34 protein-coding genes are annotated in these 45,074 nt (G+C 68.0%); 17 read left to right on the forward strand and 17 right to left on the reverse strand.

The window, feature by feature from the left end; translation table 11 throughout:
• The 14 genes from TSO5_RS16780 to TSO5_RS16845 form a co-directional block, all read right to left on the reverse strand.
• A partial coding sequence (locus TSO5_RS16780; protein ID WP_109152652.1) for a flagellin occupies window positions 1–1,771 on the reverse strand: 1,771 nt, incomplete at its 3' end.
• Window positions 1,772–1,971: 200 nt separating this feature from the next.
• Window positions 1,972–3,030 (reverse strand): ketoacyl-ACP synthase III, encoded by a 1,059-nt coding sequence (locus tag TSO5_RS16785; protein ID WP_109152623.1) that lies wholly within the window; start codon window positions 3,028–3,030, stop codon window positions 1,972–1,974.
• A gap of 39 nt (window positions 3,031–3,069) precedes the next feature.
• On the reverse strand, window positions 3,070–3,858 hold the full coding sequence (locus TSO5_RS16790; RefSeq protein ID WP_109152624.1) for an SDR family oxidoreductase: 789 nt from the start codon (window positions 3,856–3,858) through the stop codon (window positions 3,070–3,072).
• Window positions 3,855–5,033 carry a class I adenylate-forming enzyme family protein gene (locus tag TSO5_RS16795; protein ID WP_109152625.1) on the reverse strand — a complete coding sequence of 393 codons (1,179 nt, stop codon included), beginning with the start codon at window positions 5,031–5,033 and terminating at the stop codon, window positions 3,855–3,857. The genes TSO5_RS16790 and TSO5_RS16795 overlap by 4 nt, the downstream gene beginning before the upstream one ends.
• Window positions 5,030–5,278, reverse strand: coding sequence for an acyl carrier protein (locus TSO5_RS16800; RefSeq protein ID WP_109152626.1), 249 nt, complete (start codon window positions 5,276–5,278; stop codon window positions 5,030–5,032). Before TSO5_RS16800 ends, TSO5_RS16795 begins: the two co-directional genes overlap by 4 nt.
• The gene (locus TSO5_RS16805) at window positions 5,275–6,150 is read right to left on the reverse strand and encodes an alpha/beta fold hydrolase (RefSeq protein WP_109152627.1); all 876 of its coding nucleotides are present in this window, start codon (window positions 6,148–6,150) and stop codon (window positions 5,275–5,277) included. Before TSO5_RS16805 ends, TSO5_RS16800 begins: the two co-directional genes overlap by 4 nt.
• A gap of 3 nt (window positions 6,151–6,153) precedes the next feature.
• Window positions 6,154–6,387 carry an acyl carrier protein gene (locus TSO5_RS16810; RefSeq protein ID WP_109152628.1) on the reverse strand — a complete coding sequence of 78 codons (234 nt, stop codon included), beginning with the start codon at window positions 6,385–6,387 and terminating at the stop codon, window positions 6,154–6,156.
• A gap of 32 nt (window positions 6,388–6,419) precedes the next feature.
• The gene (locus tag TSO5_RS16815; RefSeq protein WP_109152629.1) at window positions 6,420–7,166 is read right to left on the reverse strand and encodes a glycosyltransferase family protein; all 747 of its coding nucleotides are present in this window, start codon (window positions 7,164–7,166) and stop codon (window positions 6,420–6,422) included.
• Window positions 7,159–8,217 (reverse strand): pseudaminic acid synthase, encoded by a 1,059-nt coding sequence (pseI, locus tag TSO5_RS16820; RefSeq protein WP_109152630.1) that lies wholly within the window; start codon window positions 8,215–8,217, stop codon window positions 7,159–7,161. Before pseI ends, TSO5_RS16815 begins: the two co-directional genes overlap by 8 nt.
• 107 nt (window positions 8,218–8,324) lie before the next feature.
• Window positions 8,325–9,923, reverse strand: coding sequence for a glycosyltransferase (locus tag TSO5_RS16825; RefSeq protein WP_199230916.1), 1,599 nt, complete (start codon window positions 9,921–9,923; stop codon window positions 8,325–8,327).
• Between the two features lie 97 nt (window positions 9,924–10,020).
• Window positions 10,021–11,316: a pentapeptide repeat-containing protein gene (locus TSO5_RS16830; protein ID WP_109152632.1), complete on the reverse strand. Its 1,296-nt coding sequence runs from the start codon at window positions 11,314–11,316 to the stop codon at window positions 10,021–10,023.
• A 61-nt stretch (window positions 11,317–11,377) separates the two neighbouring features.
• Entirely contained in the window at window positions 11,378–13,639 is a 2,262-nt protein-coding gene (locus TSO5_RS16835) for an ATP-binding protein (protein WP_109152633.1), read from the reverse strand.
• Between the two features lie 604 nt (window positions 13,640–14,243).
• Window positions 14,244–14,588 (reverse strand): hypothetical protein, encoded by a 345-nt coding sequence (locus TSO5_RS16840; protein ID WP_109152634.1) that lies wholly within the window; start codon window positions 14,586–14,588, stop codon window positions 14,244–14,246.
• Between the two features lie 20 nt (window positions 14,589–14,608).
• The gene (locus tag TSO5_RS16845; protein WP_109152635.1) at window positions 14,609–15,010 is read right to left on the reverse strand and encodes a helix-turn-helix domain-containing protein; all 402 of its coding nucleotides are present in this window, start codon (window positions 15,008–15,010) and stop codon (window positions 14,609–14,611) included.
• Between the two features lie 279 nt (window positions 15,011–15,289).
• Between TSO5_RS16845 and gpmA the strand changes: the two genes are divergently transcribed.
• Window positions 15,290–16,051, forward strand: a complete 762-nt coding sequence (gene gpmA / locus TSO5_RS16850) for a 2,3-diphosphoglycerate-dependent phosphoglycerate mutase (protein WP_109152636.1) — start codon at window positions 15,290–15,292, stop codon at window positions 16,049–16,051.
• A 31-nt stretch (window positions 16,052–16,082) separates the two neighbouring features.
• Here gpmA and TSO5_RS16855 read toward each other — a convergent pair whose 3' ends face one another.
• Window positions 16,083–18,383: a helicase-related protein gene (locus tag TSO5_RS16855; RefSeq protein WP_109152637.1), complete on the reverse strand. Its 2,301-nt coding sequence runs from the start codon at window positions 18,381–18,383 to the stop codon at window positions 16,083–16,085.
• Window positions 18,384–18,805: 422 nt separating this feature from the next.
• Between TSO5_RS16855 and TSO5_RS16860 the strand changes: the two genes are divergently transcribed.
• The 5 genes from TSO5_RS16860 (at window position 18,806) to TSO5_RS16880 (ending at window position 27,293) form a co-directional block, all read left to right on the forward strand.
• The gene (locus TSO5_RS16860; RefSeq protein WP_247870790.1) at window positions 18,806–19,642 is read left to right on the forward strand and encodes a WecB/TagA/CpsF family glycosyltransferase; all 837 of its coding nucleotides are present in this window, start codon (window positions 18,806–18,808) and stop codon (window positions 19,640–19,642) included.
• 3 nt (window positions 19,643–19,645) lie between these two features.
• The gene (locus TSO5_RS16865; RefSeq protein ID WP_199230917.1) at window positions 19,646–21,988 is read left to right on the forward strand and encodes a polysaccharide biosynthesis tyrosine autokinase; all 2,343 of its coding nucleotides are present in this window, start codon (window positions 19,646–19,648) and stop codon (window positions 21,986–21,988) included.
• Window positions 21,989–22,123: 135 nt separating this feature from the next.
• Window positions 22,124–23,428, forward strand: coding sequence for an endo-1,4-beta-xylanase (locus tag TSO5_RS16870; protein ID WP_109152639.1), 1,305 nt, complete (start codon window positions 22,124–22,126; stop codon window positions 23,426–23,428).
• Window positions 23,429–23,586: 158 nt separating this feature from the next.
• Window positions 23,587–24,552, forward strand: coding sequence for a class I SAM-dependent methyltransferase (locus tag TSO5_RS16875; RefSeq protein ID WP_109152640.1), 966 nt, complete (start codon window positions 23,587–23,589; stop codon window positions 24,550–24,552).
• A gap of 221 nt (window positions 24,553–24,773) precedes the next feature.
• The gene (locus TSO5_RS16880; protein WP_109152641.1) at window positions 24,774–27,293 is read left to right on the forward strand and encodes a carbohydrate-binding domain-containing protein; all 2,520 of its coding nucleotides are present in this window, start codon (window positions 24,774–24,776) and stop codon (window positions 27,291–27,293) included.
• An 86-nt stretch (window positions 27,294–27,379) separates the two neighbouring features.
• On the opposite strand, the gene TSO5_RS16885 is transcribed toward TSO5_RS16880, so the two are convergent.
• Window positions 27,380–28,027 (reverse strand): serine acetyltransferase, encoded by a 648-nt coding sequence (locus tag TSO5_RS16885; RefSeq protein WP_109152642.1) that lies wholly within the window; start codon window positions 28,025–28,027, stop codon window positions 27,380–27,382.
• 42 nt (window positions 28,028–28,069) lie between these two features.
• Complete coding sequence (locus TSO5_RS16890) at window positions 28,070–29,560, reverse strand: oligosaccharide flippase family protein (protein ID WP_109152643.1); 1,491 nt, start codon at window positions 29,558–29,560, stop codon at window positions 28,070–28,072.
• A gap of 823 nt (window positions 29,561–30,383) precedes the next feature.
• On the opposite strand from TSO5_RS16890, the gene TSO5_RS16895 reads away from it, so the two are divergent.
• The 11 genes from TSO5_RS16895 to TSO5_RS16945 all read left to right on the forward strand — a co-directional run bounded on the left by TSO5_RS16895 (window position 30,384) and on the right by TSO5_RS16945 (window position 44,849).
• Window positions 30,384–31,835 carry an exopolysaccharide biosynthesis polyprenyl glycosylphosphotransferase gene (locus TSO5_RS16895; protein WP_109152644.1) on the forward strand — a complete coding sequence of 484 codons (1,452 nt, stop codon included), beginning with the start codon at window positions 30,384–30,386 and terminating at the stop codon, window positions 31,833–31,835.
• A 247-nt stretch (window positions 31,836–32,082) separates the two neighbouring features.
• A complete protein-coding gene (locus tag TSO5_RS16900) occupies window positions 32,083–33,396 on the forward strand; it encodes an O-antigen ligase family protein (RefSeq protein WP_109152645.1) in 1,314 nt (437 codons plus the stop codon).
• Window positions 33,397–33,478: 82 nt separating this feature from the next.
• Entirely contained in the window at window positions 33,479–34,444 is a 966-nt protein-coding gene (locus TSO5_RS16905; RefSeq protein ID WP_109152646.1) for a glycosyltransferase, read from the forward strand.
• A 24-nt stretch (window positions 34,445–34,468) separates the two neighbouring features.
• Window positions 34,469–35,671, forward strand: a complete 1,203-nt coding sequence (locus TSO5_RS16910; protein ID WP_109152647.1) for a glycosyltransferase family 4 protein — start codon at window positions 34,469–34,471, stop codon at window positions 35,669–35,671.
• Between the two features lie 378 nt (window positions 35,672–36,049).
• Entirely contained in the window at window positions 36,050–37,219 is a 1,170-nt protein-coding gene (locus TSO5_RS16915) for a glycosyltransferase family 4 protein (RefSeq protein WP_247870791.1), read from the forward strand.
• Window positions 37,220–37,297: 78 nt separating this feature from the next.
• Window positions 37,298–38,227: a polysaccharide deacetylase family protein gene (locus TSO5_RS16920; protein ID WP_109152648.1), complete on the forward strand. Its 930-nt coding sequence runs from the start codon at window positions 37,298–37,300 to the stop codon at window positions 38,225–38,227.
• A gap of 350 nt (window positions 38,228–38,577) precedes the next feature.
• A complete protein-coding gene (locus tag TSO5_RS16925) occupies window positions 38,578–38,871 on the forward strand; it encodes an acyl carrier protein (protein ID WP_085083499.1) in 294 nt (97 codons plus the stop codon).
• Between the two features lie 63 nt (window positions 38,872–38,934).
• Window positions 38,935–40,560 carry a class I adenylate-forming enzyme family protein gene (locus tag TSO5_RS16930; protein ID WP_247870792.1) on the forward strand — a complete coding sequence of 542 codons (1,626 nt, stop codon included), beginning with the start codon at window positions 38,935–38,937 and terminating at the stop codon, window positions 40,558–40,560.
• An 86-nt stretch (window positions 40,561–40,646) separates the two neighbouring features.
• Complete coding sequence (gene asnB / locus TSO5_RS16935; protein WP_109152649.1) at window positions 40,647–42,686, forward strand: asparagine synthase (glutamine-hydrolyzing); 2,040 nt, start codon at window positions 40,647–40,649, stop codon at window positions 42,684–42,686.
• Window positions 42,687–42,741: 55 nt separating this feature from the next.
• The gene (gene nadE, locus TSO5_RS16940) at window positions 42,742–43,746 is read left to right on the forward strand and encodes an NAD(+) synthase (protein WP_109152650.1); all 1,005 of its coding nucleotides are present in this window, start codon (window positions 42,742–42,744) and stop codon (window positions 43,744–43,746) included.
• Window positions 43,743–44,849: a GNAT family N-acetyltransferase gene (locus TSO5_RS16945; RefSeq protein WP_109152651.1), complete on the forward strand. Its 1,107-nt coding sequence runs from the start codon at window positions 43,743–43,745 to the stop codon at window positions 44,847–44,849. Before nadE ends, TSO5_RS16945 begins: the two co-directional genes overlap by 4 nt.
• Window positions 44,850–45,074: the final 225 nt, after the last annotated feature.

Here is a 45,074-nt window from a genome sequence, read left to right on the forward strand (position 1 = left end):
TGGCGCCTTCCTCGTTCTGGTCGGCCAGCGTCAGCTTGCTGGCGCCTTCCGTCAGCACGTCGCTGAACTCCTTGGTGAAGTTCTCACGGGTCGTGATGATGTTCAGGTTGGTCGACAGCGACTGCGAGGCCGAACGGATCGTCGCCTTGGCATTGTCGAGACCGGCGACCGCCTTGTCGATGTCCTTGCGGTCCGTCCAGTCGTTCTGCGCTTCGTCGAGCTTCAGACCCTGACCGCTCGTGGTCAGGTTCACCGCGTTCACCGTGATCGAATTGGTGTTCGTCTCGTTGAGCTGGACGGTGATGTCGTTCGACGAGTTGGCGTCGGAGATCTGCTTGGTGACGATGTTGGCCGAACAGTTGCTCGAAGCAGCCTGCTTGATGGTCTTGGCGTCGACGTTCAGATGGACCGTGCCGCTGTCGAAGGCGAAGGCCTGGTCGCCGCTCGCGAGCTTGCCGTCGCCCTGATCGCTCATGCCGTCGCGGGTGACCTGGGCGCCGTTGGAGTTGGTGACCTGGATTTGCAGATCGACCTTCTTCTCGATGGTCGAGATGCCGTTGCCCTGGTTGTTCGCCGCTTCCATCAGGCGGCGATCGACCGTGAAGGACACAATGGTGCCCGACGCGAAGCTCTCCGAGATCTTCTTGGTCAGCGCGTTGGTCGTGCTGGAGGTCAGGGAGAAGTCGCGCACCACGCCGCTCGTGGTGTTGCCGGTCAGGGTGATGGTGCCGCTGCCGCCGATGGCGGCGGAGGCGACATCCTTGCCGGCCAGACGGCCGCTGCCCGAGATGGCGCTGCTGATCGAGTTCGTCAGGTTGGTCGCGACGTTCTTGGCGGCGTTCTGGCCGACGGCGACGTCGCCGCTGGTGGCGGTGTAGCTGAAGGTCTGGCCTTCCACCGTGATCGAGAAGATGTCGCCTTCTTCGATGGTGCCGCTGACGTTCACCGTGGAGATCTGGGCCTGCGTCGACGTCGCCGCCTGCGTCAGGTTGGTGGAGGTCGTCTGCGTGTTGTCGAAGTAGGAGGTCGTCCGGCTCTCGTTGCCGTCCGACACGATGATGTCACGGCTGCGGCCGTTGGCGCCGCGCACCTCGATCTGGACGTTGGAGAAGCTGCCCGAGGTGCTGGAAATGGTGCCCGACAGCTTCAGGCCGGTCAGGCCGTGCGCATTCTCGGCCGAATTGATGTCGTCGGACTTGCCTTCGATCGAGCCGTCGCCCTTGATGCGGATCGAATAGGTGTCCGGCGCCTGCACGTTGGTGACGCGGGCGTTGTCGACGCCGACGATGGTGTTGACGGCGGCACGGGACGAGCTGGTGCTGTCCATGCTGAGGCCGTTGCCGGCGATCAGGTTCTTACCGCCGTAACCGCTGTCGGCGGCCAGCTTGTCGATCTGTCCGCGCAGCGTGTTGAACTGCGAAGCCAGCGACTTGCGGGTGGCGATGGAGGCGGCATCGTTGCCCAGGGCCGCATAGGCGGCGGTGGTCAGGCCCTTGGCCTGGTCGACCATGGAGTCGATGGAGGTCAGGCCCTTGTCGGCGGCCTGGATGGTGCTGATCGACTGACCCATCGCGTCCTTCAGCGACGTCAGGTCGCCGGCGCGCTGGTTCAGACCCTTGGCCGAGAAGAAGGCGGTCGGGCCGTCGAGGGCGGTGTTGACCTTGTTGCCCGTCGACAGGATGTTCTGTTTCTTGTTGATCTGTTCCTGCGTGCTTTGCAGCTGCAGCAGGTTGGTCCGCATGGACGAAGAGAGGGTAACGTTGCCAGCCATGATAGCCACTCCTTTGGAGGATCAATGTCCGGACGCGCACCGATTTCGGAACGCTTGACCCGGAAGGGGACTAATTCCCCCGCCAAAGGGGTAGGCAAGAAGCGGGCCAGTTCAAATTTGCCGGGTTTCCTTGGTAATCCATGCCGGTGGGCAGGAATGTACCCGGCAAATTTTGCCTACCTGCCGGCAAATTCTGCCGGTTAGGGGGCAGGGCTTGCCGGGGCGGCAGATTCTGCCGGGCATTTCCTGCCGGACAGGACAACCGTTTCGCACACCGCCAGCGGTCCGACGGCAAGCGCCGCGCTGCCCCAGGACCAGCCGACGCCGAAGCCCGACAGCAACAGCCGGCGGCAGCCCGAGGCCAGCGGTTCCGCCAGCGAACCGGCCAACGCCAGCGGGATGGAGGCGGAGCTGGTGTTGCCGACCTCCCGCAGGGCGACGACGGTACGATCGGCGGAAACCCCCAGTTTCTGGCCGAGATGGCGGATCATTTGCGCGTTGGCTTGGTGCAGGACGAGGTGGTCGACCATGTCCGTGGTCCAGCCGGCGCACTCCAGCACGGCGCGGACGCTGCCCGGCACCTCGCGCAGGGTGAAGGCGAAGACCTGGGTTCCGTCCATGAACAGGCGCGGCGGCCGGTCGGGATGGCGCATCGCGCCGCCGTCCGCCGCCAGATAGGGCGCACCGGCGCCATCGCTTCCCAGGTCGAAGGCCATGGGCGAGGCCGTGTCGTCCAGTTCCAGGGCGATCGCGGCGGCGCCGTCGCCGAACAGCGGCGCCACGGCGCGATCCTCCGGATCGACCAGCCGCGAGGTGGTGTCGCCGACCAGCAGCAGCGCCCGCCGCCCGGCCGCCTTCAGCAGCCCCGCCGCCGCCCACAGCCCATAGACGAAGCCGGAACAGCCGTGGGTGATGTCGAGCACCGCCGCCCCCTTGCGCAGCCCGAGCCGCCGGTGCAGGAGGGAGGCGGTGCCCGGCAGCGTCTGGTCATGGGTCTGGGTTACCAGGACCAGCAGGTCGATGCTGCCCGGCTCCCAGCCCAGACCGTCGAGCAGCCGGCGGGCGGCGGCCTCCGCAAGGTCGCTGGTGCATTGCCCGGGGGCGACGATCCGCCGCTCCTCGATCCCTGTGGCGGCGGCGATCTTGCGGGCAGCGTCCTCGCCGAAACGGCGGGCGAGATCCCCGACCGTCTCGCGCCCTTCCGGCACGCAGCCGATGACGCCGCGCACGCCCACCCCGTCGATCCGGCTGGCGACCATCTCCGCCTCCCCCATTTTCCTACAGCGTCACTTACGGCCTCAGCAGGTGATGCCGCCGTCCACCGTAAGGGTCTGTCCCGTGATGAAGCCACCGCCGTCGCCGAGCAGGAAACGGACCAGCGGCACCACGTCCGCCGCGGTGCCGAGCCGCCCCAGCGGCGTGCGGCGGACGATCTGGTCGCGCTGCCCGTCTGACAAAGTGCCCGACATCTCGGTGTCGAGATAGCCCGGCGCCACCGAGTTGACGGTGATCGCCCGCCGTCCGACTTCCCGGGCCAACGCACGGGTCAGCCCGTCCAGCCCGGCCTTCGACGCCGAATAGGCGGCGAGCCCGACATAGCCGCGCTGGCCGATGATGGAGGAAATGTTGACGATCCGCCCACCGCGGGCACCTTCCCCCCGCGCCGTCAGCTTGGCCCGCAAAAAGGCGCGGGCGGCCTGGAGCGCGCCCGTCAGGTTGGTCTGGATCACCGCCTCGGCATCCACCTCCGGGAAGGTCGCCAGCACGCCTTCGCGGGCGATGCCCGCATTGTTGACCAGCCCCCACAGCGGCGCCTCGCCACCCCAGGCGATGGCGGCATCGAAGAAGGCGCGCACCTCGTCGCCGTCGCCGATGCGGCAGGGGTGCCAGAACAGGTCGGGACCGGCCAGCCGCTCCACCGCGTCGGAGGAGGAGCGGCTGCAGGTGGAGACCCGATAGCCGTCGGCCAGCAACGCCTCCACCAGCGCAAGGCCGAGGCCGCGGCTGCCGCCGGTGACGATGACGTGGCGCTTCGGCTCAATTGCGGTTGAAGCGGGGGCGGTTGAGGCGGGGGCTGACGCGGTCATTGGGATCCCTTTCGGCTCTTCTTGCCGGCGGCGCTCAGCGGGATATGGTCGGCGAAGGTCAGGGCGCGCGGCCGGGCGGCCGGCGGCAGGTCGGCGGTGGCGGCGCGCAGGGCAACGCGAAGGGCGGAGTCATCGGCGCCCGGGACCGGAACGATGGTGGCGGTCAGGAGATGGCCGGTGATCGGGCTCGGCACCGCGACGACCGCGGCATCAGCCACCCCGTCCACCGCCAGCAGGCGCCGTTCCACCGCCTCCGGCGAGACCTTCACCCCGCCGACATTGACCAACCCGTCGAGCCGCCCGGCGAACAGCACCCGGTCGCCCCGGCGTTCCACGAGGTCCCCGGTGGACAGCCAGCCGTCGGCATTGACCGCACCCGGTGCCGCGCGCGGGCTGCGCACCTCCAACACCCCGTCGGCGATGCGCAGAGCCAGCCCGTCGGGCGCCGCGTCCAGCCAGGCCGCCGGAAAGCCGGCCCGGCCATCGGCGACGGCGAACAGCGCCCCCGCCTCGGTCGAGGCGTAGATGTGGCGAAGCCGGGCATGGGGAAACCGCTCCGCCAGCCGGTCGAGAAGCGGCTGGTCGGCGGCTTCGCCCCCCAGCGTGACCGCGGCCAGCGGCAGGTCCGCATCGCCCAGCGCCATCAGGAAGGCGCGCCAGAAGCTGGGCGTGCCGCTGACATGGGTCACGGCATGGCGCCGCGCCGCCTGCGCCAGCGCGGCGATCGTTCCCGCACCAGAACTGGGCACGGCGACCAGCAGCGCTCCGGCCGCGGCGGCGGTCAGCATCACCTGCAGGCCGGCGAAGGCGCCCGGATCATAGGTCAGCAGCCAGCGCGCGCCCTCCTCCGTCACGCCGCGCAGCCGGCCGCGCAGCCGGGTGAAATCATGGTGCAGGCGCTTGGGCGTGCCGGTGGTGCCGGAGCTTTCCAGCGTGACGGAGAAGCCCTGTCCCGGCTGCCAGCCTGCGGACTCCGCACCCCCTCGGGCCAGCAGAACCCCCTGCCCGGCCGCCTCCGCAGCGGCCAGCGCCGCCAGCACACGCGAAGGCCGATCGGCCTGCACGACCCCGCCTGCCGGCATCGGCAATGCGGCGAGGTCAGCCCAGCCGAAGACCTCCTCCCCTTCGATCAGGCGGAAGGCGGGATGGATCCAGTCTGGGCGGCCGTCTGTCATGCAGGAACGGTGTAGAGCGCCGCCAGTTCGCCGACGGTGGTGAACTGACGGAAGCCTTCGCGGAAGGGGTCCTGGCCGGTGCGTTGTTCCAGCACCACCAGCAGCGTGGCGAGGTCGAGCGAGTCGATCGGCAGATCGCCGTCGAGGAAACGGCTGTCCGCCGTCAGGGGCGGCAGCACGTCCCCCTTGTCGGCGGCGATGCGGCCGAGTTCCTCGGCGATCAGGGCGAAGATGCTGTCGGTCATGGTCTGGTCGGCTCAGGGAGTGGGCGCCCGGCGTGGGCATCGTCGCAGCCGTCCAGGAAGGCCCGGATGGCGGCGGTCACCGGGCTGGCGGCCTCGATGTGCGGCAGGTGGCCGGCATTGTCGAAGACCCGGAACGGGGCGTCCGGCGGCAGCCGGTCGGCCGGCGGCAGCGGGATGATGCGGTCGTCGCGACCCCACAGAACCTGGACCGGCATCGGATAGGCGCTCCAGTCCACCGGCGGCCCGCCGCCATCGGCATGGGCGGCGAAGGACTCCTCGATGATCCGCTCCAGCCCGGCGCGGCGGACCGGGTCGGCGCCCTGGGCGTGCAGCACCTCGCCGAAGCGGGGGATCAGCGGCGACGGACCGGCGAACAGCCGTTCGGCACAGGCGCGTCCCTCCGCCACGTCTGCCGGCGCAATGGCCCGGCGCAGGAAGTCGAGGTCGAAGGGGGTGCCGAGCCCGGCGCTGGACAGCAGGGTCAGGCTCGCCACCCGATCGGGCACCAGCCCGGCCAGTTCGCGCGCGACATAGCCACCCATCGAATGGCCGACCAGATGCACCCGCGGCAGCTCCAGCCCGTCGAGGAACTCGACCAGCCAGGGGGCGAAATCGGCGACCCGGCCACTGCCGACATCCGGCGTCGATCCGCCATGGCCCGGCAGATCGACGGCGATGGCGCGCCGCCGGGCCGACAAGGCCGACAGATTGAACTGCCAGGTCAGGCGGTCGCCGGCGAAGCCATGCAGAAGCAGGACGGGCACGCCGCCGCTGCCGACCGACAGGTAGGCGGCGGGGCCGCCGGCGACGGTGGCGACACCGGCGCGCAGGCGGCTGCCTTCGGATACAGGCCGGGAAACGGGAACCGGCACCGGTCAGGCCGCGACCGGGGCACCCGCCAGGGCCAGCAGGTCGGCGACCGTCTTCGCCTTGGCCAGCTTCTCCCCTTCGACGACCACGCCGGTCTTCTCGTCCACCAGCGCGATGAAGCTGATCACCGCCAGCGAGTCCCAGGCCTCCAGCGATTCCAGGGACTCGTCGCCGGTCAGCGTGCCGGGATCCAGTTCGAGCATCTCGTCAAGAGCGAGAAGGAATTCATTGCGATCCATAAGCTTTTCTCCTTGGTCGAACCGGGACCGGATCAGTGCAGCGTCTTTTGCCGGACCGAACGGTTGATGTCCACCCAATCGGGGTGGTCGCGAAGAGTTTTGCAACAATCCTGCCAGCCGAAACCGGGGTTGGACGGCACCAACGCCTCCAGCAGGCGGCGCACCAGCTCATAGTCGGCGGGCTCGTCCACGCACCAGCGCTGGTCGGCAGGCTCCACCGGCGCGTCGGGCACCAGCGCCGTCCCCAGCCGGAAGCGGTCGGGGCGGCGGTAGATGTAGGGGGTGACATGCTCCCGCTCCGCCGGGTCCGCGGCATTGGCCGCCGCCTCGTCCAGCAGGCGGCGCGGGAAGATCTCGGCATCCAGCCCACGCGGGTAGCGGGTGCTGTCGATCGACAGGTAATCCAGCGGCTGGCCTTCCTGGAAGGCGGCGATCAGACGGCCGACCAGCGCCGGGTCGATCAGCGGGCAGTCGGCGGTGACGCGCACCACCAGATCGGCGCCGGCCAGCGCCGCAGCACCGGCGAAGCGGCCCAGCACATCCTGCTCGTCGCCTCGGAAGACGGCGACGCCCAGACCCTGCGCGCACCCCACCACCGGGTCGTCGGTGGCGTTCACCGTCGTCGCCAGAACCACCGCATCCAGGCCGGGCGTGCGGGACAGCCGTTCCAGATGGTGGGCCAGCAGCGGCCGGCCGGCGGCCGGCATCAGCACCTTGCCCGGCAGCCGGGTGGAGGTCATCCGGGCCTGAGAAATGGCGACGACGCGCGGTTTATCCATGCCGGTCCTCCTGCGTCGGCGGCGCCAGCATGTCCCAGGACAGCGGCTCCCCCCGGTTCAGGCGGCGGACGGCGCGGCGGCCGAGCACGTCCGGCAGATGCTTGGGCGGCATGCCGAAGCCGGGGCGGATGGAGCGGACGTTTGCGGCGGTCAGCGGTTCCCCCGCCTCCACGTCGGCGACGACATAGAGGGAGCGGCGGTAGTCGCGCCCGCCAACCTCGCTGGGCTTGACCGTATAGTCGACCCGGCCCATGGCGGCTGTCGCCGTACGGACGGCGTCGGCCATCGCCTTGAACTCCGCCGGCTCCAGGGAAAAGGCGCTGTCGACCCCGCCGTCGGCGCGCGACAGGGTGAAGTGCTTCTCGATGATGGTGGCGCCCATCGCCGCGGCGGCGACCGGCACGGCGATGCCCTGGCTGTGGTCGGACAGGCCGGCGGTGACGCCGGCGAAGGTCTGGGCCAGATGAGGGATGGTGCGGAGGTTGCAGTCCTCCGGCGGGGTGGGATAGCCGCTGACGCAATGCAGCAGGGCCAGCGGCACGTCGCCGGCCGCCGCCACCGCCTCTTCAATCTCGCCGAGCGTGGCAAGGCCGGTGGAGATGATGAGCGGCTTGCCGGAGCGGGCGGCGCGGCGGATCAGCGGCAGATCGATCAGCTCGAAGGACGCGATCTTGAAGGCCGGGGCGTCGAGTTCCTCCAGCAGTTCGATTGCGGTCTCGTCGAAGGGGGAGCTGAAGATGGTCAGGCCCAGCGCCCGTGCCCGCTCGAACAGCGGGACATGCCACTCCCAGGGCGTGTGCGCCTCGCGGTAGAGGTCGTGCAGGGTGCGCCCGCCCCACAGCCCGCCCTCCAGCCGGAAGCCGGGACCGTCATGGGCGATGGTGATGGTGTCGGCGGTGTAGGTCTGCAGCTTGACCGCATCGGCCCCCGCCTCCTTCGCCGCATCCACCAGCGCCAAGGCACGGCCGAGGTCACCATTGTGGTTCCCCGACATCTCCGCGATCAGGTAAGGCGGATGGCCGGGCCCGATCGCGCGGCCGGCGATGGACATGGCAGGACGGCCGAGGGGAGAAAGGCTGCGAGCGGCGTTCGACAAGGGAGGGCTTTCCAAGGAACCAAGAACCGGGGATCAGTCTTCCACGAAAATGTGAAGGAAGATTAATTCACCCCGGCTCGTTCGGCGCGCAGCAGGGCCCGCGCCTCCTCGCCATAGGCAATCAGCCGTTCGACGCATCGGTTGCGGTCGCCGATCTCGATGAAGCGCGCCTTCGCGGCGGCTACGGCAGCGGCGTGTGCGGCGGCATCGGTGGCAAGCGTCACGGCACGCTCCACAAAGGCGTCGCGGCCGGACACGCAAAATTCGGGACCGGAGACGACCGCACCGTCGCCCCAGCCGTACGTCACCACCGGCACCCCTTCGGCCAGGGCGAAGGCCGCGCCGCCGCCACCACCCTGGCGCGGCGGGTTGAGGAAGACGCGGCAGAGGCCATAGAGCGCGCGGATGTCGGGGACATGGCCCAGGCAGCGCATGCGCGGGCCATTGCGCAGCGGCGCGAGGCGCGCCGGCAGGTCCCGCACCTCGCCGGCAAACACCAGACCGGCATCGGGGCAGCGGTCCAGAATGTCGTCCAGCAACTGCAGAACCTCCCCCGTCACCTCCTGATCCAGGCGGGTGCCGACCACCGCGAACAGGGGCGTGCCGTCGGCAAAGCCGGTGTCCACGCGCACGCCGTCGGACGGCGGCAGGGTGTAGCCGAAGGTGAAGGGACGGAAACGGCGGGCGAAGGGGCCGCGATAGAGCGCCGGGATCGACTGGGTGTGGTCGCGCTCCTCGAATCCAAGGACGATGGGGGCCAAAGACAGGGTGATGCCGGAACTGGTGGGCAACGCCACCACCGGCCGGGCGCCGGAGTCGGCGAACAGGTCGGCGACGATGTTCGACCCGCCGAAGGACACGATCAGGTCGGGGTCGTAGCCGTCGATGGCCTCCACGATGACGCGCAGCTTGTCCTGGCTGAAGGCGGGCTGGGTGAAGGAGGCGACCTTGACCTGCCGGCCGAACATCCTCAGCGCGTACACGCCCTCCAGATCGGCGGCCACCTCCGCCACCATCGGCGGAATGAAGACGCTCTCGACCCGTGCCGGCAGGCCGTTGACGTTGATGATGGCGACATCCATCCCGAACTCGTCCTGCATGCGGGCGGCGAAGTCGAAGCAGTCGCGGGTCGGCTGATGGCCCTGGTTGGTGAACTGGTTGGTCACCACCGCGACACGGCGGATCGGCCCGTCGCGCAAGGTCGCCCGCGGCGGCGTCAGGCCCCAGCGCCGCGCGATCTGGCGGACCATCGCGGTGTAGTAGCGGAACTGGTCACAGGGCACGAAGCTCGCCAGCTTGTCGCCGCTGGCCGCGCCGAGGAACAGCTGCCGCGACATGCACCAGTGGGTGTAGTGCAGCGCCGCCGGGTCGGCGCTGTCGCCGCCGAGGATCAGGTAATGGAGAATGCGTTCATAGTGATAGAGATCGCCGGTCAGCAGGAACAGGACCGAGCGGAGCCGGACATTGTCGTTCGACGGCGCCTCGCGCTCCAGCCGCTCGGCCAGCGCCAGACGGCTGTCGAGGTCGAGATCGCGGCGGAGCTCCTCGCACAGCGCGGTGAACCGGTTGATCTTCTCGGCGTCGAACTGCCGGTCGGTCAGATAGACCATCATGGCGGCGGCAGCCGCGGTCACGCGGTCGGATGGGACCGTTTCCGGCATCTTCTGGACCTTTCGACTGACAGCCTTCCCGTGTGTAGCGCCGCCGCCACCGGCAGGGCAAGCGGGCACTGCCGCCGCCTTCCATTATGCTCGCAGCCTAAAGCTTCAGCCCGGCAACGCCGTCCAGGATCGCCCCCTCCGCCAGGGCGCGGCGTTCAAGCTTGGCGCCGAAAAGCTTGGCCCCGGTCAGGTCGGTCCTGGCGAGGTCGCAGCCGCGCAGGTTGGCGAAGGACAGGTCGGCGTTGGCGAGATTGACGGACCGCAGACTGCCGCCGCTGAGGTCGGCATAGCGCAGCTTGGCCCCCGACAGATCGGCGGGGCGGGAGCGATGCTCATCGAACACCAGGGGCCGCAGATTGACGTTGCGCAGGTCGGCGTTGTTCAGCTTCGCGTTCCGCAGGCTGATGCCGCGCAGGTCGCCGTCCGCCAGCTTCGCCCCGCGCATGTCGGCCCTGTCGAGCACGGCGGCCTGAAGCTGCACGCCCGACAGATCCAGGCCGTAGAGCGTCGCCCCGACGGCGCGCAGCATGGTCAGGCACAGGTGGGCCAGCGACGGAGCATGACGCAGGTCGAAGCCGGACAGGTCGAGCATCGCGCCCTGCGCCCCGCTCGATCCCACCCAGGTCATATGGTCGGCCAGCAGATCCTCCAGCGACCGCCCCAGTTCCGCCACCACGCGGCCGACCGGCTTGTCGGTCAGCGCCTCCTCCACGTCGGCGTCGGTGAGGTCGGTCATCACCATGACGGCGCCGGTCAGCACCGCACCGCGCAGGCAGGCGCCGCGCAGGTCGGCGCCGGACAGGTCCGCCCCCTCCATGTTGGAGCCGGTGAAGTTGGCGCCGCGCATGGTCGCCCGCACCAGCTTGCAGCCGCGCATCACCGCGTCGGAAAAATCGGTGTGGATCGCCATGATGCCCGACATCCGGGCATTGGTCAGGTTGGCGCCCGAGAGGTCGGCGCCGTCGGCCTCGGCCGGGGATGAGTCGATCTGCACCATATGCAGATGGCCGGACCGGTCCTTTTCGGCCAGGGAGCCGTCGCGCAGGTCCGCCTCGAACAGATTGGCGCCGACCAGGATCGCGCCGCGCAGGCAGGCGCCGCGCAGGTCGGCCTTGATCAGGCTGGCGCCGTCGAAATTGGCCTGCCGCAGATCGGCGACGAAGAAGGACGCGCAATCGAGCCGCGCGCCGGCCAGATTGGCACCGCGCAGGCTGGCGCCGACGAAATCGGCATGGGCCAGATCGCGGCCCGACAGGTCCAGCCCGGACAGATCGCAAAAGGACAGGTTGGCGCGCGCGCCGCCCACCCGGGCATTGCGGAACATCTCGTGTTTCCGCACCGCCAGATCGAGCTGCGCCTGATCGAGACGCCTGAGCGTGCGATTCTGCACCATGGCCCCATGAACTCCCTAGTCTGCGCCAGTTTGAGGCAACCCAGCTTCAGAAAGGGTTAATTCACGCCGCGGACTCGTTCTCAAGCGCCTGTTCGCCGCCGTCGGCCGTGCGGCTCCCCGGCCGTTCCGACAGGATGGCGGCGATGGCGTCGCGCAGTTCGTCCGGGGACACCGGCTTGTGCAGCAGCCGGCAGCCGGTGGCGACCGCCTCGCGGATGCGTTCGGGCGCGGTATCGCCGGTCAGGATCAGGCCGGGCACCGGCCGGTCCAGCCGCTCGCCCACCGCCGCCACGGTCTGCACCCCGGTCAGCCGGCCCGGCAGCCGGAAATCGCTGACGATGAGATCGGGCACGGGACCGTCCTGTGGCGGCGTCCCGCTTTCCGGTCCACCGAACAGCGCCAGCGCGCTTTCACCGTCGACCGCCGCGATCACCCGATAGTCCCAGCTTTCCAGCAGCAGCCGCACGGCGTCGCGCTGGATCGGATCGTCCTCCACGACCAGGATCAGCCGGTCGCCGCTCTGAACCGGATCGGGATCCTGCGCCGGCACCTGAGTCGCCGGCCGTTCGGTCCCGACCACCGGCACATTGACCGCGAAGACGGAACCGCGGCCCTGAAGCGACCGCACCTCCACCGTGTGTCCCAGCAGCGCCGCCTTGCGCCGCACCTTGGCCAGCCCGAGGCCGAGTCCCTGACGCCGGTCACGCTCCGGATTGCCGAGCTGGACGAAATCCTCGAAGATGTTGTCGAGCTGTTCGGCGGGAATGCCCGTCCCGGTGTCCCAGACCTCGATGCGCAGCCAGCGGCCATGCCGGCGGCAGCCGATGGTGACGCGGCCCTTGTCGGTGAAGCGGATCGCGTTGCGCAGCAGATCGCCCAGCATGCGCATCAGCAGCGTCCGGTCGGTGCGGATCACCATGCGGGTGGGCATCGCGCGCAGGGTCAGCCCCTTTTCCGTCGCCATGCCGCGGAATTCGGCCAGCAGCTCCTCGAACACCGCCGACACCGGGACGTCGGCCAGCTGAGGCCGCACGACGCCGGCGTCCAGCGTCGCCACCTCCAGCAGGGCGTGCAGAAGCTTTTCCCCGGCATCCAGCGCTTCGCCCATCTTTTCGGCGATGCTGCGGTCGCGCGTTTCGGCCAGCCGTTCCATCAGAATGTGATGGAACAGCCGCAAGGCCTGGAAGGGCTGGCGTAAATCATGGTTGGCCGCCGAGAGGAACCGGCCCTTGGCCTGATTGGCCCGCTCCTTTTCCTCCAGCGCCCGGCTCAGCTTGAGATTGAGGGTGCTGAGGGCGGCGGTGCGCTCCTCCACCCGCTCCTCCAACTGCGCATTGGCCAGTTCCAGCTGGGCGTTCGCCTGGGTCAGGGCCTGACGGGCCAGCGCCTCGCGCCGCAGGCTGGCGGCCCCCAGCATCGACAGTCCGGCAAGCGCCGCCACCCCGGCGACCACCACGACAAGGCCGCGCTCCATCCGGACATACCAGGGCTCCAGCACGGCGGTGCGCGGGACCGTCACCGCCGACAGGATCGGCAGGTCGGCCATCCGCTTCACACCGAGGATCGACGGCTTGCCGGTTCCCGTCCAGTTCGCATCGACCCGGATCGTTCCCGCATCCAGCCGTGGCAGCGGGCCCAGCGACGGAACGCCGATGCCGGCCAGACGGACGCCGTCGGGACGGTACAGGCCGACGGAGCGCGCCATCCCGTCACCGAAGGCGTTCAGCACCGGGTTCAAGGCCGACACCGGGACAGCCACCAGGACCGCACCGTCGAAAACGCCCGCTGCGGTGTGGATGCGGCGGGCGAAAAGAATGGCCGGCTGGCCGGCCATATGTCCGAAAGCCGGCAGGACCTGATGCTCCTCCCCCGGCGGTAAGGGGCGGACCAGCAGCGACAGGCCGTCGCTGGTTTCGGGCTCGGCGAAGGCGACGGCGGAGCCATACCGCAGCGAGCCGTCCGCACCCAACAGGGCGATGCGGCCGTTGCGTTCCACCGCCATGGCTTCCGGCAGGCTGCGTTCCGCCCATGACCTCAGGCCCCGGCCATCCATCCGGCCGGCGACCTGTTCCAGCAGGTCGATGCTGGCGTCCAGCACGCCTCGTGCGTGGCCGTCGAACAGGATGGCCGCCTGCCGCGCATCGTCTTCGGACCGTTCGAGCGTGTCCCGGTAATCAAGCGCGGTGACGGCAGCCCAGGATGCCGTTCCCAGCAATGCCAGCATGGCGCAAAGGGCCGCAACCAGCGTCCGCGGCGAGGCGGTGATCCGGCGGACGAAGGCAGAGGACGGCGTGGGTGATGGGGCCATCTGCGGCGATGACATCGGCCCGGTCAGGCAGGCATCGGACGGACCCGCGGTCCATGGGACCGAAGCTCCTTCCAAAGCGGCAGCGACAGGCGGGTGACGATCATCGGTGGGAAATCCTCGGCGATGGCGAAGGGGTTAGGCGGCGGTCGGCGGGCATGAGAAGCATGTTTGCCCAAACTGCGCAGGACAAGCTCACGCATTGGGCTGTTCCGAATGTTCGAACGACAAATCGGCCTGCGCATCCCCGTTTGGTTGGTGGACCGGAACTATAGCTTAGCCCCAATAGCCGGAGGAACTTTATCACACGAAGCAATGCAGTGCGACCGGTCTTGGCGACTATGACGATGATCATAACCACCCTGTCCATCCGGTGAATGCAGCTTCACCGATACCATAGATGCTCGCGCGCAATCATCGCGCCAGCCTCCACTTTTAATATTTCGTTTTGTTGCAGCTCTCCGCAATGACCAAAAACCCGGATCGAACAGCCGCGCGTGGACCGCGTCACTGTGCGCATCGAGAACCGAGCACAGGGCAAACCGAGCAAACGGCAAAAGGCCGCACGCGCAGGAGGCGCGGCGGCATGATGTCGATCAGGCAGGCGGTTAAGGCAGGTGGCTTAGGGAGGTGGTGCGACGGTCGGCGTTTCGCCGCGCACGATCAGGATCAGGCCGTCGTCCGCAGCTTCCAGTTCCTTGCCGGCGTCGCGGGGGATCGGAACCTTCTGGCGGCGACAGAAGAGCAGAAGCAGCGCCAGCGTCTTGCTGGGCGTGAACAGGACCTCCCGCGTTCTGGAGGCGCCGCTCTGCTGAATCTGGACCGACAGACCACCTTCCGAGGTGGGCGTCACCGTCGTGACGACGCCCAGCGGCAGGTCCGTCTGATTGGGGGCCTTCTGGTACCAGGCGAGGGCTTTTTTCAGGGCGGAATTGGTGAAGAACAGCTCACGGGTCTCTACGATCATTCCATACCCTGACGAAACACTCAGGCCCGGCCACCCTCCAGTCCCGGGTTGAGCCGGAACGTGATCGCGCGCCCCAGTTTGGATTCCCGCAGAAGGATCTGCTTGGTTTCCAGCAGCTTGATGGCCCGGTTCACATTGGGCCGCTGCATGCCCAGCGCGTCAGCCAGTTCGGACTGCAGCACCGGAACGGAGCGATCGAAATGGAGCCTCCGGCTCAGATAAGTGAACACACGAAGCGCCTCCAGAGTGATCTCGCGGTCGGTCGACACGGCTCTGGAGATGACGTCATGATGATGCAGCATCGTGGCCTCGGTACGCAAGGTTGTCAGGTTGCTGGGGCGATAATCGGAATGGTTCGGCGGGGCGCCCGGCAGGCCCGCTACGCCGTGTGAAGTCTGCGATCCCGTATTCGGTTCGGTCATCGTACCTTCCCAATCCGCTGCGGCCGGCAAGGCCGGTGATTTCAGGTGGGGTGACCGTAGCGCAGGATTATTGTCCGAGTATGTCGCCAAGATTTCGCGGCTGACATAATTGGTGTCTCCGGAGGCAATCATGAAACCGGATTGAAACCGCCGCGCACGGTCGGGCAGGCCCCGCCCGGCCCACGGCGCGATGATTTGTCGCGGGAACCGGTCCGGCTACAGGTCTGTTTCAACAGGGAAGCGCCGGATGAGCGGCCGGCTACCGGAGGGAGACCCGCCATGCACCGACTGATCCTGCTGCGCCATGGCCAGAGTGTGTGGAACGCGGAAGACCGCTTCACCGGGTGGACCGACGTCGGCCTGACCGACCGTGGAATCGCCGAGACGCACAAGGCGGCCGACCTGCTCAAGGCCGCCGGCATCGACGTGGACATCGCCTTCACCTCGGTGCTGAGCCGCGCGATCGAGACCCTGCACCTCGTCCTGCGCGACATGGACCGGCTGTGGCTGCCGGTGCACAAGCACTGGCGCCTGAACGAGCGGCATTACGGCGCGCTGCAGGGGCTGAACAAGGCGGAGACGGCGGAACGCCACGGGGCGGAGCAGGTGTTCCAGTGGCGGCGAAGCTGGGATGTCCCGCCGCCGCCGATCGAGCCGGACGACCCGCGGTCCGCCGTCACCGACCGCCGCTATGCCGGCCTCGCGAAGTCCAACCTGCCGCACGGCGAAAGCCTGAAGGACACCACCGCCCGCGTCGTCCCCTTCTGGCGCGACGAGATCGCCCCAGCGTTGGGGCTGGGTGCGCGGGTGCTGGTGTCGGCCCATGGCAACAGCCTGCGCGGGCTGGTCAAGCATCTCGACGATGTCGCCGACCACGACATCCCGCTGTTCGAGATCCCCACAAGCCGGCCGCTGGTCTATGAACTGGGCGCCGACCTGACGCCGCTTCGCCGCTACTTCCTGGGCGAAGACGGCACGGTCGAGGAGATCAACTGGCCAAAGCGCGAGTGGGCGAATCCCGGCAGCAGCGCGGCGGCGTGAGTTTCGCTCTCCCGAAGCGGGGGAGGACGCCTTACGGAGTGGCGCTTTTCCGCTTCGGGCCACGGCCGGTGCGGGGGCCGGTGCGGGGACCACCCCGGCCGGTGTCGCGACCGCCATCGCGACCGCCCTCCTTCGCCACCGGATGGTGGAAGTGGTGCGGGTGGCCGCCCGGCTTCTCGCCGTTGCCACGCTCCGGCCCGCGTCGAGGACCGCCGCGTCGGTCCTCGACGCGGCTGCTGTAACAATTGTCGCAGACACGGAACCGGTGGTTGGCCTTCAGCCGCGCACCGCAGACCGGGCAGGCGCGGGCGAGCGAGCGCTCGGCGAGCGTCCGCTCGATGAAAGCGTTCAGGTGCGCCCGGCGCTCCTGGCACAAATCCATCTCGGGGTAGGCGTCGGGGAAGCGGTAGGCCAGCCAAGCGTAGGCGGTCAGCTCCTTCACCGCGCGCTCGGCCTTTTCCAGTTCCACGTCGGTGCCGACGCTGTGGCGGAAACGTTCGGCGGCATCGGGAGCGGCGTTGGGGATGCCCCGGCCCTGGTTGACCGCCCAACCGCCGAGAAGGCGCAGGTTGTTCTGGTCGCGGGTGTCGATCGGGCAGCGGGCCAGCATGTCGCGCTGTGCCAGCGGCAGCTTGGCGCGGTCCACCGCCGCCGCCGCCTGGATGCGCTGCTCCAGGTCGGTCATGCGGAAGGTCTGGTTGGCGCGCAGCAGCTCCTGCCCGGCGGTGCGCAGCACCTTGGCGAGGCTGTCGGTGTCCAGCTCCCGCGCAATGGCCTCGACATGGCTGAGGTTGGGTGAAATCCACGAGCGCGGGTCTTCCGGCGGCACCGGCGGCGAGGTCAGCGCCCGGCGCACCGGGTTGATGTTCTCACCGTCCAGCACGGCGACGCGGCCTTCCTCATGCATGCCGAAGCGGCCGGCCCGGCCGCCGATCTGCCGAATTTCCGACGCGGTCAGCTCGCGCTCCTCCCGCCCGTCATATTTGCGGGTGGTGGACAGAACGACGCGGGCGACCGGCAGGTTCAGCCCCATGCCGATGGCGTCAGTCGCCACCAGCACGTCGGCGGTGCCCTCGCGGAAACGGCGCGCCTCGGCCCGACGGACCTCCGGCGACAGGGCGCCGTAGATCACCGCGACATTGTGGTTGCGGCCCAGCAGGTCGTGGCGCAGAGCCATCACGTCCTTGCGCGAGAAGGCGATCAGGGCGTCGCCCGGCTTCACCTCCTCCAGCTTCACCCGCTCCTCCTGGACGCGCAGCGGCGACTTGCGGGTGAATTCGACGACCTCCAGCTCCTCGCCCATCGCGTCGGCCAGACGCTTGACGTAGGGGATGGCGTCGGCGGAGCCGGTCATCAGGATTTCCGGCGCGGCGACACCGGCGACCGCCTGGGTCCAGGCCCAGCCGCGGTCGGGGTCGCCGATCATCTGAATCTCGTCGATGACGCAGGCGCCCCACACCTTGGAGGTGTTCACCATCTCGATGGTGGAGGAGGTGAAGGCGGCACCGGGCCGCACGTCGCGCTCCTCGCCGGTGACGAGGCTGCAGGGCCGGCCGCGCGTCTCCAGCGCCTCCTGCCCTTCCAGCGCCAGCAGGCGCAAGGGGGCGAGGTAGCAGCCGCTCTCGGCCTCCGCCAGCCGGTCCATGGCGGCGTGGGTCTTGCCCGAATTGGTCGGGCCGACGTAAAGCCGCAGCTTGCGGATCATCGCGCGGGCGGTGGCGAAGCTGTCCAGATAGACGCCCATGCCGGACGCATCCTCCAGCCGCTCCCGCCGGACCTTCAGGCCGGCGCGGGCGGCGGCGGTGGAGAAGGCCTCCTCCATCGCGTCAAGCAGGGTCTGCAGGCGCGGAATCCGCCCGCCGAAGCCGACGACGCGGCCCAGCTCGTCGGCGAAGCCCTTCGGCCGCCAGGACTCGCCGAAGCCGGCCGCCCGTTGCGCCATCGAGGCGAACCAGCCGTCGACGCGGTCCTTCGCCTTGGCGATGGCGGGGGAGGACAGGCAGGCGCCCTTCACCCGCTTGCCCAGCGCCTTGGCCTGCGGCCGGCCAAAGCCCTCGTCGATGGTCAGCAGGCCCCACAGGTCGGCCTCGATGTCCGGCAGCGGGCCGAGCGCCACCTTGAAGCGCAGCTTCAGCTTGCGGTCGGTGCCGGGAATCTGGACGACGTGGTTGACCGCGACCGACCAGCGCGCCGGGGTGCTGTCGGCATCCACCTCGATCCCATCGCCGCGCACCACGGCAGCCACCGCGCGCAGGGCGTCGCGGCGGTCGAATTCGTCGGCGGTGCCGGGGGTGCGGCCCGAACGGGCGTTGTCGGAGGTGTCGTCGGTCATGGATCGTCTTTTCTTGGAATTGCCCCGGTCATGCAAGCGCTTCGGCCGGGCGGTTCGGCCGGGAGGCCGATCCGGCAGGGCGGATGGCTCTGCCCCCAGACAACAGCCATAGAGCGCCAGGGTCTCTCTTTATGGCCGGGGTCCCTCTTTATGGGTCTGACCGGTCGATTCGGCAAGCCGAATCCCCCGAAGGGAGCAAGCCCGGGCTAATTCGAATCCGTCGCCGTTTCGCCGATCTCGCCCGTGCGAAAAGGGGGGAGGACCGGCCACATAGAGCCACGCAGGTTTGGTGGCCGGCCCCAACGGGTTAGCCGCCGCCGCCCGGCGGACAGGCCCGACATCAGGCCAGGCCGGATCGGCCGCAAGAACGGTCGCGTAACGGTCAATGCTTTGTTCCGATTAATTTTTCTTGGGAGATGCGCATGCCGAATCCTCGTGAGGTCCTGGAACTGATCGAGCGCATGCGGTGCATTTCGAACGACGGCGAGCGCCGTGCCCTGATCGACCATCTGGGCGCGGTCGACCGTCCGACGGTGCTGTCCTTCCTGAACGCGCATGGCCTGAACGTCTGCATGGGGTCGGACGCGGCGCTGGCCGCCTTCGCTTCGTCGGACGTCCTGCTGCGCGACGGGATCGGGTTGCAGGCGGTTCTGCCGGTGCTGGGCATGCCGTCCGGCCTGAACATGAACGGCACCGACTTCATCCCGCTGCTGCTGAAATCGCTCCCCCCCCGCAGCGTCGCCATTTACGGCACCGCCACCCCGTGGCTGGACCGTGCCCGCGTCGTCCTGGAAGCGGCCACCCCGCACCGCTACGCCGACCTGCAGCACGGCTTCCATCCGACGGAGCATTACATCGCCCAGGCGCGGGCCACCCGCCCCGACGTCATCCTGCTCGCCATGGGCATGCCCAAGCAGGAGGAGGTCGCGACGGAGCTGAAGCGCGCGCTGGACCATCCGGTGCTGATCGTCAACGGCGGCGCCATCGTCGATTTCCTGGCCGGCCGCTTCAAGCGCGCCCCGGAAGCGGTCCAGCGCTCCGGCCTGGAATGGGCCTTCCGTCTGGCGCAGGAGCCCCGCCGGCTCTTCCGCCGCTATTGCATCGGTGCCTTCGGCTTCGCCTGGAGCACCATCCGCCTTCGCCGTGCCGCATCCCTCCGCACCCGCGGACCGGGCGCCGCAGCGCCCGCTTCCACCCGGATCTCCCCCCGGATCTCCCAGTCGACGATCCGCCGGTCGCCTATCCAGAAGGAGCTTTGAGACGTGGAAAATCTTCCCCAGATCAATAACGGAGGTCCGGGCGGCCCGCCGGCTCCGGCATGGCCCACCCAGGCCGGCCACCACATGCCGCGCGATTTCGACGGTCCGGCTCCGGCGATGGGGCCCGACTTCCGCTTCATCCTGCGGGTGCTTGCGGCCCACAAGACGCTGATCGCCGCCATCGTGCTGGCGCTGACCGCGCTGTCGGCCTTCGGCGTCTCGCTGATGAAGGACAAATACACGTCCGAAGCGCTTCTGCTGGTCGACAACCGGCAGGTCCGCGTCGTCCGTGCGGAAGATCAGGCGCTGAACGCGATCACGCCGGAAGACAGCGCGATCCTCAGCGAGATCGAAATCCTGAAGTCGACGGCGGTGCTGACCCAGTCGATCGCCGATCTGGGGCTGGCCACCAACCCCGAATTCAACCCGCCGGTCCAGTCCGACGACAGCAAGCCCTTCGTCGAGCGCGCCACCGCCTGGACGCGCGAACAGGCCCATGCCGTCTTCGGTCCCGAGCTGCCGGGCTTCGTCGATGCGGTCCTGGCCCATGGCGACGACATGACCAAGGACACCCACCTGCGCGAGACCCGCGCCGCCGACAGCATCGACGGCGTTCTGGACCGCGTCCGCCGCAATCTGGAAGTCGGCATCGTCGGCCGGTCGCGCGTGATCCAGGTCCGCTACACCTCGCGCGATCCGGAAATCGCCCAGAAGGTGGTCGACACCGTCGTCCACCGCTACATGGAAACCCGCCAGCAGATGGACCGCGACCTGTCCACCAGCGCCATCGCCTGGCTGGAAGACCGCATCGGCACCCTGCGCAAGGAAGTGGCCGAGGCCGACACCAAGGTCGACGCCGTCCGCTTCAAGGCCGGTCTGGTCAAGAACGGAACCAACGGCCTGATGGCCACCACCGAGCTTGAGCAGGCCCGCCTGCGTCTGGCCGAAGCCGCGGCCAACCGCGCCCGTGCCGTCGCCCAGGCCCAGACGCTGGAGCGCAGCTCCGGCAATGGCGGCAGCCTTGCCTCGCCGGTCGTCGCCCAGCTGCGCGCCACGGTCGCCTCGATCTCCACCGAACTGGCCCAGCTGTCGCGCCAGTATGGTCCGAAGCACCCGCGCATCCAGGAACTGCAGGCCCGCCTGAACGAAGCGAACTCCTCGCTGCAGCAGGAGGTCCGCCACGAGATCTCCGGCGTCCGCGAGGCGGCCAACGTCGCCGTCGAGCAGGAAAACGCCCTGAAGTCGATGATCGCCAAGCTGGAATCCGGCTATCAGACCATGGCCGAGGAAGCGGTGCCGCTGCGCACGCTGGAGGCCGAGGCCCAGGCCAAGCGCCAGCTGCTGGACAGCCTGCTCGGCCGTCTGGAAGAGGTGCAGGCCCAGCAGGACAACCGCGCCTTCCCGACCGCCGTCAAGCTGGTCTCGGCGCCGCAGGTCCCGCATGAGCCGTCGGGTCCCTTCCGCATCCTGCTCCTGCTGGCCGGCTTCTTCGCCTCGCTCGCCGTCGCCGTCTTCATCGTCTTCGGCATCGAGCTGTTCCAGCGCCGCATCCGCACCCCGGACGCCGTCCGCCGCATCCTGGGCGTGGGCACGGTCCACATCGTCCCGCACCACTCCACCCGCGGCACCCGCGGCCGCCTGGACCAGATCTTCCAGAACCATCCCTTCTCGCTGTTCGCGGAATCGATGCGCGCCCTGTTCCGCAACCATCTGGCGGATATGGGTCCGGTCGGCTCCATCGCCGTCACCTCGGCCCGCCCGCAGGACGGCAAGACCTCGATGAGCCTCGCCGTCGCCCAGGTCGCGGCCCAGGCCGGCCGCCGCGTGGTGGTGGTCGACACCGACTTCCGCCGGTCGCGCATCGACGGCCTGTTCAACCTGTCGGCCAACAAGGGCCTGTCGGACTGGATTTCCGGCACCGCCACCCTGGACGAGATCGTGCATAACAGCGAAGACGCGCCCTATGCGATGATCCCGGCCGGCCGCCTGATGTCGGAGACGCTGGACCGCTTCAACGTCGACGGCCTGATCCACCTGATGGCCGGCCTGTCGCCGCACTTCGATCTGGTGGTGTTCGACACCGCCCCGGCGCTGGCCGTGTCGGATGCCCGCATCGTCTGCGGCGCCGCGTCGAAGGTGATGTTCGTCAGCCGCTGGGGCCACACCACGGCCAGCGACCTGCAGGCGGTCGCCGACCTGGGTCCGATCGACCACTCCAAGTTCGTCGCGGTCATGACCGACGTGAACCTGAAGAAGGCGGCCTCACGCGGTTACCAGGGTCCCTACAACAGCTATGTTGCGACCCGGAAATACTATGGCGACACCACCCTGCGGACCGCTCCGTAAAGCAGGCAGGGTGACCTGAAGCTCCTTCGACCAGAGGCCCTTCCCTCACCGACGCTGCGGCGCCCGGAGGGAGGGGTCTCTCCATGCCCGGAACCTGCTGCCGGCCCCACCATCCGGAAGAGAGAGCCCCTCCGCATGACCGAGAGTCCGAAGCCCGGTTTTCCCAAATCGCGCACCCAGTGGCGCCCTGAATGGCGTCCAAGCCGGCGCGATCTGATGTGGACCGCCGCCGCCGCCGCGGTGCTGGCGAGCTGCCGCGGCGCCAGCGGCCCGGCCCCGGCGGAGGCCGCCGCAAGCCACGCGGAGGCGGCGGAGCCGGCGGTGACTCTGCGCGAGGCCTGCCGGGCGCTGGGCATCCGCCACGGTGCCGCCCGCGACCATTTCGTCGATCCGGAAGATCCGATGCTCGACAAGCTGATGGCCCGCGAATGCGACGTCGTCACCCCGGAGAACGGCGGCAAATGGGGAGTCTTCCAGCACACGGAGGGGAATTTCGACTGGCGCCGCTTCGATGCGGCGGTGGAGCTGGCACACAGCATCGGCGCGACGCCGAACTGGCACACCATCATCTGGCAGCATATGGGCATGCCGCCCTACATGAAGCTGCCGGCGGCCCGGCAGGCGGAGCTGGGCATCTCCGAGAACGCCTATTTCTCGCCCGAGGGGACGCTGAGCGAAGAGAATGTCTGGCCGCGCTTCACCGGCGTGGTCGAGACGGTGCGGCAGCGTTACGGCGACATCTTCTACCGCATCGACGTCGCCAACGAGGTCTTCTTCTGGGAAACGGCGGAAAGCCACCCGCGCCAGCAGGACCGCTACGGCTTCCGCCGCGGCATGTGGTGGGTGGCGGCCGGCGGCGCGGAGAAGGGGCCGGAATGGCTCGATCCCTTCTTCCACCACGTGCACAAGGCTTTCCCCAAGGCGAAGCTGGTGCTGAACGAGTTCGGCATCGAGATCGACGAGGGGTGGCAGCAACGCAAGCGCGCCTATCTGCTCGACTGGCTGACCGGGGCGGTGAAGCGCGGCGTGCCGATCCACGGCATCGGGCTGCAGAGCCACCTGATCGGCGGCAAGCCCTATGACAGCGCCGGCATGCGCAAGTTCCTGCGCGCGGTCGACAAGCTGGGCCTCGCCGTCCATCTGACCGAGATGGATGTCGACGAGACGCGCCTGCCCCGATCCTGGTCGCGGGCGGAGAAGGATCGGGCGATGGCCCAACTGGCCCGCAACTATCTGGCCGACATGCTGGACAATGCGCGGGTGGAGGAGCTGTGCTGGTGGCACCTGCGCTCCGACCTGAATTTCATCGCGCGGGAGCATCCCGACCTGCACCCCCACCCCTCCCCCTATGACGAGAACTCCCGGCCGCTGCCGCTCTACACGGCGGTGGTGGACACGCTGCGGGAGAAGGCGCGCACCGGCAGGGTGCGGTCAGGCTGAGGTCCGGCGGACGCGATGCGCAGGCGGGGTAAGCCTGTGTCGATCACCTTCCCCTCCGACAGGTTCGCACCTTTTCTCCTTCGCGTGCGGGCGTCCGTCCCCATGCCCGATTAGAGTCCCTCATTGCGTCCGGCACCCCCCTGATGGAGAGGTCGATCGTGCAGAATACAGCCGACACGTTGCCGATGGATCGCCTGCCCGCCGACCGGAGGACCGACGACGCCCTCGTCGAGCGCTACCGGCGGAAGTTCCACCTCTCGCCGTCCTGTCCGCTCACCATCGAGATGGTCCAGCGCCACTGGACCCTGGAACGGCGGCTTGCCCGCGAGCTGATCGAGACCAAACCGGAAGAGCGCTGGGATGCCTTCGAGAAGGCCTATACCACGCTCTACACCAGCTGCCCCTGGCTGAACGAGGCGGAGGACGATGCCCACACCCGCAACGACGATCTGGACTTCCGCCATTTCCTGACCTTGCTGGGCGGGCCGCAGGATGTCTACGAGGTGGGATCGGGCAAGGCGCGGCTGCTGCGCTATCTCGCCCGCCACGGCTACCGCTGCGTCGCCACCGAAGTGACGCGCGAGCGCGGCGCCAGCTGGATCGAACAGGACTCCAACGTCACCTGGAAGAACAGCGACGGCGTGCATCTGGCCCAGTTCGAGCCGGCCGGCCGCTATGACAGCGTGGTCTCCACCCATGTGGTGGAGCACATGCACCCCGACGACGTCGTCACCCACATGACGAACGTCCACACCATCCTGAAGCCGGGCGGCAAATATATCCTGAGCATGCCGCACAAGTTCGCCGGTCCCGCCGACCTGTCGGAGGTGTTCGGGCTACACGAGCCGGTCTGCATGCATCTGCGCGAATATGGCTGGGGCGAGACCGCGGCGATGCTGCGGGAGGCCGGCTTCGCCCGCGTGGAGGCGGTCTATGTCGTGCCGATGGCGGTGCGTCGCCGCCTGAACCTGCATTTCGCCAGTCGCGCCTATTTCGGCTACATGCGGGCGGTTGAGGCATTTTTGGGACAGCTGCCATTAACCCTAAATCGCAAGCTCGGAAGGATAGGTCAGCTCTATATGTTCCGTCCCGAGGTGTTCCTGGTCGCGCACAAACCGCGCTGACGCCGCAAGCGGCCACGGAAATCCGTTTCCGTTCAATACGTTGACTCCACAGATAACCCCTTTGTTGCTGCGATGCATCGACAAAGGGGTTTTTTGTGTCTCATTCTTTTCACAAGTGGTAGTGGCATTAGAGCCGCATTTCGCTAAAATTTGAAATAGCTCGTTAACCTTTTCCGGCCAGTCTGGGCTCCAGCGAAAACACGGAAAAGAGGATGCTTCCAATGGCAACGAGCCCCGTCGATACGACCTTCGTAGTCAATGCCTCGGGTGTGTCTGCCGGAGGAGTCTGGCCGCACTTCAAGTTCCTCGTCGATGGCGTCGCCGTCGGCCAGGCGACGGTCAATTCCACCAGCGCCGGGCGGTACAGCTTCACCACGAAGGTGGCTCCCGACGCCGCGCACAAGGTCCAGGTCGTGTACGACAACGACTGGATGTCGACCGACAAGTCCGGCATGTACCGCGACCTGATGGTCAAGTCGATCGAAGTCAACGGCAAGACCATCGCTTCCACCAGCTCGACGGTCTCCTACGCCGCTGACGGCCAGGGCACCCTGTCCGGCCGCGAAATGCTGTCCTGGAGCGGCTCGCTCGATTTCAACATGTCCAAGGACATGTTCGCCAGCGCCGCCGGGACCCCGACCACGCCGACCACCCCCACGACGCCGACCACTCCGACCACCGGCGGCACGCCGATCGTCGTGAATGCGTATGGCGCGGCGGCCGGCGGCGTGAACGCCCACTTCAAGGTCCTGGTCGACGGCAAGCAGATCGGTGAAGGCACGGCCGGCACCGCCGCCAAGGACTTCACCTTCAACGCGAACGTCGCCGCCGACGTCGCCCACAAGGTCCAGATCCAGTACGACAATGACGGCGTGGTCGGCGGCGTCGACCGCAACCTGTACGTCAACAAGATCACCATCGGCGGCCATGCCGTGAACCCGACCGACAGCATCGTGTCGATCGACAAGGGTGCGCTGGACGGCAAGGACCTCGTCGCCGGCCAGAAGGCGCTGTGGTGGAACGGCACCATGGAGGTGAAGGCCGACAAGTCCTGGTTCGGCGGCAGCACCTCCACCCCGACCACGCCCACCAACCCGTCGCAGCCGAGCCTGTCGGTCAGCGACGCGACGGTGACGGAGCCGACCGGCAGCCAGTCGTCCAGCGGCATCCAGGGCTTCCTGCACACCCAGGGCAACCAGATCGTCGACGAGGCCGGCAACACCGTCCGCCTGACCGGCGTCAACTGGTTCGGCGGCGAAGGCTACAACTACGTGCCCGCCGGCCTGTGGGTGGACAGCTATCAGCACCACCTGGAAAGCATGAAGTCGGTCGGCTTCAACACCATCCGCCTGACCATGTCGGACTCCATGTTCGACAGTAGCGCGGTGACCAACGGCATCGACTATTCGAAGAACCCGGATCTGGTCGGTCTGACCCGCCTGCAGGTCTATGACAAGGTCATCGACTATGCCGGCAAGCTCGGCATGAAGGTGATCCTCGACCACCACCGCAACGACGGCGGCGCCGGCACCAACGAACATGGGCTGTGGTACACCAGCGCCCACCCGGAATCGACGGTGATCGCCAACTGGAAGATGCTGGCCCAGCATTACGCCGGCAACGAGACCGTCATCGGCGCCGACCTGCACAACGAGCCGAGCGTGACGGCCACCTGGGGCGGCAACGCCTCCACCGACTGGGCCTCGGCCGCCGAGCGCATCGGCAACTCGATCCAGAGCGTGAACAAGGATTGGCTGCTGTTCGTCGAAGGCACGGAGTGGAGCAGCACGCTCGCCGGTGCGCAGTCCCGCCCGATCCACTTCGACACCCCCAACAAGCTCGTCTACTCGCCGCACGCCTACGGCCAGAGCGTCGGGCAGTTCAGCTGGCTGAACGATCCGAACTACCCGAACAACCTGCCGGCCCAGTACGACAAGATGTGGGGCTATCTGTACAAGAACGACACCGCGCCGATCATGCTGGGCGAATGGGGCGGCCAGTTCAACAGCACGGCCGAGCAGACCTGGGCCAAGACCATGGCCAAGTACCTGAACGGCGACTGGAACCTGGACGGCAAGAGCGACATCGCGGCCGGCGACAAGGGCATGAGCTGGACCTTCTGGGCCTGGACTCCGGAGTCCGGTGACGTCGGCGGCATCCTGATGGACGACTACAAGACCATCAACCAGAGCAAGATCAACATCATCAAGACCGCCATGGAAGGCGCCGTCTTCGATACCCCGACCACCACCGCCAACACCGCCAACGCCACCTTCACGGTCAAGCTGTCGGCCGCGTCCAGCAGCCCGGTCACGGTGGACTACTCCACGGTGGACGGCACGGCCAAGGCCGGCTCCGACTACACCGCCACCAGCGGCAAGCTGACCTTCGCCGCCGGCGAAACCGCCAAGACCGTGACGGTCAAGGTGCTGAGCGACAGCGTGACGGAAGGCAACGAGACCTTCAGCCTGAAGATCTCCAACCCGAGCGCCGCGACGCTGGCCGACGCCACCGGCACCGGCACGATCGTCGACGCCGCCGCCAAGGCCGCCGCCGCTTCGCTCAGCTCGGCCGACCTGCTGGCCCACGCGGTGACGGCTGCCAACGACACGACGGTCGACCACCTGCCGACGGCCACCGTCGCCAGCATCGACAGCTCGGTCACCGACCTGTCGCACACCGCCATCGACACCGCCTATCACGGGATGGAGTGGCACGACCCGATGGCCCACGCGGCCTGAGGATCGGCTTCACCGCAACCGGTGTAACGACGACGGAAAGGGGCCGGCAGGATGCTGCCGGCCCCTTTCCGTATTGTGTCCGGCGATCAGCCCGGAACGGGCGAGGCCTGTGCGGCGGTCGTATGGGTGGAGAGTGTGCCGACCGGGGCCGGATGCGGGATGTCTGGAATGCTGACCTCCGCCACCGCCTTTCCCGGATTGCCGGCGACGACGGTGCGCCGGGGCATCGGCTTGGTGACGACGGAGGACGCGGCGACGATGCACTCGTCGCCGACGCTGACGCCGATGATCACCGCATGCGGCCCGACCCAGACGCCGTCGCCCAGCTCCGGGTAATGGGTCACCCGGCCGGTGGGGAGCAGATCGTCCTTCTGGCCCAGGGTGACGCCGTGGAACAGGGTGACGTTGGCGCCGATGCGGGCGTTGGCGTTCACCACCAGCCCCCAGCCGTGCAGGATGCGCAGGCCGGGTCCGACCTGGGTCTCCCACGGCAGATCCATGGCCGCCGAATGCTGCGTCCAGCGATGCAGCAGCCGGCAGGCGGCCAGCAGCGGCTTGCGCAACGGCCCTCCCATCCGATCGGCCGCCTGGCAGCTGCGCAGGGTGAAGGTCACCCGGAACATGCGGTTTCCCGCCAGCAGCTTCAGCACCGCCCCAAGGCCGGAACCGCCGCCGTAGCGGATGGCGTCCGCCGCGACCGTCTGCCGATATGTGTAGCGCGGAACATCCTGCATCGCGGTGGGATCCTCCCGGTTTAATCGTTGTCAGGCTGATCGTCAGGCCGCTTGGGGCCGGCGAAAAAATCGGCCGAGCATGCGGAACAGCATGGCGCGGTCGGTCTTGCCGAAGCTCGGCCCGAACAGGGTGACGATGGCGAACAGCATGGTCAGCCCGACCTTGGCCGCGGTGAAGGTTGGGTTCACCTCGAACCCGAACAGGGCGAGGCCGGCCAGATAGGCGATGGCGGCCGGCGCCAGGATGCCCGTCACCCGCAGAACGCTGAGCGGCGGCTCCTTCGGGCTGAGGCGGCGGCACAGCGTCTCGGTGACGCAGAGCATCACCAGCTCGCGCCCCAGCACGCCGATGGCACCGCCCATCAGGCCGAGCGGCCCCAGCGTCACCCCCATGATCGCCGTGCCGACCGCGAGCCCGCCCAGCGAGATCGCCGGCAGAACGCCGACCTTCTTGGTCTTCACCAGCCCGACCTCGGCATGCATGCGCACGCCGTGCAGCACATAGGCCAGCACCAGCAGCGGCATGCAGGGCAGCACGGTGTCGTATTCGCTGGACGCGATCAGCCACAGCACCTCCGGCGAGGTCAGCGCCATGCCCAGCGCCGCCGCCGACAGCAGGACGACGAACAGGTAGAAGACGAATTCCGACTGCTCGCGCCCGGCGGTGTTGTCCCCGACGTCGTGCTGGGCCTCGATCCGGCTGACCGACCAGATCTGCAGGAAGGAGGCGGTCAGGAACATGTAGAGCATGGTGGCGAGCCGCAGCCCGAAGGACAGCACGCCCACCGCGGCCACGCCCATCAACAGGTTGACCAGATAGCGCATGGCGAACTGGTTGCCCATGTCCAGCATGGTCTGCGGCATGAAGGGCAGGCCCAGCACCGACACCCGCTTCAGGATCCCGAAGGAGAAGCCGACGCCGTTCGCGCCCAGGATCGCCACCGTCAGCGCGATGCCCAGCCCGACGAAGGTGATGGCGTTGGCCAGGAAGATGCCGGTCACGCCCAGGTCCATCACCAGCAGGAAGGTGAGGTTGAGGCCGATCAGCCCCACCGCCTTGCCGACCGAGATCAGCAGGCAGGTGCCCGACCGCTTGTGGACCCGGTAATAGGCGAGCGCCAGCTCGAAGACGGCGCTGAACGCGATGCCGGCAAAGGCGAAGGCGATGATCGGCGCCTGATCGCTGCCGCCGAACAGCAGGTGGCTGGCGCCCCATCCCGCCGGCAGCGCCACCGCCAGCAGGAGCAGCGAGGCGGCCCAAAGCCCGATCATGGTGGTACTGACCACCTTGCTTCGGCCCCGGGTGTCGGCATGTTCGAAATAGACGACGGTGAAGGCGTTGATCATCCCGATCATCAGCATGACCGCGACGATGTCGCCGACGACGCTGATCAGGGCATAGACGCCGAACTCCGCCGGCGACAGGACCTTCGTATAGAGCGGCAGCAGAAGCAGTCCCGCGGCGCGGTTGACCACGTTCGCCACCATGAACATCCAGCCATGTTTGATGATCGTACCAGCTTCGAGAGCCATCCGGTTTCCTTCGCCCCCTATAGTCCGCTTCTTTTCCCGGTCCCGCCTGAGAGGGGAGCGCTGCGTCCGCCAAGTCGCATGGGGTGGGTTGCACGGGCGCAGATAAGGAAAAAGAACGCGCCAAATCTTGGCGGCGGCTGGGAAAGCGTCAATTCGGCCTTGAAGCGACCGCAGCACTCTTCGGTGCTAGTCACCACGGCTTCGGCCAGAGAACCAGGACGTTCCGATTAGGCTTTCCGGCGAGCCCGCACGCTGCCTCCTACGCCCCGCAACAGGCAAGGGCTCCTTCGCGCCACGCCCCCGCTCGGAATTGCCCGGCGCTTCCCTTCGGTAAATCCGGGTGGCGGACCCACTCCGCAAGTTCGGCGATCATCCCCCTTCGCGCCCCACCGTTCCGGCCGGTCGGGGAAGAGTTTACCAGCCTCTACCCAAAAATTGCGGAGATCGAACGTGCCGCCGGGGGTGCGACACCACCTTGCCGCTAACCCGAAACGCTATCCCCGCCGGAGACGGCATCCGAAAGTATCCCCTTAAATATTCGGACACCCGCACCCTTTGAAACCCCAGTGGTATCGCGGACGCGAAATCAACGCCCGTATGCACTGTTGCTGGCCAAGCCTCCTCATCCTAATTCGTCCTCAACGAACTGCGGATCGGCCGATCGAAATCATGAAAGAGCGATCTTTACATAAATGCGCAGCTGGGATTGAGGCGGCGCAGCAAAGTAAAGACCGGCCGAATCCCAAGAGACGCTGATGACGAGCGACCATCCGCACGAATGGCCGTGCGGTGGCTGGCATTCCCTTCAACCACGGGACCTGCGATGAGCAAACTGGACCCAGATGTGGTCATCGATCTGACCTCGGCGAAAAAGGCGACGATCCCGACGATCGCCCCCGGGCTGCTGCTTGCACTGTCCGACGGGCTGGTCCTCGCCCTGGTGGGGTGGACGCTCAACCATTTCCTCGGCGCCGACGCGCTGACCGAGCCGCTGGAGGCCGCGGCGTGGCAGCGGTCGCTGGTGACCGGCCTGATGCTGGTGCCCTTGGTCAAGTCGGTGTTCGGCATCTACACGCTGGGCCGCTTCGACTACATGGAACGGACGCGGCGGACCTTTCAGGCGGCTTTCCTGTGCTGCGCCGTGCTGGCCGTGCCCTTCATCGTGATGGAGGGGTTCCGCTCCTTCTTCGTGGAGGCGCTGTCGATCGCGCTGCTCGGCTTCGCGGTCACCTATGTCGCCGACCTGCTGCTGATCCAGGGGCTGCTGTCCAGCGCGCTGGACTGGCGCACGCCGGTGGTGATCGTCGGCGCCGGCCCGCAGGGTGCCGCCATCGCCGAGAAGCTGCAGCGCCTGCCCTGGCTCGGCATGCGTCCGGTCGGCTTCGTCGACGACGACGACAGCCTGTGGCAGACCCGCGTCGCCGGCCTGCCGGTGATGGGTCCGGTGGAACTGCTGGCCAAGTCGCCCGCCGTCGCCGGCCAGGCCAGCGCCGCCATCGTCGCCGACATGGGCCGCCACGGCAGCGACCTGACCGGCCTCGTGCGCACCCTGCCCTTCCGCCAGGTCTATTGCGTGCTTGGCGAGGGCAATGTCAGCGCGGTCGACGCGACCTATCACAACCTGCACGGCTCGCTGGCCCTGCGCGTCAGCGTCCGTCCGCCGACCGGCTACCTGCGCATCCGCCGCGCCATGGACATCGTGCTGTCGTCCATCCTGCTGGTGCTGGTGGCGCCGCTGATGCTGGGCCTCGCCGTCGCCATCAGGCTGGACAGCCCCGGCCCGGTGATGTTCCGGCAGAAGCGCTGGGCCGGCGGCAAGCAGACCTTCGACCTGCTGAAGTTCCGCTCCATGCATGTCGACGCGGAGGAGCAGCTGCAGCAGCTGCTGGAGAACGACCCGGTCGCCCGCGAAGAGTACATGACCTACCACAAGCTGACGGTCGACCCGCGCATCACCCCGCTCGGCCGCTTCCTGCGCAAGACCTCGCTCGACGAGCTGCCGCAGCTGTGGAACATCCTGATGGGCGACATGAGCCTGATCGGCCCGCGCGCCTACATGCCGAAGGAATTGCCGGAGGTGGGTGACTCCGCCGCGGTGATCGGCACCGTCCGTCCGGGCCTGACCGGCTACTGGCAGGTGTCGGGACGCCACCGCACCACCTTCCAGGAACGCGTGGCGATGGACGTCTTCTATGTCCGCAACTGTGGCCTGCTGTTCGACTTCTTCATCCTGTGCAAGACCGCGGTGATGGTCCTGAAGGGCGACGGGTCGTAACCCGCCCCGCCCCCGAACCGAATGCCAGCCGGACCCCCGCGCACCCGCGCGGGGGTCTTCTTATTGGAGCCCTTCGGCTCCATTCCCTTTTTCGGCCGGCAAAGGAAGGGGGGCGGGCGAAAGCGGCTACCCCTTTCGGGTCCGGCCTCCTTCGGTCTAATGCCACCGCCCGCCTACGAGAAGGGGGGTGCCAACCGCATCTTCAGGTCTGCACAGCCGAACGCGGTACGGCAGCAAGGGAAAGCCGATGAAAGTCCTGGATTTTCTGGAAAAGAGCATCGCCGTCATCGGCATCATCGCTTTCGGAGGCTCCGTGCTTCCGCTGATGCTGACCGGCGGCGACCCTCTGGCCGGCGATCTTGAGTCCGCCGGCGTCACCGTCCTCTATGGCGGCCTCTATCTGCTGGTGCTCGCCGCCATCGCGCTACGGCCTAGCATCGCCTTCCAGATTCCTTTCGCCAGCCCGGCGCTGACGGCGATGATGGCCTTCGCCTTCTTGACCGCGCTGTGGTCGCTGTTTCCGGACGTGACGCTGCGCCGGTCGATCGCCTTCATGTTCACGACGGTGTTCGGCATCTGGCTCGCCCTGCGCTTCCGCTTCCCGGAGATCATGCGGCTGCTGGTGGTCGGGCTGTCGTTCCTGATGTTCGTGTCCTTCTACATGATCTTCGCGATGCCCTCGATCGGGCTGGACAGCACCCAGCATGTCGGCGCCTGGAAGGGCGTGTTCTTCCAGAAGAACGTGACCGGCCGCATGATGGTCTGGCTGATGCTGGCGCTGGTCTGGCTGGACTGGCAGAAGGAACAGAGCCGCTGGGTCACGCGGCCGCTGATCCTGCTTGCGATGCTGCTGATCGTGATGAGCCGCTCCGGCACCGGTCTGGTCACCTCGGTCCTGGTGACGGTCGCCCTGCTGTCCACCACCATGCTGCGCGGCAGCATCCGCAACTTCGCCCCGACCATGGCGCTGCTGACGGCCCTCCTGGTCATCATGGTCACTGCCGGCGCCACCTTCTGGTACGACGTGCTCTATGCCCTGGGCCGCGACCCGACCCTGACCGGCCGCACCGTGCTGTGGCAGCACATCGTCCAGTCGGTCACCGAACGGCCGCTGCTGGGCTACGGCTATGCCGCCTACTGGTTCGGCTTCAACGGGCCGGGCGCCAGCTTCACCCGCGACTGGGGCATCACCTCGGCCCACAGCGGCTGGCTGGAGCTGACGCTTGACCTCGGCCTCGTCGGCGTGGCGCTGGTGCTGGTGGTGCTGAGCCGCATGCTGTTCCAGGGCTTCTTCGCCGCCCGCTACGGCAACAGCCGGCCGGAAGCCGCCTGGGCCTTCGCCGTCGGCTGCGCCCTGCTGGCTGTGTCGGTGTCCGAGAGCGTGTTCGCCGAGCGCCATTCCATGAACTGGGTGATCGCCACCATCGCCGTCGTCCGCCTGATCCAGCAAAGCCGCTGGCAGCGCCTGCTGAACGACCGGGCGGAGGAACAGCATCGCCTGCGGCGGCATGCGCCTGCCGGCGTCGCCCCCGCCTATGCCGGCCAGAGCCGGGCGCTCTAGCCACGGACCTGACCATCGATTTCGGGCCCCTGGCCCCTTTCCCAGCGACCCTTCCCATTTTGCTTCGACCGAAGGCAGACCCATGAGCCCGAAGAAAGAACCGGCGAACAGTTACCACCCGGCGAGCAATGAAAAGGTTACCGTCGTGATCCCCACCCGCAATCGCCCGGACATGGTGATGCGGGCGGTGCTCAGCGCTCTCGACCAGACCTATCGGGACCTGGACGTCGTCGTGGTGATCGACGGGCCGGATCCGGCCACCGCCTCCCATCTGGCGACGCTGGCCGACCCGCGGCTGACCGTGATGGAACTCGAGACGAACCACGGCGCCGCGGAGGCGCGCAACATCGGGGTGCGCAGCGCGCGGGGCGACTGGATCGCCTTCCTCGACGACGACGACCATTGGATGCCGGAGAAGGTGGCGCTGCAGATGGGCGCCCGCCCGGCCGGCATCCGCCTTCCCATCGTCAGCTGCCGCTGCCAGGTGGTGACCGCCCGCGGCACCTTCGCCTGGCCGCGGCGTCTCGCCACCCCGGCCGACGCCATCGGCGATTACCTGTTCGTCCGCCGCGGCCTGTTCAAGGGCGAGACCTTCGCCCCCACCACGACGCTGCTGGCGCCGAAGGCGCTTCTGCTGCGCAACCCCATTCCCGAATCCCGGTTCGACGACTGGGAATGGCTGATCACCTGCGGCCGGATCGACGGCGTGGCCCTGGTCCACATCCCCGAGGTGATGGCCGTCCATTACACCGAGAACAACCGCGTCACACTTTCGACCTGCCACAACATCAATCACGCCCTGGAATGGGCGGAGTCGATGCGCGACCACCTGTCGCCGCGCGCCTATGCCAGCCTGCTGCTGCAGGCGACCGGCGGTGAGCAGGCGGCCCGCACCGCCGGCACGCGCTGGCGCATCCTGAATTCCGCGCTGCGCGACGGGCAGCCGACGCCGATGGCGCTCGCCACCTTCACCATGCATTCGCTGATGCCGGTCGGTCTTCGCCGCCGCCTGCGGCAAGCCTTGTTCTCCGCGTCCGACGCCGCCTGAGCACGAAAAAGGACCCAGACGCTTATGGACAGCACAAACGACAGCCGTATCCCCGCAAGCCCGCCGGATGCATCCCACCGGATCGCGATCGTGTTCGCGACGCCGGGTGCACTCGACGGCGGCGGCGGCATCGGCCGCATGACGGGTTACGTGGTCGACCAGTTCGACAAGTCGGGCACGACCCGATCCATCATCCTCGATACACGCGGCACCGGTAGCGTTCTGCTGTCACCCTTATATCTCGGCATGACCCTGACGCGCATGGCCTGGATCCTGGCGCGTCGCAAAGCCTCCGTCGTGCACATCAACGTGTCCGAGCGGGCGAGCTTCCTGCGCAAGGCGGCGGTCCAGGCGGTGGCGGGGCTGATGTCCTGCCCGACGGTGGTCCACCTGCACGGCGCGTCCTTCGTCGAATTCTTCGAGGGCGGCATCTTCGCCCGTGCCATCAGCCGCTGGCTGTTCAACCGCTGCGGCCGGGTGGTGGTGCTGGGCGACAATTGGCGCGATTTCCTGGTCCAGTCGGTCCGCACCGACCCCCACAAGATCCGGGTGCTCTACAACGCCGTGCCCGATGTCGGCGCCGACCTCGGCCCGCCAGCGCCGCCGGAGCCGGGCGCCGTCCTGTCCCTGCTGGTGCTCGCGAACCTGTCGGAGCGCAAGGGCATCGGCACGCTGCTGCGCGCCGGCGCGCTGCTGAAGGAGCGCGGACAGCCCTTCCGGATCACCATCGGCGGCGGCGGCGATGTCGACGGCTATCGCGCGATGGCGGCCGAACTGGGGATCGCGGAGAACTGCAGCTTCCTGGGCTGGATCGGCCGGGAGGAGGCGCATGCGCACATCCGTTCGCACGACATGCTGCTGCTGCCCTCCACCCATGAAGGGTTGCCGATGGTGATCCTGGAGGCGCTGTCGGCGCAGTTGCCGGTCATCACCACGCCGGTCGGCTCAATCCCGGAGGTGCTGACCGACGGCGAGACCGCCCGGATCATCCCGGTGAACGATCCGCAGGCGCTGGCCGATGCCGTCGTCCAGGTCGGTCACGACCCGGCTCTCTACCGCCGCCTTGCTGAGAATGGCCGGCGCCTGTTCCTGAAGCAGTTCGTCATCGACGCCTACGCCAAGTCCCTGCTGGCGATCTACCAGGAGTTGGACCGCAGCGGCGTCGAGTTGTCGGGGGAGCTGGACAAGCTGGCCGGATCGGCCGCCACCGCTTCCAAACGGCGATGATCCAAAGTCATGGCCGCCTCGATGATCGGTCTGGAAAACAATCATGGCGGGTATGACCGTAAGGAAGGTGCACATGCACAGGTTGGGTAACCATACCGGCAAGCCAACCCGTTCGGTCGCTCCACAGCGTGCGGGTGACGTATCGCGTAAACTTGCACGTGGACGTCGCCCGGCCTACGGCAGCGGCATGATCCAAACGGCGGCGGTCGACCGGCCGCATCACCACGCATCTCCCTGTACGGCATGAAGAACGAGCCGGTAAGGGACCGACGCCAAAAGCATAACAAGCCCGCCGCAGCCGTCGAAGGACGGTCGTCACACGGTAAAAGCCGGGGCGCAACGCAGGAACGGCGGGCAGGGAAAGGATCAGGAGCGGACATGATCTATATCGTCTCCCCCGGCGGCACGCAGGAGAAAGGCGGAATGGGACGTGTGGTCGACAACTTCACGACCGACCTGAGGCAGAATTGCCCGGACGTGAAGTTCGAGGTGGTCGACAGCTACGGTCCCGGCAAATTCCACCTGATGCCCCTCTATTTCGCACGGGCGACCGCCCGTCTCGCCGGCTGCTTCGCCGCCGGCAAGGCCGACCTCGTCCACATCCATATGGCGGAATATGGCAGTGTCCTGCGCAAGGGCATCCTGATCGCCATGGCCCGCAGCTTCGGCGTGCCGGTCGTCCTGCACCTGCATGGCGGACGCTTCCCGAAACACTTCAAGGACAGCAGCCCGCTGATGCGCTGGGCGATCCGCCGCATGATGGCGATGACCAGCGAGATCGTCGTTCTGGGGGAATTCTGGCGCGACTGGGTGGCGGAGGCCTTCGGGCCGGAGACGCGGCAGCGCACCACCCTGCTGCACAACGCCGTGCCCGGTCCGGTCTCCCCGCCGGTGCGCGACGATGCGGAGGAAGGCTTCGCCGGTCCGGTGCGCCTGCTGTTCCTCGGCCGGCTGATCAAGCTGAAGGGCATCGACGTCCTGCTGAACGCGCTCGCCTCCCCCGCCTGCCGCGACCGGAACTGGCAGGTCACCATCGCCGGCGACGGCGATCTGGAGACCTACCGCGGCCTCGCCACGGATCTCGGCATCGCCGACCGCGTGCGCTTCACCGGCTGGCTCGATCAGGCCGGCTGCCGGCGCGAACTGGCCAACTCCCATGTTCTGGTCCAGCCCTCGATGTTCGAAGGCCTGCCGATGTCGGTGCTGGAGGCGATGGCGGAGGGGCTGACCATCGTCGCCACCCCGGTCGGCAGCGTTCCGGACGCCATCGCCGACGGCGAGACCGGACTCCTGGTGCCGCCGGGCGATGTCGCCGCGCTGGCCGACGCGCTGGCCCGCGTGATCGACGACCGCAACCTGCGCCGCAATCTGAGCGCCGGCGCCCGCGCACGGTGGGAGCGCCAGTTCGACGTCGCCGTCTTCCGCGAACGTCTGCTGGAGATCTACCGCCGCAACGCCCGCGGCAGCCTGACCACGACGCCTGCCGTTCCCGCCGGACCGGTGCCGGCCTCCGGACCGGCGGGCCATACCAAAAGCACGACTGGCTGACGCGGACGCGGCAGGCCGCTTCCGGTTCGGACCGCTCGCGGCCGGGACCGGGAGCATCGACATGAAGGAAGGGGCACCATGAAAAACGCCATTGCCAATCTGGTGCGCTGGTCGGGATTCGGTGCGATGCAGCGTTTCCTGAAGGCGCGGCACGCCGTCACCATCGTCGTCTACCACGACCCGGACCCTGAGGTGCTGCGCGAGCATCTGCGCTGGTACGCCAAGCATTACGGCTTCACCAAGCTGGATGCCGTAGCCACCGCGATGGAAACCGGCCGCTGGGACAAGCTGCCGGCCTATCCGCTGGTCATCACCTTCGACGATGGGCATCGGAACAACACGGCGCTTGCGTCCTTGTTCCGCGAGTTCGATTTGCGGCCGACGATCTATCTCTGCAGCCAGATCGTCGGCACCGCCCGCCCCTATTGGTGGAAGACCGGCGCCGCCGACGGCATCGGGGTGGAGCGGCTGAAGCGGGTGCCCGACCCCGAACGGCGCCGCCTGCTGGCCGAAGCCGGCGACGATCCCGACAGCGACGGTGCCGACCGTCAGGCGATGACCTGGGACGAGATCGCGCGGATGACCGACGTCGCCGATTACGGCGCTCACACCCGCACCCATCCAATCCTGCTGCAATGCGACGACGGCCGCTGTGCCGACGAGATCGCGCTCTGCCGCAGCGAACTGGAGGAGGCGCTGGGCCGGCCCTGTCGCCATTTCGCCTTCCCCAACGGCGATTTCAGCGACCGCGAGGTGGAGGAGATCCGGCGTGCCGGATACCGCACCGCCCGCACCATCGATCCCGGCTGGAACGACGCCTCCACCGACCCGCTGCGCCTGAAGGCTTTCCCGGTGTCCGACGACGCGACGGTGGAGTGGCTCAGCGTCCAGCTGACCGGCATCCCGGCCTGGCTGCGCAAGCGCAAGGCCGCCGCCGACAGCCCGGCCGGCGGGGTGACGCCCGAATGGGCAGGCTCGATGGCAAAACCCAAGTCCGCGGGCGTATGACCGCGACCGGCCGCGCCAAGCCTAATGTCTAGAGGCAAGCGACAAGCCCTATTACCGGACAACAGAGTGGCTAACCACAGACTTCAATCCACTCCTATCCTTTGAGCCCTCGCAAACCACCGCCTCCATCACAATAAAATTGCATATCACGCGAATGCGAAAACAAGGAGCCGATCCACCGCGGGACACATGACAAGGGATGGCCGGACCCACGCCACAGACCCCATACCCCGACATCCTCCCCGCGAGCCACCCGGCCCCGTCCACACCGACCCCATTTCGACAGACCTCGTTAGAAATCGTTTCGACCGAACCCACGTCGACCGAACCCAGCAGGAGTTTTCAGAGACATGCGGACCGCCACCCTGACCGACACGACCCTGACCGCTCCCGCCCTGCCGGAAATCCGCGCCTTCATCGTGGAGAATTTCCTGCTCGGCAAGGACTCCGGCTTCGACAACAGCGAATCCCTGCTGGAGTCGGGGATCATCGACAGCACCGGCATCATGCACGTCGTCGCCTTCCTGGAAGAGCGCTTCGGCATAGCGGTCGACGATGACGACATGATCGCCGACAACCTGGAATCGGTGGACCGCATCGCCAGCTTCGTCGACCGCAAGCAGGAACTCCGCAACGCCGCCTGATCCTGCAGGACCAGCGACGGCGGACACGGCCAAAAGACGGGCGACGGCAAGAAGGACAGTTCCATGGCCCATCTGGTTCACCAGTACCTTAGCGAGACGGCCGGGCGGGATCCCTCCCGCACCGCGCTGATCGCCGGGGATGTCCGCCGCAGCTTCGCCGAGCTGGACCGCGAGAGCGACGCCGTCGCCTGTGCGCTCCAGTCCGCCGGGATCGCCCGCGGCGACCGCGTGGCGGTGATGCTGGAGAACTCGATCGAATATGTCGCCGGCCTGTTCGGCACGCTGAAGGCCGGCGGCGTGTTCGTGCCCGTCAACCCCTCGACCAAGGCCGACAAGCTGACCTACCTGCTGGCCGATGCCGGCGTCCGGGTCCTGATTGTCCCGACGGCGCTGGCCCGGCAGGTCCTGCCGGCGCTGGAGGCGGTGGAAACGCCGCCGGCGGTTCTGTGGGTCGGCGCCGGGCTGCCCGGCGGTGCCACCGGTCTGCTCTATGCCGATGCCCTGGCTGCTCCGCATCGCCAGCCGGTCGACCCCGGTCTGATCGACCAGGATCTGGCGGCGATCATGTACACGTCCGGCACCACCGGCCGGCCGAAGGGCGTGATGCTGACGCATGCCAACTACGTCAACACCAGCTGGTCGATCTCGACCTATCTGGGGAACACCCCCGACGACGTGGTGATGTGCGTGCTGCCGCTGACCTTCGGTTACGGCCTGTCCCAGGTGCTGACCGGCGCCCGCGTCGGCTTCACCCTGGTGCTTGAGCGCTCCTTCGCCTTCCCGATGGAGACGCTGAAACGCATGGTGCAGCACCGGGTCACCGGCCTGCCCGGCGTGCCGACCGTCTTCTCCACCCTGCTGGGGTTGGAGGCGGCGAAGACCGCCGATCTCGGCAGCCTGCGCTACCTGACCAACGCCGCCGCCCCGCTGCCGGCCGCCCATCTCCGCCGGCTGCGCGAGCGTTTCCCGCAGGCCGTCTTCCATTCCATGTACGGCATGACCGAGTGCTGCACCCGCATCAGCACGCTCGACCCCGCCGATCTGGACCTGAAGCCGACTTCGGTGGGCCGTGCCATCCCGAATTGCGAAGCCTTCGTCGCCGACGAGGACGGCAACCGCCTTCCCCCCGGCCAAGTGGGCGAGTTGGTGGTGCGCGGCGCCAACGTGATGCGCGGCTATTGGAACCGGCCGGAGGAAACCGCCCGGCGCCTGCGCCGCGGTCCGCAAGGCGAGACCCTGCTGTTCACCGGCGACCTGTTCACCCAGGACGCCGAGGGGCACCTCTACTTCGTCAGCCGCAAGGACGACGTGTTCAAGTGCCGCGGCGAAAAGGTCAGCCCCAAGGAAGTCGAGAACGCGCTGTACGAGTTGGAGGGCGTGCTGGAGGCTTGCGTCATCGGCGTCCCCGACGATGCCGACGGCTTGGCGGTCAAGGCTTTCCTTGTTCCCCGCGAGGGTGCTGCCATTTCCGAGGCGGCCATCCGGCAGCATTGCCGCGGCCGGCTGGAGAGCCACCTCGTCCCAAAATTCATCGAGTTCCGCGACAGCCTGCCCAAGACCGACTCCGGGAAGATCCGGCGGGCGGAACTCGTGGAGGAAGTGCAGGCGCAGGCCCCCTCCCCGACCCTCCCCCGCTTTGCGGGAGAGGGAGGACGTCCAACCGCAGCATCTGTCCCCTCTCCCGCGTAGCGGGGGAGGGTTAGGGAGGGGGCAAAGCGCCCCCAACACAGAACACACACCACCAGAACACCCACCCCAGGACAGAGAGCACGCTCATGTGTGGTGTCGCCGGAGTTCTCGCAGGATCGCGTGCCGAACCGGCCGGTCTGGACGAGCTGAAGCGCATGATCGCCATGCTGGGGCACCGCGGCCCGGACGGTTACGGCTTCTACCGTGACGACCGGATCGGGCTCGCCCATGCACGGCTCAGCATCGTCGGTCTGGCCGGCGGCTTCCAGCCGATCCACAATGAGGACCGCACCCTCTGGATCAGCTTCAACGGCGAGATCTTCAACCATGTCGAACTGCGGCGGGAGCTGGAGGCGCGCGGCCACCGCTTCTACACCCAGACCGACACCGAGGTGATCGTCCACGCCTTCGAGGAATACGGCCCTGCCACCTGGGCCAAGCTGAACGGCCAGTTCGCCATCTGCCTGTGGGACACCAGCCGGCGCGAGCTGTGGCTGGTCCGCGACCGGCTCGGCATCCTGCCGCTGTTCTACGCCCGCCGCGGTGACCATCTGGTTTTCGCGTCGGAGGCCAAATCCCTGTTCGGCGACGGCCGGGTGACTCCAGCCTTCGATCCGGCCCGCCTCGCCCAGGTCTTCACCCACTGGAGCACCGCGCCGCACGGCAGCGTGTTCGCCGGGGTGGAGAGCGTGCCGGCCGCCACCGCCATCCGCGTCGACTCCACGCTGGCACTGCATGTCGACCGCTACTGGCAGCCCGATTTCGCCACCGACCCGGCGCTGGCCAACCTGTCGCTGGACGAGGCTGCCGACCGGCTGGAAGAGAAACTGCTCGACGCCATCCGCCTGCGGCTGCGCGCCGACGTGCCGGTCGGCGTCTACATCAGCGGCGGATTGGACAGCTCGGTGATCGCGGCGCTGGCCCGCAAGCTCGACACCACCCACATGCACAGCTTCGGCGTCCGCTTCACCGACGCCGGCTTCGACGAGACGCCGCAGCAGCGGCTGGTCGCCGGCCATGTCGGGACCGACCATCACGACATCCTGTGCAGCCCGCAGGACATCCAGGCGGCCCTGCCCGACGTCATCCGCCACGGCGAGGCGCCGCTGGTCCGCACCGCTCCCGCCCCGCTGTTCCTGCTGTCGCGTCTGGTGCGCGAGAGCGGCATCCGCGTCGTGCTGTCCGGCGAGGGAGCCGACGAGTGGCTGGCCGGCTACGACATCTTCAAGGAAGACAAGGTCCGCCGATTCTGGGCGCGCCAGCCCGGCAGCAAGGCGCGGCCGAAGCTCCTTGGCCGCGTCCATCCCTTCGCCGCCGTCAACGGCCAGAAGGACAGCCCGCTGTGGCAGGCCTTCTTCAAACGCGGGATGATGGACACCGACGAGACCTTCTACGCCCACCGCACCCGCTGGCGGAACACCGCATGGTCGCAGCGCCTGCTGTCGGCCGATGTCCAGGCCACGGCCGACGATGCCGCCTTCGAGGCGCATGTGGCGGCCCATCTGCCGGACGGCTGGTCGCGCTGGTCGCCGCTGGCGCGCAGCCAGTGGGCGGAGATCGCCACCTTCATGACCCCCTACCTGCTGTCGGCCCAGGGCGACCGGGTCGCCATGGCCAACAGCATCGAGGTCCGCTATCCCTTCCTCGACCCAGCGGTGGACGACCTGTGCGCCGCCCTGCCGGACCGGGTGAAGATGCTGGGCCTGCGCGACAAGCTGGCCCTGCGCAAGCTGGCCGCCCGCCATCTGCCGGCCGAGATCTTCCAGCGGCCGAAGCGGCCCTATCGCGCACCGATGACCACCGCCCTGTTCGGCGACGGCGCCCCGGACTATGTCCGCGACCTGCTGTCGCCGGATGCGCTAGCCCGCTACGGGCTGACCGACATCGACGCCGTCTCGGCGCTGGCCGACAAGGCCCACCGCCAGAACGGCCGCATGGCCGGCGAGCGGGAGGAAATGGCGCTGGTCGGCACGCTGACCCTGCAGATACTCGCCCACTACGTCCACGACGAATTGCCCCAGCGCATCCGCGACCAGCGCGATGCTCTGGATCGTGCCGAAATTCACGTGCTGGAGGACCGGGCTGGCGACGCCCGGACCGCCACGTCACAGCCCACCGCGGCCTGACCGCCGCGATCCTTTCCGACCGACGATGCATCAACCCCCATCGGGAACCGTGACCATGCTGAACGCCCTGTCCTCGTTCGACTCCAAGGCCCTCGATCTGGATTGCGCGTCCGCGGCGCGCGAGATCGAAGACGCCATCCAACGCATCGTCGCCCATGATCTGCGCCGCCAGGGCATCGTGCTCGGCGTGTCCGGCGGCATCGACAGCTCGGTCTGCGCCACGCTGGCCGTCCGCGCCCTGGGGCCGGAGCGCGTGCAGTGCATCCTGATGCCGGAAAAGGAGAATTCGCCGAAGAGCACCCGCCTCGGCACCCTGCTCTGCGAGCATCTCGGCGTCACCCCGGCGATGGAGAACATCACCGGCCCGCTGGAGGCGCTGGGCTGCTACGAACGGCGCGACAACGCCATCCGCCGGCTGTTCCCGGAATTCGGCCCGGGCTGGAAGCAGAAGATCGGTCTGGCCGGCAATCTGCTGGACGCCGACCGCGTCAACTACTTCACCCTGACCGTCGAATCGCCCGACGGCGAGCGCCAGACCAGCCGCATGCCGGTGGACGTCTATCTCGACGTCGTCGCCGCCACCAACCTGAAGCAGCGCATCCGCAAGACGGTCGAATACACCCATGCCGACCGCCTGAACTACGCCGTGCTCGGCACGCCGAACCGGCTGGAGTACGAGTTGGGCTTCTTCGTGCGCGGCGGTGACGGTCTGGCCGACCTGAAGCCGATCGCCCACCTGTACAAGTCGCAGGTCTACCAGATGGCGGCCTATCTCGGCCTGCCGTCGAAAATCCAGGCGCAGTCGCCCAGCACCGACACCTACACCCTGCCGCAGTCGCAGGAGGAGTTCTACTACGCCCTGCCCTACGACAAGCTGGACCTGGCGCTCTGCGCCTATGGTCGGGGTGCCAGCGAAGAAGAGGCCGCGGCGGCGCTGAACCTCACCGTTCCGCAGGTCCACCGCGTCTACAAGGACATCACCGCCAAGCGCCGCACGTCGGCCCGCATCCTGCGCGATGCCCATCTGGTGCAGCCGGTGTCCGTCGGGGATGAGGCATGAGCGTCATCGACTGGAAGCAACGTGGCGTCGCCCGATATGAACCGGGCGACCATGCCGCACTGGAAAGCTTCCAGCGCGCCCATTTCGGTGCCGAAGCGATCCAGCTGTGTCCCGACCATTTCCACTGGCTGTTCGAGGAACCGCCGGAGCGGGAGCATGAGGGACCGCAACTCTGGCTGTGCAAGCGCAATGGCGCTGTGGTCGGCCAGCAGGGCGGCATCCCCTTCGCCCTGAAGGTGGGCGAGCGCAACCGGCGGGCTTCCTGGGCGATCGACCTGATGGTCGCCCCGGAATGGCGCCTGCGCGGCGTCGGTCCGGCCCTGTCGGAGACCCACTCCGCGGCCGGAGACCTCGCCGTGTCGCTGTCGATGACGGAGGCCGCCTACAAGTCCTACAAGCGCGGCGGCTGGCTCGATCTCGGCAATGTGCCCACCTATCTGCGGGTGATCGATCCGCTGCGCTGCCTGCGCGTCAGCCCTTATGGCGGTGGCTTGGCCAAGCTGGTCGCCGGGGTGGGTAAGCCGGCGTTGGCCGCCGCCTCCATGGGCTACGGGCTGTCGGCCAAGCTGCTCGGCGCCCGGCTGGTGGAGATCGACCGCTTCGACTACCGCGTCGACGACCTGTGGGAAGCGGCCTCGGCGCAGCATCCGGTGATCGCCCGGCGCGACTGGGCCTTCCTGAACTGGCGCTTCGACCTCACGCCGCAGGCCAACCGCTTCCGCCGCTTCTACGTCATGCGGGGCGAGACCGTGCTGGCCTATGTCGTGCTGCGGGTCGATTACTGGAAGGGCGAGCCGGTCGGCGTGGTCTGCGATTATCTGGCCCGGCCGGGCTGGCTGGTGGCGGCGTTCTCGCTGATGACCGAGTTGGCGCGCCGGCAGGGCATGGTCGCGCTGATGTGCCGGACGCTGAATGCCCAGGCGGCGCGGCCGTTGTCGATGATGGGCTTCCTGTGCCTGAAGAACGGCCTGCGCACGCCGACCCGGATGATGGTGCGGCCGGCGCTCGACCAGCCGGAGCTTGCCGGCACGGTCGGCGATGCGAAGAACTGGTTCGTCACCGTCGCCGACAGCGACATGGGCTTCAAGAGCTTGGGCGAGTAGGCGAAGACCGATACTCCAGACGCGAAAAGGCCGCCTTCCCATACGGGAGGCGGCCTTTTCGCTGTTCGCGATAAAACCGAGTTTCAAGTGACGGGATGCGTCTTCAGATCGTCCATGAAGCGGCTTACCGCTGTGCATGGCGCCCGGTGAGATCAAGCCGATCGAGCGATTAGTAAGGCTTAGCTTCGAGCATTGCTGCCCGTCCACATGCCTCCTATCGACGTG

Origin of the sequence: Azospirillum sp. TSO5, from assembly GCF_003116065.1 — a bacterium.
Classification (GTDB): Bacteria; Pseudomonadota; Alphaproteobacteria; order Azospirillales; family Azospirillaceae; genus Azospirillum.

Excerpts from the sequence above, each read along its gene's own strand:
- TSO5_RS16895 (WP_109152644.1), top strand. The coding sequence starts at position 30,384 with ATGAGCAAACTGGACCCAGATGTGGTCATCGATCTGACCTCGGCGAAA.
- TSO5_RS16900 (WP_109152645.1), top strand. The coding sequence starts at position 32,083 with ATGAAAGTCCTGGATTTTCTGGAAAAGAGCATCGCCGTCATCGGCATC.
- TSO5_RS16790 (WP_109152624.1), bottom strand. The coding sequence starts at position 3,858 with ATGACCGCGTCAGCCCCCGCCTCAACCGCCCCCGCTTCAACCGCAATT.
- TSO5_RS16785 (WP_109152623.1), bottom strand. The coding sequence starts at position 3,030 with ATGGTCGCCAGCCGGATCGACGGGGTGGGCGTGCGCGGCGTCATCGGC.
- TSO5_RS16830 (WP_109152632.1), bottom strand. The coding sequence starts at position 11,316 with ATGGTGCAGAATCGCACGCTCAGGCGTCTCGATCAGGCGCAGCTCGAT.
- TSO5_RS16880 (WP_109152641.1), top strand. The coding sequence starts at position 24,774 with ATGGCAACGAGCCCCGTCGATACGACCTTCGTAGTCAATGCCTCGGGT.
- TSO5_RS16810 (WP_109152628.1), bottom strand. The coding sequence starts at position 6,387 with ATGGATCGCAATGAATTCCTTCTCGCTCTTGACGAGATGCTCGAACTG.
- nadE (WP_109152650.1), top strand. The coding sequence starts at position 42,742 with ATGCTGAACGCCCTGTCCTCGTTCGACTCCAAGGCCCTCGATCTGGAT.
- TSO5_RS16930 (WP_247870792.1), top strand. The coding sequence starts at position 38,935 with ATGGCCCATCTGGTTCACCAGTACCTTAGCGAGACGGCCGGGCGGGAT.
- TSO5_RS16855 (WP_109152637.1), bottom strand. The coding sequence starts at position 18,383 with ATGACCGACGACACCTCCGACAACGCCCGTTCGGGCCGCACCCCCGGC.
- TSO5_RS16845 (WP_109152635.1), bottom strand. The coding sequence starts at position 15,010 with ATGACCGAACCGAATACGGGATCGCAGACTTCACACGGCGTAGCGGGC.
- TSO5_RS16925 (WP_085083499.1), top strand. The coding sequence starts at position 38,578 with ATGCGGACCGCCACCCTGACCGACACGACCCTGACCGCTCCCGCCCTG.
- TSO5_RS16795 (WP_109152625.1), bottom strand. The coding sequence starts at position 5,033 with ATGACAGACGGCCGCCCAGACTGGATCCATCCCGCCTTCCGCCTGATC.
- TSO5_RS16885 (WP_109152642.1), bottom strand. The coding sequence starts at position 28,027 with ATGCAGGATGTTCCGCGCTACACATATCGGCAGACGGTCGCGGCGGAC.
- TSO5_RS16860 (WP_247870790.1), top strand. The coding sequence starts at position 18,806 with ATGCCGAATCCTCGTGAGGTCCTGGAACTGATCGAGCGCATGCGGTGC.
- TSO5_RS16915 (WP_247870791.1), top strand. The coding sequence starts at position 36,050 with ATGATCTATATCGTCTCCCCCGGCGGCACGCAGGAGAAAGGCGGAATG.
- TSO5_RS16840 (WP_109152634.1), bottom strand. The coding sequence starts at position 14,588 with ATGATCGTAGAGACCCGTGAGCTGTTCTTCACCAATTCCGCCCTGAAA.
- TSO5_RS16905 (WP_109152646.1), top strand. The coding sequence starts at position 33,479 with ATGAGCCCGAAGAAAGAACCGGCGAACAGTTACCACCCGGCGAGCAAT.
- TSO5_RS16835 (WP_109152633.1), bottom strand. The coding sequence starts at position 13,639 with ATGTCATCGCCGCAGATGGCCCCATCACCCACGCCGTCCTCTGCCTTC.
- TSO5_RS16945 (WP_109152651.1), top strand. The coding sequence starts at position 43,743 with ATGAGCGTCATCGACTGGAAGCAACGTGGCGTCGCCCGATATGAACCG.
- TSO5_RS16815 (WP_109152629.1), bottom strand. The coding sequence starts at position 7,166 with ATGGATAAACCGCGCGTCGTCGCCATTTCTCAGGCCCGGATGACCTCC.
- TSO5_RS16920 (WP_109152648.1), top strand. The coding sequence starts at position 37,298 with ATGAAAAACGCCATTGCCAATCTGGTGCGCTGGTCGGGATTCGGTGCG.
- TSO5_RS16910 (WP_109152647.1), top strand. The coding sequence starts at position 34,469 with ATGGACAGCACAAACGACAGCCGTATCCCCGCAAGCCCGCCGGATGCA.
- TSO5_RS16825 (WP_199230916.1), bottom strand. The coding sequence starts at position 9,923 with ATGCCGGAAACGGTCCCATCCGACCGCGTGACCGCGGCTGCCGCCGCC.
- pseI (WP_109152630.1), bottom strand. The coding sequence starts at position 8,217 with ATGTCCATCGCCGGCCGCGCGATCGGGCCCGGCCATCCGCCTTACCTG.
- TSO5_RS16800 (WP_109152626.1), bottom strand. The coding sequence starts at position 5,278 with ATGACCGACAGCATCTTCGCCCTGATCGCCGAGGAACTCGGCCGCATC.
- asnB (WP_109152649.1), top strand. The coding sequence starts at position 40,647 with ATGTGTGGTGTCGCCGGAGTTCTCGCAGGATCGCGTGCCGAACCGGCC.
- TSO5_RS16890 (WP_109152643.1), bottom strand. The coding sequence starts at position 29,560 with ATGGCTCTCGAAGCTGGTACGATCATCAAACATGGCTGGATGTTCATG.
- gpmA (WP_109152636.1), top strand. The coding sequence starts at position 15,290 with ATGCACCGACTGATCCTGCTGCGCCATGGCCAGAGTGTGTGGAACGCG.
- TSO5_RS16870 (WP_109152639.1), top strand. The coding sequence starts at position 22,124 with ATGACCGAGAGTCCGAAGCCCGGTTTTCCCAAATCGCGCACCCAGTGG.